The sequence below is a fragment of the Paraburkholderia sediminicola genome, from assembly GCF_046030555.1.
Classification (GTDB): Bacteria; Pseudomonadota; Gammaproteobacteria; order Burkholderiales; family Burkholderiaceae; genus Paraburkholderia; species Paraburkholderia sediminicola_E.
Genome location: NZ_JAQQCH010000007.1, coordinates 56,714 through 113,694 on the forward strand (window position 1 = coordinate 56,714; position 56,981 = coordinate 113,694).

47 protein-coding genes, 2 pseudogenes and 1 riboswitch (2 of these 50 running past the window's edge) are annotated in these 56,981 nt (G+C 63.1%); of the genes and pseudogenes, 28 read left to right on the top strand and 21 right to left on the bottom strand.

Annotated features, from left to right (window positions below; genetic code table 11):
- The 3 genes in view from PQQ52_RS12585 to PQQ52_RS12595 are tightly spaced (at most 37 nt apart) and all read right to left on the bottom strand, a layout consistent with a single transcriptional unit that may run on beyond the window.
- A protein-coding gene (locus PQQ52_RS12585) for an ABC transporter permease (RefSeq protein WP_408211178.1) crosses the window boundary here: on the bottom strand, positions 1-652 show its 5' portion. The gene continues 218 nt to the left of window position 1, outside the view; only the first 652 of its 870 coding nucleotides appear in the window; the start codon lies at positions 650-652; its stop codon lies off the left edge, out of view.
- 37 nt (positions 653-689) lie between these two features.
- Positions 690-1,553 (bottom strand): ABC transporter permease, encoded by an 864-nt coding sequence (locus PQQ52_RS12590; protein WP_408211181.1) that lies wholly within the window; start codon positions 1,551-1,553, stop codon positions 690-692.
- A 16-nt stretch (positions 1,554-1,569) separates the two neighbouring features.
- Positions 1,570-2,637 carry an ABC transporter substrate-binding protein gene (locus PQQ52_RS12595; RefSeq protein ID WP_408211184.1) on the bottom strand — a complete coding sequence of 356 codons (1,068 nt, stop codon included), beginning with the start codon at positions 2,635-2,637 and terminating at the stop codon, positions 1,570-1,572.
- A gap of 313 nt (positions 2,638-2,950) precedes the next feature.
- Between PQQ52_RS12595 and PQQ52_RS12600 the strand changes: the two genes are divergently transcribed.
- The 6 genes from PQQ52_RS12600 (at position 2,951) to PQQ52_RS12625 (ending at position 9,374) form a co-directional block, all read left to right on the top strand.
- Entirely contained in the window at positions 2,951-4,399 is a 1,449-nt protein-coding gene (locus tag PQQ52_RS12600; protein WP_408211186.1) for a SidA/IucD/PvdA family monooxygenase, read from the top strand.
- A 57-nt stretch (positions 4,400-4,456) separates the two neighbouring features.
- Positions 4,457-5,515, top strand: a complete 1,059-nt coding sequence (locus PQQ52_RS12605) for an ABC transporter permease (RefSeq protein WP_408211189.1) — start codon at positions 4,457-4,459, stop codon at positions 5,513-5,515.
- Complete coding sequence (locus PQQ52_RS12610) at positions 5,509-6,345, top strand: ABC transporter ATP-binding protein (RefSeq protein ID WP_408211192.1); 837 nt, start codon at positions 5,509-5,511, stop codon at positions 6,343-6,345. The genes PQQ52_RS12605 and PQQ52_RS12610 overlap by 7 nt, the downstream gene beginning before the upstream one ends.
- Before the next feature lie 41 nt (positions 6,346-6,386).
- A complete protein-coding gene (locus PQQ52_RS12615) occupies positions 6,387-7,415 on the top strand; it encodes an ABC transporter substrate-binding protein (protein WP_408211195.1) in 1,029 nt (342 codons plus the stop codon).
- Between the two features lie 116 nt (positions 7,416-7,531).
- On the top strand, positions 7,532-8,800 hold the full coding sequence (gene soxC, locus PQQ52_RS12620) for a sulfite dehydrogenase (RefSeq protein ID WP_408211198.1): 1,269 nt from the start codon (positions 7,532-7,534) through the stop codon (positions 8,798-8,800).
- Positions 8,793-9,374, top strand: coding sequence for a c-type cytochrome (locus PQQ52_RS12625; RefSeq protein ID WP_408211201.1), 582 nt, complete (start codon positions 8,793-8,795; stop codon positions 9,372-9,374). The genes soxC and PQQ52_RS12625 overlap by 8 nt, the downstream gene beginning before the upstream one ends.
- A gap of 98 nt (positions 9,375-9,472) precedes the next feature.
- Here the strand turns inward: PQQ52_RS12625 and PQQ52_RS12630 are convergent, their stop codons facing one another.
- A complete protein-coding gene (locus PQQ52_RS12630; RefSeq protein ID WP_408211204.1) occupies positions 9,473-10,636 on the bottom strand; it encodes a porin in 1,164 nt (387 codons plus the stop codon).
- Positions 10,637-11,065: 429 nt separating this feature from the next.
- Between PQQ52_RS12630 and PQQ52_RS12635 the strand changes: the two genes are divergently transcribed.
- A complete protein-coding gene (locus PQQ52_RS12635) occupies positions 11,066-11,725 on the top strand; it encodes a M24 family metallopeptidase (protein ID WP_408211207.1) in 660 nt (219 codons plus the stop codon).
- Between the two features lie 51 nt (positions 11,726-11,776).
- Here the strand turns inward: PQQ52_RS12635 and PQQ52_RS12640 are convergent, their stop codons facing one another.
- Both PQQ52_RS12640 and PQQ52_RS12645 read right to left on the bottom strand, forming a co-directional pair.
- Complete coding sequence (locus tag PQQ52_RS12640) at positions 11,777-13,270, bottom strand: sensor histidine kinase (protein ID WP_408211210.1); 1,494 nt, start codon at positions 13,268-13,270, stop codon at positions 11,777-11,779.
- On the bottom strand, positions 13,267-14,013 hold the full coding sequence (locus tag PQQ52_RS12645; RefSeq protein WP_408211213.1) for a response regulator transcription factor: 747 nt from the start codon (positions 14,011-14,013) through the stop codon (positions 13,267-13,269). The genes PQQ52_RS12640 and PQQ52_RS12645 overlap by 4 nt, the downstream gene beginning before the upstream one ends.
- A gap of 207 nt (positions 14,014-14,220) precedes the next feature.
- Here PQQ52_RS12645 and PQQ52_RS12650 point away from each other — a divergent pair, with 207 nt between their 5' ends.
- The 3 genes from PQQ52_RS12650 (at position 14,221) to lhpH (ending at position 17,991) form a co-directional block, all read left to right on the top strand.
- Positions 14,221-16,092, top strand: coding sequence for a cytochrome c biogenesis protein DipZ (locus PQQ52_RS12650; RefSeq protein ID WP_408211216.1), 1,872 nt, complete (start codon positions 14,221-14,223; stop codon positions 16,090-16,092).
- Positions 16,093-16,140: 48 nt separating this feature from the next.
- Positions 16,141-16,878, top strand: a complete 738-nt coding sequence (gene msrA / locus PQQ52_RS12655; protein ID WP_408211218.1) for a peptide-methionine (S)-S-oxide reductase MsrA — start codon at positions 16,141-16,143, stop codon at positions 16,876-16,878.
- A 105-nt stretch (positions 16,879-16,983) separates the two neighbouring features.
- Entirely contained in the window at positions 16,984-17,991 is a 1,008-nt protein-coding gene (gene lhpH / locus PQQ52_RS12660) for a trans-3-hydroxy-L-proline dehydratase (protein ID WP_408211220.1), read from the top strand.
- Positions 17,992-18,443: 452 nt separating this feature from the next.
- Here lhpH and PQQ52_RS12665 read toward each other — a convergent pair whose 3' ends face one another.
- Positions 18,444-20,009, bottom strand: coding sequence for a tannase/feruloyl esterase family alpha/beta hydrolase (locus tag PQQ52_RS12665; protein ID WP_408211223.1), 1,566 nt, complete (start codon positions 20,007-20,009; stop codon positions 18,444-18,446).
- A gap of 292 nt (positions 20,010-20,301) precedes the next feature.
- A pseudogene (locus PQQ52_RS12670) lies at positions 20,302-20,799 on the bottom strand (NAD(P)-dependent oxidoreductase); the annotation flags it as partial.
- Between the two features lie 395 nt (positions 20,800-21,194).
- Between PQQ52_RS12670 and PQQ52_RS12675 the strand changes: the two are divergent.
- Positions 21,195-22,157, top strand: a complete 963-nt coding sequence (locus tag PQQ52_RS12675) for an alpha/beta fold hydrolase (RefSeq protein WP_408211226.1) — start codon at positions 21,195-21,197, stop codon at positions 22,155-22,157.
- Between the two features lie 166 nt (positions 22,158-22,323).
- On the opposite strand, the gene crcB is transcribed toward PQQ52_RS12675, so the two are convergent.
- Together crcB and PQQ52_RS12685 are read right to left on the bottom strand one after the other, a co-directional pair.
- A complete protein-coding gene (crcB, locus tag PQQ52_RS12680; RefSeq protein WP_408211228.1) occupies positions 22,324-22,704 on the bottom strand; it encodes a fluoride efflux transporter CrcB in 381 nt (126 codons plus the stop codon).
- A 76-nt stretch (positions 22,705-22,780) separates the two neighbouring features.
- Positions 22,781-22,842: riboswitch (Fluoride riboswitch) on the bottom strand.
- A gap of 108 nt (positions 22,843-22,950) precedes the next feature.
- The gene (locus tag PQQ52_RS12685) at positions 22,951-24,153 is read right to left on the bottom strand and encodes an ammonium transporter (RefSeq protein ID WP_408211230.1); all 1,203 of its coding nucleotides are present in this window, start codon (positions 24,151-24,153) and stop codon (positions 22,951-22,953) included.
- Positions 24,154-24,563: 410 nt separating this feature from the next.
- Here PQQ52_RS12685 and PQQ52_RS12690 point away from each other — a divergent pair, with 410 nt between their 5' ends.
- Positions 24,564-26,324: a sensor histidine kinase gene (locus PQQ52_RS12690; RefSeq protein WP_408211232.1), complete on the top strand. Its 1,761-nt coding sequence runs from the start codon at positions 24,564-24,566 to the stop codon at positions 26,322-26,324.
- Here PQQ52_RS12690 and PQQ52_RS12695 read toward each other — a convergent pair.
- Positions 26,311-26,637 (bottom strand): hypothetical protein, encoded by a 327-nt coding sequence (locus PQQ52_RS12695; protein WP_408211235.1) that lies wholly within the window; start codon positions 26,635-26,637, stop codon positions 26,311-26,313. The two genes, PQQ52_RS12690 and PQQ52_RS12695, sit on opposite strands and share 14 nt — an antisense overlap.
- 129 nt (positions 26,638-26,766) lie before the next feature.
- A complete protein-coding gene (locus PQQ52_RS12700) occupies positions 26,767-27,348 on the bottom strand; it encodes a DJ-1/PfpI family protein (protein ID WP_408211237.1) in 582 nt (193 codons plus the stop codon).
- Between the two features lie 87 nt (positions 27,349-27,435).
- Between PQQ52_RS12700 and PQQ52_RS12705 the strand changes: the two genes are divergently transcribed.
- From PQQ52_RS12705 to PQQ52_RS12725, 5 genes are all read left to right on the top strand, one after another.
- Positions 27,436-27,600 (top strand): hypothetical protein, encoded by a 165-nt coding sequence (locus tag PQQ52_RS12705; protein ID WP_408211240.1) that lies wholly within the window; start codon positions 27,436-27,438, stop codon positions 27,598-27,600.
- Positions 27,601-27,667: 67 nt separating this feature from the next.
- A complete protein-coding gene (locus PQQ52_RS12710) occupies positions 27,668-28,141 on the top strand; it encodes a BCAL1086 family glycoprotein (RefSeq protein ID WP_408211242.1) in 474 nt (157 codons plus the stop codon).
- 123 nt (positions 28,142-28,264) lie between these two features.
- Positions 28,265-28,720 carry an Rrf2 family transcriptional regulator gene (locus PQQ52_RS12715; protein ID WP_408211244.1) on the top strand — a complete coding sequence of 152 codons (456 nt, stop codon included), beginning with the start codon at positions 28,265-28,267 and terminating at the stop codon, positions 28,718-28,720.
- A 143-nt stretch (positions 28,721-28,863) separates the two neighbouring features.
- Complete coding sequence (locus PQQ52_RS12720) at positions 28,864-29,511, top strand: NAD(P)-dependent oxidoreductase (protein WP_408211246.1); 648 nt, start codon at positions 28,864-28,866, stop codon at positions 29,509-29,511.
- Between the two features lie 195 nt (positions 29,512-29,706).
- The gene (locus PQQ52_RS12725; RefSeq protein ID WP_408211249.1) at positions 29,707-32,319 is read left to right on the top strand and encodes a mechanosensitive ion channel family protein; all 2,613 of its coding nucleotides are present in this window, start codon (positions 29,707-29,709) and stop codon (positions 32,317-32,319) included.
- 18 nt (positions 32,320-32,337) lie between these two features.
- Here the strand turns inward: PQQ52_RS12725 and PQQ52_RS12730 are convergent, their stop codons facing one another.
- A complete protein-coding gene (locus PQQ52_RS12730) occupies positions 32,338-32,982 on the bottom strand; it encodes a cysteine dioxygenase family protein (protein ID WP_408211251.1) in 645 nt (214 codons plus the stop codon).
- A 138-nt stretch (positions 32,983-33,120) separates the two neighbouring features.
- Here PQQ52_RS12730 and PQQ52_RS12735 point away from each other — a divergent pair, with 138 nt between their 5' ends.
- Positions 33,121-33,603, top strand: a complete 483-nt coding sequence (locus PQQ52_RS12735) for an Lrp/AsnC family transcriptional regulator (RefSeq protein WP_325046440.1) — start codon at positions 33,121-33,123, stop codon at positions 33,601-33,603.
- A gap of 86 nt (positions 33,604-33,689) precedes the next feature.
- Positions 33,690-33,899, top strand: a complete 210-nt coding sequence (locus PQQ52_RS12740; protein WP_408211254.1) for a hypothetical protein — start codon at positions 33,690-33,692, stop codon at positions 33,897-33,899.
- A gap of 145 nt (positions 33,900-34,044) precedes the next feature.
- Here PQQ52_RS12740 and PQQ52_RS12745 read toward each other — a convergent pair whose 3' ends face one another.
- Positions 34,045-36,543 carry an FUSC family protein gene (locus PQQ52_RS12745; RefSeq protein ID WP_408211620.1) on the bottom strand — a complete coding sequence of 833 codons (2,499 nt, stop codon included), beginning with the start codon at positions 36,541-36,543 and terminating at the stop codon, positions 34,045-34,047.
- 234 nt (positions 36,544-36,777) lie between these two features.
- Between PQQ52_RS12745 and recC the strand changes: the two genes are divergently transcribed.
- From recC to recD, 3 genes are read left to right on the top strand one after another with little or no spacing between them, the layout of a single operon-like run.
- Positions 36,778-40,155, top strand: a complete 3,378-nt coding sequence (gene recC / locus PQQ52_RS12750) for an exodeoxyribonuclease V subunit gamma (RefSeq protein ID WP_408211257.1) — start codon at positions 36,778-36,780, stop codon at positions 40,153-40,155.
- Positions 40,152-43,844, top strand: a complete 3,693-nt coding sequence (gene recB / locus PQQ52_RS12755; RefSeq protein ID WP_408211260.1) for an exodeoxyribonuclease V subunit beta — start codon at positions 40,152-40,154, stop codon at positions 43,842-43,844. Before recC ends, recB begins: the two co-directional genes overlap by 4 nt.
- A complete protein-coding gene (gene recD / locus PQQ52_RS12760; protein ID WP_408211263.1) occupies positions 43,841-45,898 on the top strand; it encodes an exodeoxyribonuclease V subunit alpha in 2,058 nt (685 codons plus the stop codon). Before recB ends, recD begins: the two co-directional genes overlap by 4 nt.
- A 166-nt stretch (positions 45,899-46,064) precedes the next feature.
- Here the strand turns inward: recD and PQQ52_RS12765 are convergent, their stop codons facing one another.
- Entirely contained in the window at positions 46,065-46,706 is a 642-nt protein-coding gene (locus PQQ52_RS12765; RefSeq protein WP_408211266.1) for a VC0807 family protein, read from the bottom strand.
- A gap of 151 nt (positions 46,707-46,857) precedes the next feature.
- Here PQQ52_RS12765 and arfB point away from each other — a divergent pair, with 151 nt between their 5' ends.
- The gene (arfB, locus tag PQQ52_RS12770) at positions 46,858-47,262 is read left to right on the top strand and encodes an alternative ribosome rescue aminoacyl-tRNA hydrolase ArfB (protein ID WP_408211268.1); all 405 of its coding nucleotides are present in this window, start codon (positions 46,858-46,860) and stop codon (positions 47,260-47,262) included.
- A gap of 115 nt (positions 47,263-47,377) precedes the next feature.
- Here arfB and PQQ52_RS12775 read toward each other — a convergent pair whose 3' ends face one another.
- Positions 47,378-48,673, bottom strand: coding sequence for an EAL domain-containing protein (locus tag PQQ52_RS12775; protein ID WP_408211623.1), 1,296 nt, complete (start codon positions 48,671-48,673; stop codon positions 47,378-47,380).
- Positions 48,674-49,228: 555 nt separating this feature from the next.
- On the opposite strand from PQQ52_RS12775, the gene PQQ52_RS12780 reads away from it, so the two are divergent.
- The gene (locus PQQ52_RS12780; RefSeq protein ID WP_408211271.1) at positions 49,229-49,519 is read left to right on the top strand and encodes a putative quinol monooxygenase; all 291 of its coding nucleotides are present in this window, start codon (positions 49,229-49,231) and stop codon (positions 49,517-49,519) included.
- Between the two features lie 140 nt (positions 49,520-49,659).
- On the opposite strand, the gene PQQ52_RS12785 is transcribed toward PQQ52_RS12780, so the two are convergent.
- The 3 genes from PQQ52_RS12785 to PQQ52_RS12795 form a co-directional block, all read right to left on the bottom strand.
- On the bottom strand, positions 49,660-49,917 hold the full coding sequence (locus tag PQQ52_RS12785) for a hypothetical protein (protein ID WP_007182306.1): 258 nt from the start codon (positions 49,915-49,917) through the stop codon (positions 49,660-49,662).
- A 198-nt stretch (positions 49,918-50,115) separates the two neighbouring features.
- Complete coding sequence (locus tag PQQ52_RS12790) at positions 50,116-50,361, bottom strand: hypothetical protein (protein WP_408211273.1); 246 nt, start codon at positions 50,359-50,361, stop codon at positions 50,116-50,118.
- 246 nt (positions 50,362-50,607) lie between these two features.
- Positions 50,608-51,285: a YdcF family protein gene (locus tag PQQ52_RS12795; protein ID WP_408211276.1), complete on the bottom strand. Its 678-nt coding sequence runs from the start codon at positions 51,283-51,285 to the stop codon at positions 50,608-50,610.
- Between the two features lie 309 nt (positions 51,286-51,594).
- Here PQQ52_RS12795 and PQQ52_RS12800 point away from each other — a divergent pair, with 309 nt between their 5' ends.
- Positions 51,595-51,918 (top strand): hypothetical protein, encoded by a 324-nt coding sequence (locus PQQ52_RS12800; RefSeq protein WP_408211279.1) that lies wholly within the window; start codon positions 51,595-51,597, stop codon positions 51,916-51,918.
- A 390-nt stretch (positions 51,919-52,308) separates the two neighbouring features.
- Here PQQ52_RS12800 and PQQ52_RS12805 read toward each other — a convergent pair whose 3' ends face one another.
- Both PQQ52_RS12805 and PQQ52_RS12810 read right to left on the bottom strand, forming a co-directional pair.
- On the bottom strand, positions 52,309-52,563 hold the full coding sequence (locus PQQ52_RS12805; RefSeq protein WP_408211282.1) for a hypothetical protein: 255 nt from the start codon (positions 52,561-52,563) through the stop codon (positions 52,309-52,311).
- A gap of 299 nt (positions 52,564-52,862) precedes the next feature.
- A pseudogene (locus PQQ52_RS12810) lies at positions 52,863-53,258 on the bottom strand (transposase); the annotation flags it as partial.
- Positions 53,259-53,667: 409 nt separating this feature from the next.
- On the opposite strand from PQQ52_RS12810, the gene PQQ52_RS12815 reads away from it, so the two are divergent.
- From PQQ52_RS12815 to scpB, 3 genes are all read left to right on the top strand, one after another.
- The gene (locus PQQ52_RS12815) at positions 53,668-54,570 is read left to right on the top strand and encodes a LysR family transcriptional regulator (RefSeq protein WP_408211285.1); all 903 of its coding nucleotides are present in this window, start codon (positions 53,668-53,670) and stop codon (positions 54,568-54,570) included.
- A gap of 225 nt (positions 54,571-54,795) precedes the next feature.
- Positions 54,796-55,998, top strand: coding sequence for a pyridoxal phosphate-dependent aminotransferase (locus tag PQQ52_RS12820; RefSeq protein WP_408211288.1), 1,203 nt, complete (start codon positions 54,796-54,798; stop codon positions 55,996-55,998).
- 350 nt (positions 55,999-56,348) lie between these two features.
- Positions 56,349-56,981: the 5' portion of an SMC-Scp complex subunit ScpB gene (gene scpB, locus PQQ52_RS12825; RefSeq protein WP_408211291.1), read on the top strand. The gene runs 363 nt beyond the window's last position; 633 of the gene's 996 nt are visible here — the first part of the coding sequence; the start codon lies at positions 56,349-56,351; its stop codon lies beyond the right edge, outside the window.

A 56,981-nucleotide genomic window follows, 5' to 3' on the forward strand; every position in this document is an offset into this window, starting at 1 on the left:
GCGCGAGATAGATACCCGTGAAAATCGACGGCAATGCGGCCGGCAGAATGACGGCGCGGATGAGTTGCCATCGCGTATAACGGAAGGCGCGCGCGACTTCGATATAAGCGCGTGGTACGGCATGGATGCCGTCGCACGTATGAGCGGCGACCGGTAGCAATGCGGCGAGCGACAGGAACACGACCTTTGCCGCGTCACCAAGGCCGAACCATACCGAGATCAGGGGGATCCACGCGAACAGCGAGATCTGCTTGAACGTGTCGAAGCTCGGACCGACCATGCGTGTGGCGAGCCGTGAGAAGCCGAGCACGCTGCCGAGCAGCAGGCCGCCGAGCGTGCCGATCACGAAGCCGCTCGCTTCGCGTGCAAGCGACGCGGAAAGGGCCTTGAAAAGCGCACCGCTGACGATCTGTTGCCACGCCGTGGCAAGGACTTGCGCGGGACTTACCAGCAAGCCGCTTTTGACCATGTGCGCCTCCGAGACCGCCCACCAGATCGCAATAGCGACAAGTGGCAATACGGCGCCGCGCCCGTCGACGCGGGCGAGCAGCGACCGGCGTGGTCGCGCCGCGCGGCGGAAGGCGGCGGGCACGTTGCAGTCGCAGGACGTATCGGCGGGGGGTGTCGACTGCTTGAAGGAGAAGAGACTCATCGTGGATTCCTCATGTGCGGTGTAGCAGTGGGCGCGCTCACTCACGAAACGCTGACGGCTGTCCGCGCCGCAAACGTGCTTCGAGTGCGTCCAGCGATCGGTTCACCGCGTAACCAATCGCACCCACCACGACCACCGACGCCATCACGAGGTCGAGCTGAAACAGTTGCCGGCCGTAGACGATCAGATAGCCAAGCCCTTCCGACGACGCCACCAGTTCGACGACCACCAGCGCGAGCCAGGCTTTGGTGAAGGCGAGCCGCACGCCGGTGGCGAGCGTCGGCACGGCAGCGGGCAGTACGAGATAGACGATCCGCTGCCAGTGGTTGTATTCGAATACGCGCGCGACTTCATCGAGCGAGGCGGGTGTCTGCCTGAATCCTTGCAGCGTGCTCAAGGTCACTGGAACAAGCGCGGCGTGCGCGATCAGAATGTATTTGAGCGGCTCCCCAACGCCTACGAGCAGCAGCAGAAACGGCAACCAGCCGAGTACGGGAATCTGTACCAGCGCATTGAAGCTCGGCAGCACATAAGCTTCGAAGGTGCGCGATAGACCGAGCGCCGCGCCAAGCACGAAGCCGAGTAGTGTGCCCGCACCGAAGCCGAGCAGCACACGTTGCAGACTGATCAGCGTGTTGCGCGTGAGATCGCCGCTCTTCGCCAGTTCGACGAAGGTGTCGAATACGCGCTCGGGCGGCGGCAGGATTTGCGGCGCGATCCAGCCGCGTTCGCAACCCGTCGCCCATAAGGCGAGCAGGACGGCCGGCAACACCCATGGCGCAAGCTGCCAGGCGAATGCGCGCAACCGGGGATTGCGATGCAGCGGCGCCTCGGGCACCTCAGGGGCCTCTGCAATGGGGCCGAGCCGTTTGCGCTCGACCGGGAATGCGGTTTCGCTCATCTTGATCGCTCCCGTTTTAGCTGAGCGGCTTGCCGGCAGCGTCGTAGCGCGTCCAGTAGTGGTCGAGTTTCTGCGTGCGCAGCGCGTTGTCGAGATATTTCGTCTCGAACCAGCTATCGACCTCGACTGGTTGACGGATCAGTTTGAGTTTCAGCGCATCGGCCGCGACGGCTTTATAGCGCGCGACGATGAACGGGTCGATCAACGGCGAATTGCGGTCTTTCAGGCTTTGATTCGCGAACTCGGCCTGCCACGAGGAATAGGGCACACCGCTCTTTGCCCACAGCTTGAAGAGCGCGTCGCGGTTCGCTTCATCGGACGACCATTGCGCGCCTTTGACGAATACGTTGACGACGCGTTGCACGACATCCGGATGCGCGTGATCGAAGTCGTCGAGCACTAGCAGATGCGATTGACGCGTGAATTGCGGTCCATCGTTCTGCGATTCGTAGATGATTTTCGCCAGCCCCTGGTCGCGCAGCTTATACAGATGGTAATCGTTGACCGACGCATCGATACCTTTGGAGGCCAGCGCGGCGAGCGAGCTGGCGGTATCGAGATTGATCACGCGCAGATCGCGTTCGTCGAGCTGATTGGCGGCGAGCGCGTTGTCGGCGACCAGTTGCAGATTGGTACCGCGAAAGATCGATACGCGGCGGCCTTTGAGGTCCTTGATCGAGTGCACGTCCGAATCCGTGGGGACCGCGATCTTGATGCCGGTGCGCACGCCCGAGGCGAGCAGAAGGTGGGTTTTCAGGCCATTGGCGCGAGCCAGCACCGCGGGCAAGTCGCCTTGAAAGGCGAAGTCGAGCGATTTGTCGGCGATCGCTTCGTTGACAGCGGGGCCGGCGCCTTTGAAGAACAGCCATTCGACCTTGATGCCGTCGGCAGCGAACTCTTTTTCGAGCGACTGCTGCAATTGCACTGTAGCGGCAGGCGACCCGCCGAAAGAAGGGGGATCGCCGGTACCTTGTTGCGCGACGCCGATGCGAATCACCGCGGGCTTATCGGCATACGCGTGGACCGCGGTGAGCGACAGGGCCGCTACGGCGACGAAAGTTTTCAGCAGACGAAAATAGCGCATGCGGCGTTACCAATCGAGAGAAGGGAACGAGGTGGAAATGCTCAGGCGGGCTGATCTCCGGCACTACACGTTAGATTCGCGTGCGCTCGAATCCAACCAATCATTGCTGATAAGAAAATCTGCGGGAGTTCGAACCTGCCATCTGGCTGGCTATGAGGGCGCAATCGTGACACTCGGGGAAAACAAATAAGCAAAGCGAAATTTGTTGGTTTGGGTACGCCGGCGGCACCCGGATACTTGATTGTCCGATGGCCGTGCCATCCGATTTCGACGTATACGCCTGCTTTCCAATATCCTGGCTGAACCCGACACCATGACGCAATCCATCCACCCCGATCAACACGCGCTAGATACATTACGGCTGATCGGTCCGTCGCCCGAGAACTGGGTTCCGCCGCGCGATGGCATCGACCATAACGTGGTGATTGTCGGCGGCGGGCAAACCGGGACAGCGTTCGCGTTCGCCCTGAGACGCGCGGGCATCGGTCAGGTTAGTGTGATCGACGCCGCAGCCGACGAAGGCCAATCGGGTGTCTGGTTGAACCGCGCCCGCATGAATAAGTTGCGCACACCGAAGTCGTTGGCGGGTCCGGAGGCGGGCTTGCCCGGACTGAGCTTTCAGGCGTGGTACGAGGCGCGCTTCGGTGCTGGGTCTTACGCGGAGATCGACCGGATTCCGCGCACGCGCTGGGCAGAGTATCTCGCGTGGTACCGGCATTTCCTCGAGATTTCGATTCGCTACGGCACACGTCTGACGCGGATCGAACCTGTGGGTGAGCACTTTCGTTTGCATCTGGAAGTACGTGACGGCGCGACGGTTCGGACCGTTGTCGAGACGGCGCGCAAGATCGTCCTCGGCAATGGTGTGGCGGGCAATGGCGGACCGAACATTCCCGCCGTGCTGAAAAGCCTTCCGACGACGCTTCTCGCCCACACCTCCGAGGCGATCGATTTCGCGGCACTGCGTGGTCAATCCGTGGCGGTGATCGGCGCCGCGGCATCGGCATTCGATGCGGCGGCCACGGCGCTCGAAGCCGGCGCAAGTCAGGTGCACCTGTTCGCCCGACGTGCGCAGATTGCTTCAGTGCCGGTAACCCGCGCACGCGCCTATCCCGGCGCGTACGACAACTATTTCCATTTGCCCGATGCGATTCGTTGGTCGCAGGCGCGGCGTTTCCGCCGCGCCGGTTCGACGCCGCCGCTCGACGCCGTGGAGCGCGTCACACGCTTTGCGAACTTTCATCTGCATCCCGGCGCGTCGTGGACACATGTACGCGTCAGGGACGAGCGCGTGGAGACCGACGTGGCGGGTGAGCCGTTTGCATTCGATTTCGTGATTGCCGGCACGGGCTACGTTATCGATCCCGCGCTGCGGCCGGAACTGGCGCCGATCGCCGGGCATATCCGCTTGTGGCGCGATCAATACGTGCCCGCCGCAAGCGATAGCGACGACGCGCTCGGCTCCCATCCGTATCTCGGCGCCGCGCTCGAATACCTCGAGAAGATCGAGGGCGATGCGCCTTACCTGAAGCATATCCACGTCTACAACCCGGCGGCCTTCGTGAGTTTCGGTTTGCCGGTCGGCGACGTGCCGAGCATGAAGCGCGACATTCCCGCCGTGGTGCAGCGAATCAGCCGCGATCTATTCCTCGCCGATCTGGACGCGCATGAAGCACGTATTCATGGCGACATCGCCGCCGATTTCGATGAATCGGTCTATGCACACAGCGTCTGGCAGCGCGACAAGGTCGACGCCGCATGAAGTCGGCTTCCCGCACGCCGTCACGCTAAGTCAACAAGGCAGGAGGCTGGAACCGTTATGTCCACTCAGTTCGAATCGATCGCCACACGAGCGCCGGCCATCGGCGCGGAAACCGGCGGCATCGACCGTGCCGTAACACGGCATGGGCTTTCACGCGGCGTCCTGATCGCGGGGCTCGCTGCCATTGCGTGGTCCGGCAGCGCAGCGCTGACCGAATGGTGGCCGAGTCTGGACGACTGGCCGTACACGAAGGAGTTCATCGCGCTCAAACTGTTGCTCGCGGCATTTGCCGTCGCGACGGCAGTCGCGGGATGGCGCAGTTCGTCCATTCAGGCGGCGACACCCACGCGCACCAGCGCATGGCTTGGAGCAATGCCGTGGCTGCTCGCGCTGGCGCTTGGCGTGAGCGCATGGGAAGCGGTCACGGCGCAACTCGAATGGCTGCCGCGGCCTTTTTTCGCGCCACCGCAAGCGCTGATCGGCGTCTTCGTGGAAGACTACCCGCGGCTCGGGTCGAGCGTCGTGCATTCGTTTGGCTTGCTGGCTTATGGCTACGCGTTAGGCGCGGCGGCGGGTTTCGTGACAGGGGTGAGCATCGGCTGGTCGCAGGCCGTGAGCTACTGGGTCCATCCGGTCCTGCGCCTGATCGGACCGCTACCGGCTACCGCGTGGTTGCCGCTGGCGTTCTTCTTCTTTCCTTCGAGCTTTAGTGCCAGCGTATTCCTGATCGCGCTGGCGACGGCGTTTCCGGTTGCCGTGCTGACCTGGTCGGGTGTGGCCGGCGTCAATCCGGCCTACTACGACATCGCGCGCACGCTCGGCGCGAGACCTGGCTTTCTGATCCTGCGCGTCGCGATTCCGGCGGCGCTGCCGTCGGTGTTCGTCGGCCTGTTCATGGGTCTCGGCGCATCGTTTTCCGTGCTGATCGTCGCGGAAATGATGGGCGTGAAGGCGGGGCTCGGCTGGTATCTGCAATGGGCGCAGGGCTGGGCCGCGTATTCGAATATGTATGCCGCGTTGCTGGTGATGGCGCTGATGTGCTCCGGTCTGATCACGTTGCTGTTCCGCCTGCGTGACCGCTTGCTGGCGTGGCAAAAAGGATTGCTCAAATGGTAGCCGTACCCGAAATACTGAATCAGACCACCGCTGCGGCTGCGGCGCCGGTTCGTGACGGTGCGCGCATCGACGTGCGCCATGTTAGCCATCAATTCGCGCTCCGCGGCGCAGCGTTGCCGGTATTGCAGGACGTCAGCTTCGCGGTCGAGCCGGGCGAATTCGTCGCGCTGCTCGGCCCTAGCGGTTGTGGCAAGTCCACCTTGCTGCGGCTCGTCGCCGGCCTCGATACGCCGACGCAGGGCACGGTGCAGGCGGACGGCGCCGTGATCACGGGCCCCGATCCGTCGCGCGTGGTGGTGTTCCAGGATCCGACCTTGTACCCGTGGCGTACGGTGCGCGGCAACGTTGGGATCGGTCCGCAGGCGCAGCGCAAACGCTTCGTGAGGCGCAGTGATCTGCAAGAGGACGGGGTGCAGCAACGAATCGATGCTGTGCTGGAACTGGTCGGTCTTGGTGATTTTGCCGAAGCGTTTCCGCATCAGTTATCGGGCGGCATGGCGCAGCGGGTCGCGCTGGCCCGCGCGCTCGTCAATGATCCGGCGCTGCTGGTGCTGGACGAACCGTTTGGCAAGCTCGACTCCCTCACGCGCATCCGCATGCAGGGTGAACTGGCGCGGCTCTGGCAGGACGCCCGCTTTTCCGTGCTGCTGGTGACGCACGACGTGGAAGAGGCCCTGTTGCTCGCCGACCGCGTGATCGTCTTCAGTGAACGCCCGGCGCGCGTGGTCGCCGAGGTGCGTAACGACGCGCCGTATCCGCGCCATCGCGACGATCCGAAACTGGTGGCGCTGCGCCGCGAGGTGCTTGCCCAGCTCGGGCTGGACACCTGAACGAATAAAACAATCGATAACGACCTGAGGAACAGTCACCCATGAATCCCTACGATGAATCTCCGCTGAGTCCGGCTCGTCGCGCGTGGTTGCGCAGGACAGCCTGGACGGCGGGAGCCGCGGCGCTCGGTGGTGCGTCGTTGATACCGGGAACGCTCGCTTTCGCTCAAACGCCGCTCAAGCCGCTCAAGCTTTCCTGGAACGCGGGCGCGATCTGTACCGCGCCGGTGGCCGTCGCGGTGAAGCAGGGTTTCTTCGAGCGGCACGGTTTGCAGGTGGAACTCGTGAATTTTTCGGGTTCGACGGACCAGTTGCTCGAGGCCATTGCGACGGGCAAATCCGACGCAGGCGTCGGCATGGCGCTGCGCTGGATCAAACCGCTGGAGCAGGGTTTCGATGTGAAACTGACCGCCGGGATTCACGGCGGCTGCATGCGTTTGCTGGCCACCCGCGCGTCGGGCATTGTCGATGTGGCGGGACTGAAGGGCCGTACGATCGGCGTCAGCGATATGGCGAGTCCGACCAAGAATTTCTTCGCCATCGTGTTGAAGAAGATCGGCGTCGATCCGGAGCGCGATGTGAACTGGCGCCAGTATCCGGCGAACCTGTTGGGCGAGGCGCTGAAGAAGGGCGAAGTGCAGGCCATCGCGGATGGTGACCCGACCATCTGGTCGATTCGCGAATCCGACCACCTTTATGAAGTGTCGAACAATCTGTGCGGCGAATATCAGACGCGTTCATGCTGTGTGCTTGGCGTGCGCGGTTCGCTGGTGCGCAAGGATCGCGCTACCGCGCAGGCATTGACGCAGGCGCTGCTCGAAGCGACCGAGTGGACCGCCAATCATCCGGCTGACGCGGCCGCCATTTTCTCGGTCTATACGCCGTCCGCCGATGTGGGCCAATTGACGGCGATGCTCAAGAGCCATACCGATCGCCATCATCCGGTCGGCGATGCGTTCAAGAAGGAAATCTCGCTGTATGCCGACGATCTGAAGGCGGTCGGCGTGCTCAATAGCGGGACCGATTCGAACCGTCTGGCGGATCGGGTGTTCTCGAACGTGCTGGCTTAACGGCGGGCCATATCCGTCTGATATGCGGTCTGCGTCGATCGATAGTCGAATTTATCGTTTGGCCGTGACAGTAGGCATCGTTAGGCTAATCGGCTTGCCTACGATGTGCCGACGCCATGATGAATCCGCACAACTCTCCGCCGTCGCGCGGCCGCCGTCGACTCCTGGGTCGTCTGGCAGCCGGCGGCCTGGTTGCTTCCCAAGCCGCCACCGCAAGCGAACTGCTTAAGCCGCTCGCGGTGGCGCAATCGAGCCGCGTGCCGGGCGCGCCCATCCTCGAGCATCCCTACGGCGTGCCTTCGCCGCACGAGGCGGATGTAGTACGCCGAAGTGCGCGCACGTGGCCGCTGCCCGGCGCGGCGTCGTCGATGACGCCGCTCGCCGATCTGCACGGCACGCTCACGCCCAACGGGCTGGTCTACGAACGTCATCACGGCGGCGTGCCTGACATCGATCCCGATCAGCATCGGCTGGCCATTCATGGCCTCGTACGTACCCCGAAGCTGTTCACAATGGACGAGCTGTTGCGCCTGCCGTCCGAATCGCGTATTCATTTTCTCGAATGCTCCGGTAATACCGGTAACGAATGGAATGGCCCGAGCGGCATGCCGGTGCAACTCACGCATGGTCTGCTGTCGTGCTGCGAATGGACCGGCGTGCGTTTGTCGACGTTGCTGGAGGAGGTGGGCGGTGTATCGACATCCGGCAATGCCACAGGCGGCGGCTGGTTGCTGGCGGAAGGCGCGGACGCCGCTGTGATGGCGCGCAGCTTGCCGCTCGAACGGATACTCGATCGCGCGCTCGTGGTCTACGCGCAAAACGGCGAACGCTTGCGCCCGGAGAACGGTTATCCGTTGCGTTTGATCGTTCCGGGCTTCGAGGGCAATACGAACGTCAAGTGGCTGCGTCGGCTGAAGGTGGTCGATGCGCCGTTGCAAACCCGCGAGGAAACGTCGAAATACACCAGCCTGCTCGCGAACGGCACCGCGCGTCAGTTTGCGTTCGAGATGGACGCGAAGTCGGTGATTACGCGGCCGTCGCCGGGGCATCGCCTCACGACGCACGGTTATTACCCGATCACCGGTCTCGCCTGGTCTGGGCGTGGGACGATCCGCAAGGTGGACGTGTCGACCGATGGCGGCGCGACGTGGCGCCCGGCGCGTCTGGACGGCGCCATTCATGATCGCGCGCTCACCCGTTTTCAGGCGGACTGGCGTTGGGACGGTGGCGCTGCCGCGATTCTCTCGCGCGCCACCGATTCGACCGGTTATGTGCAACCGACACGCGCCGAACTCGTTGCCGCGCGCGGGCTGAATTCGCAGTACCACTACAACGCGATCCAGCAATGGCGTGTCGACGCAAGCGGCGAGGTGCGCAATGCGTGACGGTGGCCGTTCGATACGCACGCGGGCGCGAGTGGCACTGATCGCGCTGCTGTCGCTCGCGGCGCTGGCATCGTGTTCCACGATCGCGCCGGTCGGGCAGCACGCCGAGGCGTCCCACGACATCGGCACGCCGCTCACGGAGCAGGACCTCGCTGCGTGGAACATCGACGTCGCGCCGGATGGCCGCGGTTTGCCTGCGGGCAGCGGCGATGTCGCGACCGGCGCGCATGTATTCGCCACGAAATGCGCGGCGTGCCACGGGGCGCAAGACGAGGGTGGTCTCGGCGATCAACTGGTGGGCGGACAGGGCACGCTGACGGGCGCGAAGCCGAAGCGCACCGTGGGCAGCTACTGGCCCTATGCGACGACGCTGTTCGACTATATCCGCCGCGCGATGCCTTACAACGCACCCGAGTCGCTTTCCGCCGACGAGGTGTACGCGGTCAGCGCATTTCTGCTCAACCGGAACGGCATCGTACCGGCGAATACGACGCTCGACGCGGCCTCGCTGCCGCGTGTGGTGATGCCGAATCGTGGTGGTTTCGTGGTCGATCCGCGGCCGGGACAACTGTGACATGCCGGCCGCGCATCAGGCGGCCGGCATGTTTTCAGTTTCGATGCAGCGCGCCGTTCAAATCTGAACGCAGCGCGCTGTCGCCCGAAACCCGATCTTTAGAAGCGGTGACGCACGCCGACACGGAATGCCAACTGGTTGTCCGCGCCCGAACCGGACGGGCCGAAGAAGCTCGTGCTGGAACCGATCTGGGCCTGCACGTCCTGCGTACCGTTGCGACCCGAAGCGATCTGATAGATGCCCAGTGCGTACACGTCGGTGCGCTTGCTCAGCGCGTAGTCGACGCTCAGGTCGCCCTGATTCCAGTGGCCCTTGTTTGCGTTGCCCAGATGCATATACGTATAGCCGGCACCGACGGTCAACGCCGCAGTGAACGCGTACTTTGCGCCTGCGTCATAGGCGGTGAACGTCGTCGCAGCACCCGTCAGCGTTTCGAAACGCGTGTTGGTGTACAGGGCCCACAACGTAGCGGCGCCGATCGCGTAGCGTCCACCGATACCGTACGTGCGCAGGTCGCGCACATTGCCCGCCGACACGTTGGCGATCGTGCTCGAGAAGGTCGGCACAGCCTGGCTCGGGTAACGGATGTCCGTGTACGCTGCGCCGACGCTGATCGGGCCGTTCGCGTAGTTTGCGCCGAAGCTGTAGGCGCGCGACGAACCTGCCACCGGTGCAGCGGCCGTGCCGCTAGCCGGCGAGCCGGCGAATGCGCCAGCCTGGTTCGAGAAGCCGTACAACGCGCCGAACGTGAAACCCGAGAAGTTCGCGCTGCTGAACTTGACCGCGTTGTTGATCCGGCTGGAAGTCAGTTGATCGACGTCGTTGATGTGATAAGCGTAGTTGCCTGCAACGGTCTGGCTACCGGTCGAATACGTGCCGCCCAGATAATCCGTCGAAAACGAGTACTGGCGACCGAACGTCAGCGAGCCGACCCCGTTCTGCGACAGGCCCACGAACGCCTGGCGGCCGAACATCGCACCGCCTTGGCCGAGCGTGCCGTTGCCGCTGTTAAAACCGTTTTCCAGCACGAACAGCGCCTTCAGGCCGCCACCGAGATCTTCCGTGCCACGCAGGCCCCAACGACTGCCCGATGCGACGCCGTCGTCGTATTTGACGAGGCTGCCATGGCCCGTGCCGGCACGCGCGTTGTTCACGTAGCTGATACCCGCATCGATCAAGCCATAGAGCGTGACGCTGCTCTGTGCGTGAGCGCTGAATGAGAGGCTTCCGAGGACAGCGGTGGCGAGGAGGGTCTTCTTCATTTTTTCCTTCTTCTTTTAGGGTGGCCGCGCGGTGCGTGGTCATCACGCGCTACGCGAACCAGGTTGGCGAGCGGTACAGGCATTGATCGAGCGCCCACGGCAAAGCCGCACGAGGCCGCGCAGGAAAGAGATTAATGTCTGGAGGATGCGATTGAACGGGGGCGGGACGAAAACCGCGTTGTGGACGGTACTCGCCGCCTGGCGACAAAAGCGTCGGAGCAACGACGAATCTGTCTGGCGTATAAGCGGTTTCGGGCGAACCGAGACGTCTTATCCCGTTATATATGTCGAAATATATCGACCCGTTGTCTATCCGTAAACAAGTTTGCGGGAAATTGTAGTCTTTATGACACACCGTAAGCTGAGGCGCGTCGTGGACACTGGGCCTCGCGCTCGTTATATTCAGAGGGATATAACCGGAGTGGACGGATGGACAGCGCGGCAAAGCAGGCGGTCGGAAGCAAATACGTGCTCGAGTCGATGAAATACGCTCAGGGCAAAACATGGGAAGTGGTGGAGCGGTTGGCCGGGCGGATCCAGCCGGGCATGCTCGAGTCGGAGGCGACGGCCTTATGCAAGACCGTGCTGAACGCGTTGGGCATGGATCGTATCTGGCATCCGATGCTGGTGCGCTTCGGCGAAAATACGCTGAAGACTTTCAAGCAACGATCGGACGGGGACCCGCAACTCAAGGACGACGATATTTTCTTCGTCGACCTGGGCGTGGTCTGGGATCGGCATGAGGGCGATGCGGGCGCGACCTTTGTGGTCGGCAACGATGCAGAGATGAAGGCCTGCGCGGAGGCCGCGAAGACCGTGTTCGACGAAGTGGAGCAGCACTGGCGCTCGGCGCGCGCGGGCGGCAAAGCGCTCTATGACTTTGCGGAGCAGCGTGCGACGGCGCTCGGGTGGCGTCTGAATCTGGACATCAAGGGCCACCGCGTCAGCGACTTTCCGCACGCTATCTACAAAGCAGGCGATCTGGGTGATTTCGCGGCGTGTCCGGACGCCGGCCTCTGGATCCTTGAAATCCAGCTCGCCCATCCGACGCGGCCGTTCGGCGCGTTCTATGAGGACCTGCTGATCTGATCGCGCTCCTTACGTGACCACCGGCACCTCGGTGCCGGGCCGCTCGATCGCTCAAAGGGGGATGCTCGCGACAGCCGGCTTCTCGCTTGTCGGCAGGTCGAAGCAGAATGTCGTGCCGGGTCCCGCACGCTCGAGCAGGCGTATCTGGCTGTGATGCAATTGCAGCATGCGTTGCACGATCAGCAACCCAAGTCCGCCGCCGCGATGCGCGCCGCCTGAGCTGAACGGCCGTTCGAACAGTCCCGCGCGCTGTTCCGCTGGAATGCCGGGACCGGTGTCGCTCACCGTGACCGATACGCGGTCGTCCTTGTGGGCAAGATCGACGTCGATTACCCCGTTGGCGGGGGTGTGGCGAATCGCGTTATCGAGCAGATTCGTCAGGACACGCTCGATCATGCCGAGATCGGCGCAGACGTTCGGCAGTCGAGGCGGAATACCGGCGCGCAGCCGGATGTGCCGTGCCTCGGCCGGCAATTCGAATTTCTGGAAGACGTCCTGGACCAGATCGACCAGCGAGAATTGCTCGAGCGCGAGTTGCACGTTGCCGTGTTCGAGCCGGGCCAGTTCGAATAGCGCTTGTGCGAGCCGCCCGACCTTGACGCTTTGTGCGAGCGCAATCGCGAGATAACGTTTGCGCTCGGTTTCGCCGAGCGTGTCGGCCTTGAGCGATAGCGTCTCGAGGTAGCCGTGCAAGGAGGTGAGCGGCGTGCGCAGGTCGTGTGAAATGTTGGCGATCAGCTCGCGCCGTTGCTGGTCCTGTCTCGTCAGCGCACGCCACTGGTCCCCGATGCGGTTCGCCATTTGCGCGAAGGTTGCTTCGAGCACGGCGATTTCGTCGCGCTGTCCGGCCGGCGCCGAGCGCGGCACGGCCGGCTGGGTGTCGGGCTCGCCGTCGGCGTCGAAGCGGCGCATGGCGTCGGTCAGGCGGCGCAGCGGTCGCGTGATCAGGCCGAAGGCTGTCAGGCCCGCGAGCAAACCAAGCAGCGCGACTAGCGCCATCGACCACAGCGTGGTGCGCAGAACCGAGCTCGCGGCGACGCGTGCGGCGAGTGCGTCGTGCTCCTCGCCGAGCAGGACGACATAGATATAGCCGGAGGGTTGCTGGCCACTCAGTTGCAGCGGTGCGGCGCTGAACACCTTTTTCCCGTCGAGGCTGCGCGGGTCGTCGCCGAGGATCGGCAACGCGTCTCCGGCGATGAATTGCCGGATCGGCGCGAGATTCACCTGCTCGCGTTTGACGTGGCCCGCGGGGGCGTCGTCGCCCTGGATACGTCCACGGTTATCGAGCAGGTACACCTCGACGCTCGGATTCACCATCATCAGCTGGCCGAACAGTTGACGCACCGCGTCGGGCCTCAAGCCGTTCGCATCCATCAGGGTGGTGCGGTGCGCGATATGGTCGGCGAGGTTGCGCGACAGGCTTTGTACGACTTCCTTTTCGTGCAGATCGCTCGAACGGATCTGCAGCCATGCCGACGCACCGCAGCACGCCAGCAGAAGCGCGGAGAAAACGAGCGAGAGTCGCTGGGTCAGTGTCAGCGTCACGGCGCGTCCTGATGTGCGCTGCCGGGCGGCGGCGCGTCGCCCGGCACGGCCAGCTTGTAGCCGCGCCCCCAGACAGTCAGGATGCGCTCGGGCTGGGCGGGATCCGCTTCGATCTTGGCGCGCAGCCGGTTGATATGGGTGTTGACGGTGTGTTCGTAGCCCTCGTGCTGATAACCCCACACGGCATTGAGCAGGTCCATTCGCGAGAACACTTTCCCGGGATGCTGCGCGAAGTAATAGAGCAGATCGAATTCTCGCGGCGTCAGTTCGATGGCCTTGCCTTCGACGCTGGCCTCGCGGGTCAGCGGATCGATCGTCAGGCCGGCGATCTGCAGACTGCCGGCGTCGATTCGCGAGTCTTTCGCCATGGCTTCGACGCGCCGCAGCAACGCCTTGACGCGCGCAACTAGTTCGAGCACCGAGAACGGCTTGGCCAGGTAGTCGTCAGCGCCGAGTTCGAGGCCGAGAATCCGGTGCACTTCGCTCGAACGCGCACTGGTGATGATGATCGGCGTATAGCGTGTCATCGCGCGGGCGCGCCGGCAGATTTCCAGGCCGTCGACGCCCGGCAGCATCAGGTCGAGGATCAGCGCGTCCCAGCCGCCTTGCTCCAGTAATCGCAGCCCTTCGTTACCGTCGGCGCTGTGCACGACTTCGTAACGCTCGTCGCGAAGATGAAGGCTCAGCACGTTGGCGATGTCGACGTCGTCTTCGACGATCAGGATGCGCTTCGAGTGGTCCATGGAGGGCTTTAGTTGCGGGCTAGGGCGTGGTTCAGAACGGAGGAAGAAACGCGCTCCGGTAAAAAGCGGGCCGTTGCGCCATTGTGCAGAATTTTCGGGCAGCGAGTTATCACATTTAATTTAACTTTCCGTGAGGACTTCGACATCCTCCGCGCTTTAGGATGGGGCCACTTTCCGCAGAGTCCTGCACCCACGTCTGGAACCGACATGCTACTTATCGTTCTTGCCTATCTTGGCGGCGCCCTTACGATTCTCAGTCCATGCATCCTGCCGGTGCTGCCGTTCGTTTTCGCGCGCGCCGATCAGCCGTTCGTGCGCAGCGGGCTGCCTTTGCTCGCCGGCATGGCCCTCACGTTCGCGATCGTCGCGACCCTTGCAGCCGTCGGCGGCGGCTGGGTCACCCAGGCCAACCAGTATGGCCGTTGGCTCGCGATCGCATTGCTGGCGGTCTTTGGATTGACGCTGCTGCTGCCGCGTTTTGCCGATCATCTGATGCGACCGCTGGTGAGCGCCGGCAATCGCCTGTCGAACTTCGCCCAGAGCGACGGTCAGCAGGTTCGCCCGGGCTCGTCATTTCTGTTGGGCATCGCGACCGGCCTCCTGTGGGCGCCGTGCGCCGGTCCGATTCTCGGTTTGGTGCTGACCGGTGCGGCACTGCGGGGCGCCAGCGTCGGCACTACGCTGTTGCTGGCGGCCTATGCGGCCGGTGCCGCGACTTCGCTTGCGGTGGCGCTGCTGATCGGCGGGCGCGTGTTCACGGCGATGAAACGCTCGCTGGGTGCAGGGGAATGGATCCGCCGCGGGATCGGGGCGGCGATGCTATGCGGCGTGGTGGCGATTGCGCTTGGCCTCGACACGGGTGTGCTGACACGCATCTCGACTATCGCCACCGGAGGCATCGAACAGAAACTGGTGGACACGCTTTCGCCCGGTGCGACGCCGGCTAATGGAGGGGCAGCAGCTAACGCAGCCAATGCGGCGTCTAATGCGCCGGCTGATGCAGCGAACAATGATGCTGTGATGACGGCCAATCCCGCCGCCGATGCAAGCTCCGGTGCGATGATGCGCGCCGCCCAGGGCATGCCGGGCGGCGCGGCACCGTTGCCGGTCGAAGGTGTATTGCCGACGCTGGATGGTGCTGTCCAATGGCTGAATTCACCGCCGCTGACGGTTCAGGGTCTGCGCGGCAAAGTCGTGCTGATCGACTTCTGGACGTACTCGTGCATCAACTGCCTGCGTTCGCTGCCGTACGTCAAGGCGTGGGCGCAGAAATATAAGGACCAAGGCCTGGTGGTGATTGGCGTGCACGCACCGGAATTCGCGTTCGAACGCAATATCGACAACGTGAAGAAGGCGACTCACGATCTCGGCGTCGACTATCCCGTCGCTATCGACAACAACTACGCGATCTGGCGCGCGCTGAACAATCAGTACTGGCCGGCGCACTATTTCGTCGATGCGAAAGGGCAGATTCGCTATCACCATTTTGGCGAAGGCGACTATGCGGAATCGGAAAAGGTGATTCAGCAACTGCTGGCGGAAGCGGGTCATGCAGGCGTGTCGAAGGTCGCGCTGGGCATCACGAGTGCCAGCGCACAAGGTGTACAGGCCGCGGCCGACAACGCCGATATGCAGTCGCCGGAAACCTATGTCGGTTATCAGCGCGCGGAGAATTTCGCGTCGCCGGGCGGTGAAGCGCAGGACAAGGTGCACACCTATTCGGCGCCGTCGCAACCCGCCGTCAACGATTGGGGATTGGCCGGCGCATGGAAGGTCGGCGCCGAACATGCGACGCTCGCGGCCGCGTCCGGGCGCATCGTCTATCGCTTTCATGCTCGCGATCTGCACCTCGTGCTGGGTCCGGGCAAGGACGGCAAGCCGGTTCGCTTTCGCGTGAGTGTCGATGGCGCCGCACCGGGCGCTGCACACGGTACCGACGTTGCCGCCGACGGTAGCGGCACCGTGACCGAACAGCGTCTTTACCAGCTCGTGCGGCAAACCGGCGATGTCGCGGATCACACGTTCTCGATCGAGTTTCTGGATCCCGGCGTGCAAGCGTATGCCTTTACGTTCGGCTAATCCAAGCCGGGCGGCGTGAAACAACCCACTCTTTGAAGGACCGATGTCATGCACACGACTTCTACCCGTCAGGCTCCCCGAAGCAAGCGTTCGGCCTTTGCCAGACTTGCCGGTTGCGTCGCCATTGCGGCGAGTGTTTTCGCCGCGCAGCGCATCGCGAATTCGGCTGAAGCAGCGATCAGGATTCCACCGCCAGCCCAGGATGAAAAAGCTGGCGCGACGCATAGCGAAACGGCTGTGTTCGCAGGTGGTTGCTTCTGGGGTGTTCAGGGCGTATTCGAACACGTGCGCGGCGTGAAGCAGGTTGCTTCGGGCTACACGGGAGGTGCGGCCGGCACCGCGCAATACGAAACCGTCAGCGAAGGCGACACGGGACACGCGGAGTCGGTGCAGATTACCTACGACCCGACTCAGATCACCTACGGACGGTTGTTGCAGATTTTCTTCTCGGTCGCGCACGATCCCACCGAGCTGAACTATCAGGGACCCGACCACGGGACGCAATACCGTTCAGCGGTTTTTCCGGCCAACCCTCAGCAGCGTGTCGTTGCGCAGTCGTATATCGCGCAACTTGACAAGGCGCACGTATTTTCAGGGCCTATCGTTACTCGCGTGGAGAACTTCAAGGGATTCTATCCGGCGGAAAACTACCACCAGAATTTCCTCGCTCTCCATCCCGACTCCCCGTACATCGCGATTAACGATCTGCCGAAGGTGAGCGAACTGAAGCGGATGTTCCCCGATCTGTATCGCAACGATCCGGTGTTGCTGAAAGTGAGTGCGTAGTGTCTCGCACGAAAGAGGGGGCAACTGCTCGTGCCCGTTGCAGCATAACGCACGCCGCAAGGCGTCCATAATGACGCGCAGACATCATCCGGAGGAGACAGGAATATGCAGGTCAGTCGCACAATCAGTACCGTCGAGGTGCATACCGGCGGGGAGCCGTTCCGGATCGTCACGTCGGGCCTTCCGCGCCTGCAAGGCAACTCGATCGTGGAGCGCCGTGCCTGGGTACGCGAACATGCGGACAATATTCGTCAGGCCCTGATGTTCGAACCCCGCGGACACGCGGACATGTACGGGGGATATCTCACGCCGCCCGTTTCACCCACGGCTGATTTCGGTGTCATCTTCCTGCACAACGAAGGATATAGCGACCACTGCGGACATGGCGTGATCGCCCTGGCAACGGCCGCGGTGGAACTCGGCTGGGTGCAGCGCGAATCGCCCGAGACGCGTGTCGGCATTGACGCACCGTGTGGTTTTATCGAAGCATTCGTCAAGTGGGACGGCATGCACGCCAACGGGGTGCGATTCATTAACGTGCCCTCGTTCATTTACCGGCGCGACGTGAGCGTCGAGACGCCGACCTATGGGACGGTGACCGGCGACATTGCATTCGGCGGGGCGTTCTATTTCTACACAGACAGCGCGCCGCATGGCCTCACTATTCGTGAGTCGTCGGTCGATGCGCTCAAACAGTTCGGTGCGGAAGTCAAGATTGCCGCCAATCAGGCGTTTCCGCTCGTGCACCCGGAGATTCCGGAAATCAACCATATCTACGGCACGATCATTCACGGCGCGCCAAGATTTCCCGAATCGACTCAGGCGAACTGTTGCATTTTCGCGGACCGGGAGGTGGACCGTTCTCCGACGGGGTCAGGCACTGCAGGCCGTGTGGCGCAACTGTATCTGCGTGGAGAGATCGGTCGGGACGACGTACTCGTGAATGAGTCGGTGATTGGCACCGTGTTTCGCGCACGTGTCGTAGCTGAGACGCAACTCGGTGTGTTCCGGGCCGTGATTCCCGAGATCGAAGGTTCAGCCCATGTGTGCGGATTCGCCAACTGGATCATCGACGAGCGCGATCCACTCAAGTATGGATTCCTGGTACGTTGAGCGGAGCGCGCACGCCGTGCATCGTCGCAGATGATCGGCGCACATCCAGACATTCTGCGTGCCCTGACGGAATCCAACTACGTCCAGCAGGCAGCGTACGGGGACGACTCGTACTCTATCGAGGCAACGCAGTTTCAGGAATTATTCGGCATTTCCGCTTTGAAGGAACACTTTGCTTTCTACGTTTGGAGAAAGGCGGATAACGATCATTCTGTGATTCGCCTCGTCACGTCCTGGGCCAGCGGGGAACATCAGGTTGACGCTTTTTTGGCTCGGCTCGCCCAGTCTTGAAACCAAAGTACATGCAGCGCGGCCCGCATGGCGGATATTTTGGCGCAAGTAGTGATGTGCCCAGACCTCAGCGCACGCCGCTTTGGCAAGCGGAAACGACCCATGCGTTGGACGCGTGACACGTGTAGTCCGCTCTCGTCCGCACCACGAGTCGTCCGCTTTTAACTGCTTGCGCAGCTATAGCTGGCTGCCTGATTGATGTCTCCCGCGTTGTAGTGCGGCACGGTCGGATACGGGCAATCAGGCAGTGTTGCTGTCACATTGCCGTTCGTGTCAAGTTTGGTCATAGTTAGTTGACCCGGTGCGACACCTTGCTCGACCCAGGCGATCATCGGACCAATGTAGTCGAACTGATCTGGTCCATTGCCACCTTCGACATGACCCACACCGGCCTCGCGGTAGAACCGCGCGTTACTGGCCGCCGACCCCGCGAGTTGCGTCATTGTCAGCCAGTTGCGGATATGGTCACGAGCCGACAGCAGCGGATCGGCGCCGCCGTGGAACGAGATCAGCTTTTTGCCCGAAGCCAGATACTGGGCGATAGCCTGAAGGCTGTGATCGGCTCCCGCGCTTTGCAAACCTGCGGCGATCACCGGATAGGCGCTATCGACGTTGAAGGTGGCCTGCAAACTGCCTGCGGCAGTGGCCGGTAAGAGCCAATTGCCATCACCTGTCGCGATGCCGGCGAATCCACCGCCCAGCGTTGCATACGCACCGACACCGAGCGAGCTGCCGAAGTCGGCCCAGTAGTAACCGGAATAGAGCAACGTTCCGCCACCGGTATCCAGTGCACCGATTTCTTGCCGGACCGTCTGCAATTGAGCCGGTGTGAGGCAGGTCGCTGCGGGCGCGCCTGCGGTTCCACATTGAAGTGAAGCGGGATCGTAGGTGCACGCGTCCGGGTTCAGTATCACGCCGTTTGCGTTCCCGCATTGTTGCAGCGCTGCCTGATAGGCCGCCGTCCATTGCGCGCTGCTGGGCATGGCGGGCGTTCCGACCTTGGAGGCCATGTTCAGCCATGCCATGGTTTGCGTTGCCATATTCATTGTTTCGGAGCCGGCGATGATGCCGTCGTAATCGCCGGGCCAATCCTGCGCGACGAGGTAAGCGTTGCGGCCGCCGTTCGATGCGCCTTCGAAGTAGGTGTACTTGGGTGCCTGACCGTAGAAGGCGCTAATCACCGCTTTGGCAAAATGTACGGTGGTGCCGAGCGCGGCGTACGAGTAGTCCTGTTTTTGGGTCGCATTGGTGATGAAATCGGCAGGGTTGCCGTCCCGGTTACCACCGTTTGAAGCCGTGAACGCCATGCCGCGTTGCAACGGTTTGGTGAGCGGGTAGGTCAGGTTGACAGATTCGATGGTTGGAATGGATCCGTCGAAACCGCCCCCGCCCTGGTGGAATAACCGGTTCGCATAGTTGTCCGGAAGATCGACCTCGATGTCGAGCGTCGTGCCATGGGCGCCGGTCGCGCTAACTTTGCAGTAGGCGGGCACATCGCCGCTCGCTTCGGTGCGCTTCGTGGCCGTAATCTGGATCCCACCGATGGTTTGGCCGTTGAGCGTGGTGCATTTGGACGCATTGGTCTGAGCGACTGTGGGGGGTGTCACGTCACCACTTCCGCATGCAGCGACAAATACGCTGCAAAGACTGGCGATACCCCAGACCAGACACGACTGGGTGATCCGCCTGTGCGCGCCGTCCGAGCCTCTGACATTCTGATTTGCCATTCATATCTCCTGGTTGAGGACAACAATTTTTGTTTTTATTAATTAACCGACCGGTCGGTTTTGTAAGTGAGGTGCAGCATAAGTTGTCGGAAATCGCTCGGATAGCGACGTTAACCCTGACGAATCAACGCGGATTTGATTGGAGCGGCGCGCGGTGGGCGAGCGCTGGAAGTGCGTGGGGTACAAACGCACCCCACGACGTATTGCGTGCGAAAGTTGAAGTCGACAGAGGGAAGGGCTGGCCTGGGGGCAGGGACATGTCCAGGGTCATCGTCGCGATCGAGCAGCCGACCGGTGCCGGCTGAGGGAACCAGACGTCGCCCCCATAGCCGGCTAGCTGACCACTTTCCAGTGCTGCGGCGATGGCATCGCGGTCGCACAGCTTGCCGCGTGCCGTATTGATCAGATAAGCACCACGCTTGAAATTCGCCAGCGTCTTCGCGTTGATCATGTGCTCGGTCTCGGGGTGCAGCGGGCAGTTCAGCGTCACGACGTCGCACACTTTGGTCAGGCTCTCGAGACTGGTGTGGTGGATGAGGTTGAGTTCCTTCTCAACCGACTCCGGCAGGCGATGGCGATCCAGATAGTGCAGCTTCACGTCGAAGGGCTTGAGCAGCCGCAGTACGCGCAAGCCGATACGGCCGGCGGCGACGGTGCCGACGTTCATCGCCTCAAGGTCATAGGAGCGTTCGACGCAATCGGCGATGTTCCAGCCGCCCCTGATAACCCAGTCGTACGACGGGAGATAGTTGCGCACCAGGGCAAGCGTTGTCATTACGACGTGCTGGTTCGGGTGTCGAGCACGCTTAACAGGCTGTGCGGCAGGATGCTGTATAGGCCAGCATGCTGGACGTTCGAATACAGTGCGAGCAAGGAATCCGTTTCGAGCTCGCCAGCGTAACCAGATAATGAAGTTGACGGATGAACATCGCGCTCCCGGGTACCGGCAGATGCCATTTGCACATGCCGGCCTCGTTATGTCACATGGAATATAACGAACTCGCCACGCACTGTGCTCGGTCATGTGATCATGACCGCGTGCCACACGCCCAGGCATTAGCGCAGTCAGGTGTCGGGCGAAAAAACTACGATGCCGACCAGGATTGAATCAGGGTTTTCAGCCACATACCGGCGCATGCGCAGAATGCTACGCTGCGCCGAGAAAATCAGCAGGTGGGTTTGCAAATGATGCGAATCGAGACAGGGGATTTTTCCACCAACCGGATCGAGCTGCGAGCCGACATTGCCGGCAGCGGTATGCCGGTCCTGCTCTGCCACGGATTCCCCGAATCGCGGCATTCCTGGTGCCATCAGGTGTCGGCGCTCGCCGAAGCGGGATACCGTGTGATCGCGCCTGATATGCGGGGATATGGCGGCAGTAGCGCCCCGGAAACGATCGAGGATTTTACGATCCTGCATCTGGTGGGCGACATGGTCGGGTTGCTCGATACGCTTGGGCATCCGAAAGCAGTGATCGTCGGTCATGATTGGGGCGCGGTCGTCGCCTGGACGGCAGCCATGTTGCGGCCTGACCGGTTTATCGGCGTCGCTGGACTTTCGGTTCCGTTCATCCCCCGCACGTCTTCTCCGCCGCTCGCGACCCTGCGCCGCCTCGGGCGGGAGCACTTCTACTGGCTCTGGTTCGAACCGCGGGGGCGCGCCGAGGCGGAGCTTGACGCTGATCCGGCGGAAAGCCTTCGCCGCATTTATTGGGGCCTCTCTGGCGGCGCGCCCGATCCGCTCTGGAACGGTATGGTCGCCGGGAGCGGATTTCTTGCTACCTTCCCAGCGCCCGCCGGCCTGCCGGATTGGCTGACGCCGGAAGACCTTAGCCTGCAAACAGCGGCTTTCGCCCGTGGCTTTCGTGCGCCGCTCGACTGGTATCGCAATCTTGACCGGAACTGGGGATTGCTCGGCGCCTTTGCCGGCGCACGCATCACACAACCGGCGATGTTTCTCGCGGGCGCGCGGGACCCCGTGTTGAATTGGCGACGCGATGCCTATGGGGCCCATTCGGAGAACTTGCCAGGCCTTGTCTCCAGCACACTGCTCCCTGGCATCGGTCATTGGATACAGCAGGAGGCGCCGCAAGCGGTGACGGCGGCGCTCCTCGACTTCCTGCGGACATTCAAAGCATCGGACTACTAGCCAATGGGCTCGCCCTAAGGAGGCGTGTTTGCAAACGGGGCGCCCAGTTCCATTGAGTGCCAACTGCGCATGACCTGCCGATCGCGCCTGACAGATGTATGGCTGCGGCGGCCTGAACGTTGCCGATCAGTTGGGCATCGCCTGACGCATCTGGATGCCCCGGTTTTCAGCGCGCCAGCAACGAAACGGTTGCGATGCCCAGGATGGTCATCAGGAGCGAGGCGCCCACATGAATGACGATCTCGCCTGCCGCCCAGCCGAGCCGACCGTCCTGCAAGCGCTGCACGACTTCCGCTGAGAATGTCGAGAAAGTCGACAGGCCGCCCATCAAGCCCGTGATGATGAAGAGCCGCCATTCGGGCGCGATCTGCGGCGCTCGCGCGAATCCCGCGACCGCGACGCCGATGACATAGCCGGCGATCACATTGGCGGCGAACGTGCCAAGCGGCAAGCCGGCGAACAGGCCGTTCAGACGGATACCGAGGAACCAGCGGAGCAGCGAGCCGAGTGCGCCACCGATGCCGACGGCGAGAATGGACCAATACATGAAAATTGCCCTGGCGAAGCGAAAGGTCAACGAACCGGGCTGAGGGGACGCGCGATGCCGCGTCCGTCGTCATCCGGGCGAAGCAGGCATCATCAGCCACAAGGGCGGTTAAGGGAGAATGCCATCTCCAGCGCGCAAGTCTAGCATCGGCGGTCCCATTGGGGGACAGGTGGGCGCTGCATGCTCGGTGGGCAACCGGACGCGAAGCATCCGGCGCGCCGCTAGCGGTGTGTCTTGGGTAACGTGTCAGCCGACGCTTTCGCGTTCCGGCGTTGCCGAAATCTTGTGGATCGACAGGTCCGCGCCGTTGTACTCGTCCTCCTGATCGAGCCGCAAACCCACCGTCATGCGAATGGCCCCGTACACGAGCGTGCCGCCCAGCGTCGCCACTACGACCCCGCCCAGCGTGCCGACCAGTTGCGCGCCGAACGATACGCCGCCCAGGCCGCCGAGCGCATGCAGACCGAAGATGCCGGCCGCGATGCCACCCCATGCGCCGCACAGACCATGCAACGGCCATACGCCGAGCACGTCGTCGATGCGCCAGCGGTTCTGCACGCAGGTGAACATGGTGACGAACAGCACGCCCGCAATGCCGCCCGTTATGAGCGCGCCGAGCGGATGCATCACGTCGGAGCCGGCGCATACCGCGACCAGCCCGGCGAGCGGGCCGTTATACGTGAAGCCGGGATCGTTGCGACCCGCGAGCCATGCGGTCAGTGTGCCGCCGACCATTGCCATCAGTGAATTGACTGCCACGAGGCCGCTGATTTTGTCGATGGTCTGCGCGCTCATCACGTTAAAGCCGAACCAGCCGACCGCCAGTACCCATGCGCCCAGGGCGAGGAACGGAATATTCGACGGCGGGTGTGCGGCGATACCGCCGTCGCGGTGATAGCGGCCGTGGCGCGCGCCGAGCAGCAGCACGGCGGGCAACGCAACCCAGCCGCCGAACGCATGCACCACGACTGAACCGGCGAAGTCGTGAAACGGCACCCCGAATACCTGAGTGAGCCAGTTCTGAATGCCGAAGCGGCCGTTCCACACGATCCCTTCGAAGAACGGATAGATGAAACCGACCAGCACGAAAGTGGCGAACAGTTGCGGATTGAACTTCGAGCGCTCCGCGATACCGCCTGACACGATCGCGGGAATCGCCGCCGCAAAGGTCAACAGGAAGAAGAAACGCACCAGCGCATAGCCATTGTGCGCAGCCAGCGACTCGGCGCTGCCGAAGAACTGCACGCCATAGGCGATCGTGTAGCCGATGAAGAAATACGCGATCGTCGAGACCGAGAAGTCCACCAGAATCTTGACCAGGGCATTGACCTGATTCTTTTTGCGCACCGTACCCAGTTCGAGAAATGCAAACCCCGCGTGCATGGCCAGCACCATCGCGGCACCTAGCAAAAGGAAGAGGGTGTCGGTGCCGGTTTTCAGACTTTCCATCGATGTGTCCCGCTTATGCCAAAAAAGCGGGCATTGGATGCAAGAAGCGGGCCAAATTTGTGCCGGAAAGCGTCGATCAGGTGCAAACCCGCACCGGTATGGGTTCCATGTCGTTAGCAATCGACCGGGCGACGCGCCACGTTCTGCACCGTAAACAGTAGAGAAAGCACGATGTAGGTGCACATCAGGTCCATAACGGGCGTCATGATCCAAACATGGGCAATACATTCGATTTTATTTACGTTTAATTCAAAAGCCTGACGTTGTGTGCGCATTCGTTGCAAAGAGGGCTGAATCTGGCGGAAGAAGTCTGGTCCGTGGCGTGTCGTCTTTGTCTTCCTGCCCAAAGGCCGACATAATGTGCCGTCCCCGTGCACGATCTGCCGGCCACCGACCTCCAATGCGTACGCATGAGACTGACCACCAAAGGCCTGTTGCTGATCGCGATTCCGGCCTTCTTCGAACTGGCGCTGCTGTCCGGGCTGATCAAGGCGCAGTCCGACGCGACGCAAGCGGAGCAGTGGGCCATCCATAGCGAAGACGTGCTGCGCCAGACCACCGCGATTCTCGATCCGGTGCTGGGCGAATCCGTGGCGCTGCGCGGCGCCGTGCTCGCCAACGATACCCGCTTTACGACACCGGTTACCTTGTGGATGGACGTCGACCGTCGCATCGACCAGCTGGCCGAGCTGGTTGCCGATAACCCGGCGCAGGTCGAGCGCGTGGTGCAGGTGCGCCAGGCGGTGCAGGGATATCGCCAGTGGTCGGATCGCATTCAGGACATGCTGCATTCGGGGCGGCGACGCGATTTGCTCGATCGATTCCGCGAACTGGCCTCGGCCGACGTGCTCGATCGCTTCCGCCAGCAGGTCACGGCTTTCCAGGCGGAAGAGCGGCGCCTCGACACGTTGCGCTCGAACGCCGCCGAAGCGGCGCGTGAGCGGCAACAGATGCTGATCGTCGCGGCCGTGTTCGGCTCGTTGCTGTTCGTCGCGCTGGCTGTCTGGTTGTTCACGCGCGGCGTACGCGGCCGGCTCGCACTGCTGTCCGATAACGCCGGGCGCCTCGCGGGCAACGAGCCGCTGGCGCCGATCGGGCCGGGCCGCGACGAAATCGCCCGGCTCGATTTGACCTTGCATGAAACCAGCCGGCGCCTGCTCGAAGCCGAGCGCATCCAGGCGCGTTTCCAGTCCGATCTCGCGCGCCGTGCCGGTGAACTGGCGCGCATCAACGAGACCTTGCGGCAACAGACCCAGGAAAACGAAATGTTCATCTACAGCGTGTCGCACGACCTGCGTGCGCCGCTGGTGAATCTGCAAGGCTTCTCGAAAGAACTGATTCGCGCATGTGACGAACTGCGCGCGATGCTTCGCCGGTCGTCGCTCGCGGCAGAACCGCGGCAGCGCATCGAGCGGGTGGTGGACGAGGATATCGGCGAGGCGTTGCACTTCCTGCAGACGGCGGTACTGCGGGCATCGCACATCATCGACGCGCTGTTGCGGCTGTCGCGTGTCGGCCGGGTCGAGTACCGCCAGCAAAAGGTCGAAGTGGGCGATATCGTGCCGCGCGTGGTCGATGCAATGCAAGGGTCGATCCGGGCGCGCCGGGCGCACGTCATCGTGCACGACTTGCCGGCGGTGTGGGGCGATCCGACCGCACTCGAACAGGTATTCGCGAACCTGATCGGCAATGCGGTCAATTATCTGGACCCGGCCCGCGAAGGCCAGATTGAAATCGGTACGACGCCGGCGCCGCCGGGCGTCCATTCACTGCGGATTTTCTACGTGCGGGACAATGGCCTCGGCATCCCGGCCGTCGCGCTGCCACGGCTTTTCAACGCCTTTCAGCGTCTGCACGGCAATGTGGCGGCGGGTGAGGGCATTGGCCTTGCGCTCGTGCGGCGCGTGGTGGAGCGGCACGGCGGGCGCGTGTGGGCGGAGTCAAAAGAGGGGATGGGCACGACGTTTTATCTGTCGCTGCCCGAAGCCGGGGTGCGGACGGCGCAACTGGCTGTCGAAACGCATGTCACGTTAGCGGGGGGTGTTCACGCGGTTCGTGATGTGCGCGAAGTGCGCGCGGACCTCGCTGATCGTGATGGCCCTGGCCCTGGCCTTGGCGGCGGCGCGCAGGCGCAGGCCGCCAATGCCACGCCCCGTATCAGTACGCGGTAAAGAGCCGGCGCGGTTTGAGCAGTTTGCTGCCGCGAATCGACCAGTAGCAGCCGCAAACGATCAGGATCGCAACGCCCGTGAGCGCCTCGAGCGGCGCGGGGTGCAGGCCGGGCAAGCCGTCCAGCGCGAATAGTCCGCGCGCGATAATCAATAGCGCTGCCCACAGTGCGCACGCCGCTTGTACCAGCATGCGCGTGCCGGTCAGGCGTCGTGCGCGGTTTTCTCGCGACCAGTTGGCCGGTGTGCGCGCGCAGAAAAAAGCAATCGCCATCAAGGTGACGGCGAGAATGACGATCCAATCAGTCAGTTCCATCGAAAAAGGCTCCCAAGTCAACCGGCGACTATAGGAAAGCCTTCCGCTGCGAACTATCGGACTAGTCTCAAATGCGGGTGAGGGTTGGCGAGCGCGCGTTGCCGCGAGGGCAAGGCGCTCGCCTCTGGATCAGAGTTCGATCCGCGTGCCGAGCAGCACGAGGAATTGACGCAGCCACTCAGGATGCGCGGGCCATGCGGGGGCGGTGACGAAATTGGCGTCGGTGATCGCGGCGTCGACCGGAATGTCGGCGTACTCGCCGCCGGCCAGCTTGACTTCGGGCGCGCAGGCCGGGTAGGCCGAAATGCGCTTGCCACGAATCACGTCGGCGGCGGCCAGCAGTTGCGCGGCGTGGCAGATCGCGGCGATCGGCTTGCCCGCTTCGGCGAACTGCCGCACGAGTTCGATCACCTTGTGATTAAGTCGCAGATATTCCGGCGCGCGGCCGCCCGCGATTGCCAGCGCGTCGTATTGACGGGGATCGGCGTCTTCGAACGTTGCGTTGAGCGTGAATTGATGGCCAGGCTTTTCGGTATAGGTCTGGTCGCCTTCGAAATCATGGATTGCGGTCTTGATTTTGTCGCCGGCTTTCTTGTTCGGACAGACTGCGTCAACCACGTGGCCAATCGCCTGCAGTGCCTGAAACGGCACCATCGTTTCGTAATCCTCGGCGAAGTCGCCGGTCAGGAACAGAATCTTCTTTGCTGCCATCGCATGCCTCCAATTGATCAACGGAACACATCGAACGCTCAGGCAGTCTACTCCAACGCCTTTGACAGAACCGCGACGGAGTATGCGATGAAGCATTTCGAATGGCGCGCGCTGCACGCGGACGACACGGCGACGCTGGCGCAACGGTTTCGAGCCGCAGTGGGACAGCTTGCGGCTGCTGACTACGACGCCGCGGCGCGCGTCGCAGCTTCGAGTCCGCGGGCTTCCAGATGCTCGCCGCGCAGACCGTAACGCGCGACGGCGTATCATTGGCGCGTTTTCGTATGCGGAAGCCGCTCAACGCGGCTCACATTTAAATATGACTTTATCTATTCGTTCACCGTTGCTGCGCCGCGTCGCTGTTGTCGCCCTTGTGTTCGGCGGCCTGACGGCTTGTCAGAAGAACGATGCGTCGGCACAGGTCGCGGGCAAGCTTAACGATGCGGCGCAAGCCGCCGGCCAGAAGCTCGATCAGGCGGCCAGCTACGTCGGCCAGCAGGTCGATGCGACCAAGGCCGCCACCCAGCAGAACCTCGAATCGGCGTCCGCGCCGTCGATCACGATCGAGCCGGCTTCACTGGCATCGACCGCGCAAGCCAATCTGCAAGGTGCGGCGAGCGCGACGAACGCGCAACTCGGCAAGGCGGCGGCGCTGACCGGCCAGGGCCTCGAGACGGCGGGGCGCAAGTTGCAGGAGTGGTCGGCGCAAAGTTCGGCGTCGTCGGCGAGCGTTTCAGCTTCTTCGTCGACGTCGAGCGATTCCAGCGATGCGCAAAAGCAGATGGACAAATGAGATGGCGGGCTGCGCGCCGCGCCGTTTGACGTCCGGTTTGACAGCGAGATTGACAGCGAGATTGACAGCCGGATTAAATGTAATTACTATAGTTACACATTGTCGTCGCCAGGCAGGTTTGCTGTGAATACGAGTAGCCGGTTTGCGTTTGCGGTCCATGTGCTCGCGCTGCTGTCGTTGCAGAAGGGTGTGCCGCTTTCGTCGGAGATGATCGCGGGCAGCGTGAATACGAATCCCGCGTTGATCCGGCGTCTGTTGACCATGCTGGCGGAGGCGGGTCTCACTACCTCGCAACTCGGTGCGGGCGGCGGCGCGCTGCTTGCCAGGGCGCCTGAGGACATCAGCTTGTTTGAGGTGTATCGTGCAGTGGACGACGCACAATTATTCGCCATGCATCGCGAGGAGCCGAATCCGGCGTGCATGGTGGGGCGCAATATCCAGGTCGTGCTGCGCGGCATCATCGACGAAGCGCAGCAAGCCATGGAAGCATCGCTCGGCGCACGCACGCTGGCCGATGCCACTGCCGACGTGGTGCGCGCCGAACGGACGCGTGAAAGCAAACGGCGTTCGCATGCGTGACGTAGTCAGGAAGCAGTACAGAAGGGCGCGTGTGATGTAGTCGACGCGCGTGCTTGAGAATGGACGGGGGCCCAAGCCCCTCTTTTTTTCCCACTATATGTAATCAATGTAGTTACATATAAGCTAATAACTGGAGTATCGAAATGAGCAAACAGTTGAAAATCGCGTTGTTTGGCGCCACTGGCACGATTGGTTCGCGGATCGCCACGGAAGCGGCTCGCCGCGGACATCAGGTCACGGCGCTGGCGCGCAATCCGGCGCGCGTGCCGGCGGATGTGGCGAATCTGAAAGCCGCGCAGGCCGACCTGCTCGACGCCGCGAGCGTTGGCGCCGCGGTGCGCGGGCATGATGTGGTGGCGAGCGCTTATGCGCCGCCGCAAGACGATCTCGCGGCGCTGACCAAGGCGACCCATGCGCTTGTCGACGGCGTACGCGCAGCGGGCCTCAAGCGCCTCGTGGTGGTGGGTGGCGCAGGTTCGCTCGAAGTGGCGCCGGGCAAGCAACTGGTCGATACGGACGGGTTCCCGGATGCCTACAAACCGATCGCACTGGCCCACCGCGACGCATTCGATTACTACCGCGGCGTCACCGATCTCGACTGGACTGTCTTCGCACCGGCCGCGCTGATCGCCCCGGGCGAGCGCACCGACACGTTCCGCACGGGCGCAAACACGCTTCTGACCGACGCCGAGGGCAATAGCCGCATTTCCGCGGAAGACTATGCGATTGCCTTCGTCGATGAACTGGAGCAGGGTCGTTTTGTCCGTCAGCTCGCGACGGTGGCTTATTGAGCCTCGGAGCGGGTTCGCGCGCGGCTCGCGCCCCGCGTGGCCCGTTGCGTGCGTCGTAGCGGTCGTTCGAGGGGATGACGGTGACCCGCCAATCCTCGAATTCAGGCAAGCATCCTAACAATCGGTTACGCATGTTCGGTTGCTGGCGGTAAAACTGCGGCTACACTGGCGTCTCCCGTTTTCTCACGGATCGCCATGCAGTCATGCCCGTTGCGGCGTGAGTCCGGGGCCGCGCTGGCCAACGGCGGCCAACCGGCGACTCACGCCGACTTTCATTTTTCGTCCAGTCATGCCGGATGTCGCATTCAGCGCGGCGTTCGCATTCATATCACGGCGTGGTTCGGCGCATGGGCGGCCACGCTCTGCCTCGCGCTGATCCTCGGCATTGGATGGATGCCCGCGACTGCCCAGGCTGCCGGCACCGGCACGCCGGTCATTCCGGCATTGCAGAGCCTGATCAATAGCGCGACGGCGACGCCTGCGTCTGCCGCCTCGGCCGCTTCTGCCGCGGAAGCGGCCTCCGCGCCGTCACCCGCGAGCCAGGCGGAACTGGCACGCTCGCTCGACAGCGTGATCGCCACGCTCGACAACGACCGGCAGCGCACGGCGCTCGTCGCCCAACTCAAAAAGCTGCGCGAAGTCTCGCAAAACGTCGCGCCGCCCGCGCCCGCGCAACCGAGTCCTGGCTTGCTCGGCGCGATCGCGTCAGGCATCGCGTCGTTCGAATCCGATGTGCATCAGGGCCGCACGCCGGTGCGCTATTGGGGTGGGCGCTTCAATGCGGCCGCCAACGAGCTTTACACGATCGTGTCGGGTCAGGGGAAAGAGAGCTTCGGTCGCGTCGTCTTTTCGATGATTGCCATGCTGGCCGGCTGGGGCGCCTGCGCCGGCGCGCTGATTTACGTGCAACACCGGCTATACCGGCGCTTCGGTATTCTCATGGGACTCAATCCGAATCCCAGTACGCGCGAGCTGCTGATCTTCGCGCTGCGCCGCGTCGGCCCGTGGATCGTGGCCTTTCTCGCGGCGCTGCTGTTCGTGCGCGCCATGCCCGATGCGCTCGGCCGCACGCTCGGCATGGTGGTCGCTTACGCGATCGTCGCGGGCGCGGTGTTTTCGGCGATCTGTCTGATCATGTTTTCGCTGTTCGGCTCGGGGCATCGGCGGGTTGCGGTGCGCCTGCTGATCGATCACGCGCGGCGCGTGCTGTTCGTGGTGGGCGTATGCGCCGCGCTTGGCGATGCGGCCGTCAACTATGACGTCGCGCATCAACTCGGATCGAATCTCGCGGCCCTGATTTCGACGGCCGCCAACATGACGGCCGCCGTGCTTACCGGCTATTTCGCGCTGGCATTCCGCCGGCCGGTCGCGCATCTGATTCGCAACCGGCCTTACGAGCAGCGCCACGATCACAGGGCCGCGACCGACGCGTTTGACGTGCTCGCTTCGCTCTGGCACGTGCCGGTGCTGGTGCTCGCCGCCGCGTCGGTGGTGGCCACGCTCGGCGGCTCGGGCTCCAGCGAAAACGTGCTGCAGATTTCGGTGGTGACCGCACTCCTGCTGGTGTTTGCATTCTTCCTGTCGGCCATCGTGCTGCGCGTGACGCGCCCGCGCAGCCCGCGTGCCCGCCGCCGCTCGCCGTATCTGACGCGCTTGCTGCGCTTTTGCGGGACGCTGCTGACGCTTTTCATCTGGCTGTTCTTCTTCGAACTGGCGGCCCGTTTGTGGGGTGTGTCGCTCGCTGAAGTCGTCGAGGAAAACGTTGCAGCGCGTGGGATTGCGCATGCGGTGACAGCGATCATCGCGACGGTGTTCATTTCGTGGCTGCTGTGGATTCTGGTCGACACCGCGATTACCGAGGCCGTCAATCCGGGCGGTCCGCGCAACAAGTCGCGCAATCCCAGCATGCGGGCGCGCACGATGCTGCCGCTGCTGCGCAACGTGCTGCTGGTGACGATCATGACGATTGCCGGCATCGTCACGGCGGCGAATCTGGGTATCAATGTGACGCCGCTGCTGGCAGGCGCCGGTGTGATCGGCCTCGCGATCGGTTTCGGCGCGCAGTCGCTCGTGACCGACCTGATCACGGGCCTGTTCATCATCATCGAAGATACGATTTCGGTGGGCGACTGGATCGATGTGGACGGTGGTCACGCGGGCACCGTCGAGCATCTGTCGATCCGTACCGTCCGCTTGCGCGATGGGCAAGGCGCGATTCACGCGATTCCGTTCTCGCAGATCAAGATCGTCAAGAATCTTTCGCGCGACTTCGCCTATGCGGTGTTCGAAGTGCGGATGTCGTTCTCGACCGATGTCGATCAGATCACGCAACTGATTCGCGAAGTCGGCGCCGACTTGATGGCCGACTTCCGCTATCGCCGCGAAATGCTCGGACCGATCGAGGTGTGGGGGCTCGACCGTTTCGATCCGAACTGGATGGTCGTGAAAGGACAGATCAAGACGCGGCCGTTGCAGCAATGGAGCGTGGCGCGCGCCTTCAATTTGAGGCTTAAACGCAAGATGGACGAAGCCGGTATTGAGATTCCGGTGCCGCAGATGCGTGTGTACACGTCGTCGAAGGATAGCGAAGGACAGCCTTTGCAGGACGATGAAATGGCAGGAATCGGGCCGCATGTGCATGGGCACGCGCATGTTGAGACAGCGGCTTCGACGCGGGCCGCGCACGCTGCCGCGGCGGTGGCGCGCGATGTGTCGCACGAACCGCGTCCCGCGCCGCCGCCGACCGGCCAGACTGCGCCGATTCCACCGCAGATTCCGACGGCAGGTGAGGCGGGCGGCAAAAGCTGATTGCGCTACATGCGGGTTTCAGACGAGCGCGGGTGTTTCGGCCGTGCGCACGATGTCGTTGACGTGCGTGGCGATCTGCGCACCCGCGACACCGTAAATGTGCAGCGACACAGCGGGCGCGTCGCTGCAGTTTCCTAGCCGGTGAATGCCACCTCTGCCGCCGCGCACAAACGATACGGCGCCGGTATTGCGCGCTTGTGTGCGGGTGGCGCTTGCACAGTGCCGTGCGCCATTCCATTCGAAGACTGTTTCGCTCAGCGTGCCGTCGAGCACTGCGTAGCCGCACCACGTGTGATGCGCATGCACCGGACTCGCCTGCTGCGGCTGCCACACGAGCGCAGCGATTGCATAGCGACCTTGCGGATCGGCGGCTAGCAGATGACGGCGGTAATGTTCAGCGGAGCCTTCGCGTTGCGCCGGTGTGAGCAACCCGGGATTCGCCGCGGCTTCGGCTAGCGCGATGCGCATGCTGCGCGCGAAGAAGGTCGAATCCGACGGTTCGGGGAATTTCACACAGGCTTCGAACATCGCGTCGAGCGCGTCGCACAGATGCGCGAGCGGCGCGCTGTGGCGCGCGCGCGAGGGTGCTTCACTCGCTCCGGCAAACTGTGCGGCGTTGGCAGAGGAACGGGGGACGGGGGCTGAACGGAGGTCTTGGCTCATGATCGCGGAGCAGCGCTATGGCTGCTTATCGGCTATTTTTGGATAGACATATTTATACCTGTTTGCCTGGAGAAAGAGTTTCCATATAATTCCCCCTGGAGTCTTAAAAGTAGAATAATTTCCTATAGAGGTGTGATGATGGGAATGGATATCATCGATCGGAAGCTGCTGGAGCTGTTGCAGGAAGACGCAACCATGCCGATCGCCGAGCTGGCGCAGCGCGTGAATCTGTCGCAAACGCCCTGCTGGAAGCGGCTGCAGCGCCTGAAAGAGACAGGCGTAATTCGGGCTCAGGTGGCACTGTGCGATGCGCGCAAACTCGGCGTGGGCACGACCGTGTTTGTCGCGGTGCGCACGAACCAGCACACCGAGGCCTGGGCGCAGACTTTTACGCGTGCGGTGCAGGCGATTCCGGAGGTGGTGGAGGTGTACCGGATGAGCGGTGAAACCGATTACCTGCTGCGCGTGGTGGTGTCCGATATCGACGACTACGATCGTGTCTACAAGCTATTGATCGCCGCCGTGCCGCTGTATGACGTGAGTTCGAGTTTTGCGATGGAGCAGATCAAGTATTCGACGGCGCTGCCGGTGCGGCCTTCGGCGGTGGTGGAGGGGCGCTGACTGCAAGCCGTGTGCAAGCTCAGTGGGCGTAGAATGCCGCCTTCCCAGACACTATTCGCGACTGCCTCGCGAACCGAGCCCGCCTCATGAACAAACCGCCGCGCAAGAAGAACCCGACCTTTGGCATTGCTATTTTCATCGTGGTCGCGGTAATGCTGGTGATCGCCACGCTCTTCTATAACGCCATCACGGAGAAGCGCGATTTCGACCGCCAGAACGCGCCGGCACCGACTATTTCATCGGACGCAGCGGCCGCGGCAACGGTAGCGAAGCCCGCAAGCGCCACCGCGCAATAAGACAACCCGATTGATCGATGGTCCGGCGTCGCGCCTGATTTCGCGGCGACGCCTGGCGCAACGTTGATAGCTGGCGTGCACAGAACGCTAGCTGCAATCGCGCCGCACACGACGGGCCCGGTCCCTTTGCGCGGCCCTCGACGTTTCACTCTTCCGGCAGGCGAATCATGCTCGCATCCTTGCGAATCAGTGCCGACGCCGTCAGCATCTGCTTGCACTGATGGGCGAGCAATTTCATGTCGTGCACGGCATCCGCCGAGTGGTCCGGCGACTTCTCCGTCTCGACCACCATCGCATCCAGCTCACGCGCCAATTGTTTGACCTGCTCGCCCTGATCAGCGGCAGGCGCGCTACCCGCTTCGGCTTCGGTCAGATTGTCGCGGATCGCGCTCAGAGCGCGTTGCAAGGGCTGTAGTGACACGCTGTCTGCCTGCTGCGCGGAGGTGCGCAGCAAGGGCGCGGCCACCGTGATCTGCGAGGCGAGCACGTGGCTGCGTACCAGCAGGTCGTTCAATTCCGGCACGAACTTCTGCGCGGACTTCGGCTCGAGCATCATGCGCTGGAAGGCCTGGCCCAGATTGGCGAACGCCACGTGCACGTTCTTGCGCGCGAGCCGGTAGCGATAATCGCGATCGAGCGCCGTGGCAGCGGCTACGGCGGCAGGGGACGCACCACCGGTCGGCTTGGCGGTCGCGTTGCTTACCGTGGCGGTGCCGGTGCTGCTTGCGCCAACGGTTGCACCGGCGCTTGCATCAGCAGTCCCGCCAGCGTTTGCGCCAACTTTGGACGCAGCGTTGCCGCCCGCATTCGCTCCGGCGCTGGCCGCCGCGAGCGCTGGCCTCGCGAATTCGATCGCCGGATCAGCCATCGCCGCAGCGGGTGCGAATGCACCGGCTTCAGTTACCGTAGCGGCAACCGCGGCGGCCGGTTTGCCGCTCCACCACCAGCTCGCTTCCAGATACTGCCGCGTCGCATTGATCATGTTGTTGACGAGCTTGCCCATCAACCGGTATTCCCAGTAGGGGAACAGGTGGCTCGCCGCAATCGCAATCGCGCAGCCCACCACGGTGTCGATTGCGCGTTCGCCGATGATGCGCATGCTGCCCGGCGCGAGCAGATGGAACATGAGCAGCACATACGAGGACGTGAACACCACGCTCGCCGTGTAATTGAACAGCAACAGGCTGTAGCTCATCACCATCGACGCGAACATCACCACCATCAGGATGTGCGGCTCCTTGACGAAGATCATCAACGCGATGCTCGCCGCACAGCCGATCAGCGTACCGATTATCCGCTGCCCATTGCGCTGCTTGGTCAGCGAATAGCCGGGTTTCAGGATGATGACGGTGGTCATCACGATCCAGTATGCGTTGGTGAGCGGCAGCAGGCGGCCGAGCCAGAAACCCACGGCGACAGCAATCGTCACGCGCAGCGCGTGGCGAAAGCTCGGCGAGGCCATCGTCAGATTCGAGAAGATCTGCCCGAACGGCACGCGGCGGCTCGATACGAAGCGGGAAAGCGCCTGGTCGAGGCGCAGTTCGGTCTCGGTCGCGCTGGGATCGCTCGACAGGCTCTTGCGCATCTTGTCGATCAGGCGCGTGGCGCTCCAGATGCGCCGGAACGTGGACGATATCGCCGAATAAGCCTCGGGGTTTTTGGCCGCCAGGTCCTGCTTGCGCATCAGTTCGATCTCGAACTCGATGGCGCGCAGTTCGGCTTTTACATTCACGCGGATACGCGGCGGCTGGTTTTGCAATACCGCGAGTCCAATTTCTTCGAGATCGGCTGCGGATTTGCGAATCAGATCGCGGTAAAACACCAGCAGGTCAGACCCGCCGAACGTGGTGCGTACCAGCGAGTAATCGACATGCGTGCCGACAAACAGTTCGTGCAGATCGACGGTATTGATGAACAGATTGAACAGCATCGCCCGGCGCGGTTCGAGGCGGCCGGCTTTCAGCTTGGGCAGATTGCGCAGCACGATATCGCGCGCGGCATCCTGACGTTCGACCGCGGTAATCTGCTTGTCGACCAGATTGCGATAGCACTCGTCGAGATCGTTATCGAGATCGTAGAAGGCGGCGCGCGCGAGCAGATAGTCCGCGCACGCGAACACGCTTTCGGCGAGCGCCTGCTGTTCGATGCGATGCATCATCCAGCGGCTCACGAAGGTCGACCAGTACGTGTACCAGAGACCGCCCACCAGAATCCACGACGCATTGATGAGCGCCTGCATCGGCGTGAAATGCTCTTCCAGCGTCATGATCATCATGAACAGCGTGGCGAAGCTGATCTGCGGCCAGCGGTTGCCATACACGACGATCAACGAGAGCACGAAGGTGAGCGGCACGACCGTACACCACAGCGCCACCGGGTTGACAGTGGCAAGACCGGTGGCGAGCGCGGACAGGAAGCCGATCACCGTGCACGCCAGCATCTCGTTGTGCTTGTACTTGAGCGGGCCCGGCATATCGACCACACATGCGCCGAGTGCGCCAGTCGCGATCGTGAAGCCGAGTTCGCGATCGTGAAATACGATCAAACACAATATGGCCGGTAACGACACGCCGACTGCGATGCGCAGGCCGCCATAGAAGTACTGGCTGTAGAGGAATTTTTTTATTTCAACCGAATAGCGCATCGACTGCCTGGATTCCATTCACTGAGAAAACGCGGTTGAATAGGTCGACCCGGCCTGACCCCGGCGCCGACTCGGGGCAGACCCAAACTGCCGTCGAGTCTAACTGATTTTGTGCTTGATCTGACCTCGTCCGTTTGGCCAGGCTCTGCCCTGGGAGCGCGTTTGTTATGCTGTCGCTTCAATGTCTGTCGCGGCTCGGGCGTTCCGCTCGCGTCGCATGCTTTTCCGGGATCCATGCTCCAACTCTTCTACTCGAACCGCTACGAAACCCTTGTCGGCGCGCTGCTCGACGACCTGGCGCAAGCGCCGTCCGATCCCTGGACCGCGCAGCCCGTGATCGTCCCGAGCGCGGCGGTGAGGCGCCGGCTCGAGCTCGACATCGCGGCGCGCCAGGGCATCTGCGCGAATGTCAATTTTGGTTATCTCGCGCAGTGGCTGTGGGCGCAAATCGGCGGCGTGATCGAGGTACCCAAGCATTCGCCGTTCGCGCCGGACCGGCTTGTCTGGCGCTGCTACCGGCTGCTGGGAGAGGCGGATGAAGCACTGCCGTGGAATGCCTCGCCGCGTCTGCGTACCTATCTCGACGCGGCGGATGCGTCGATGCGCTACGAATTGGCGCGCCGCGTGGCCACCGTCCTCGACCACTATCTGACCTATCGCCCGGAATGGCTGCTGCAATGGCAAAAGGGCGGTTCGATTTTCGCGAGCGGCGCGGCGGACGACAACGGTCCACGTCTCGTCGGCGCAAGCGTTGCGGCGCGTGAGGACGAGCGTTGGCAAGCCGCACTGTGGCGTGCCGTGCTTGCCGAAGTGGCGGGCGACGCGCAAACGCCCGCCGCCGCTTTGCCACCCGCTTATCGCTTTCTTGAGGAAATCGGCGAGCTCGATCTCGAAGCCATCTCGAATGCGCAGTGGCCAGAAGCGGTGAGCGTGTTCGCATTGCCGACCATGCCACCGCTGCACGTCGCTTTGCTGCGCGCGCTTTCACGCTGGGTCGACGTGCGTCTGTATGTGATGAACCCATGCCGCGAGTTCTGGTTCGACGTTGTCAGCGCGGGCCGCGTCGAAGCGCTCGATGTCGCAGGCCAGTTCGACTACCAGGAAGTGGGTCATCCGTTGCTGGCCGAGTGGGGTCGCCAGACCCAGGCGCAACTGCACATGCTGCACGAGCTGACCGAGAGTGCAGCATCCGGCGAGACGGGCGACTTCACCGAGAATCCGGAACCGAGCTGGCTCGCCGCCGTGCAGAACGGCATCCTCGATCTGCGGGCCGAGACGGACACGGACGAACTGCCGATCGAGAACGGCATTGAAGTCCACGTGTGCCATAGCCTGTCGCGGCAGCTCGAAGTGCTGCATGACCGCCTGCTCGGCTGGTTCGATGAGTTCGACGATCTGCAGCCATCCGACGTGCTGGTTGCCGTGTCCGACCTTGCGGCTGCCGGGCCATTGATCGACGCGGTGTTCGGCACCGCGCCCCCAGGCGACACTCGCCGCATTCCGTATCGGATCACCGGTTTGCCGCCCTCGCAGGCCAATCCGGTCGCGCGATTGCTGTTGGATTGGCTGGCGTTGCCTGAGCGCAGTGTGGGTGCGCCGGATCTGATCGAATGGCTGCGGGTCGATGCGATTGCTGAGCGTTACGGGATCGATGCAAGCGCCCTCGAAGCCGCGCAGGAATGGCTCGCGGCAGCCGGCGCGCGGCGGGGGCTTGTGCCGGACGAGCCGACGGGCGAACACGTACCTGTCGCGCGTCATACGTTCGCCGATGCGCTGACCCGTCTGTACCTCGGCTACGCGATGCCGGACGGCGGCGAGCCGGTCGATGCCTGGTTACCCGTTGAAGGCGCCGATGGTTCGGACGCTGAGCTTCTCGGCCGCCTGTCGCGTTTCGTCGACGATATCGAGACCTTCGCACAGCGCTGCGCGGTCGAGCAGACACCCGCCGAATGGGCGCAACTGCTGCTCGAAACGCTCGCGCAGTGTTTCGACGGCGGCGTGGCGTTTGCCGACTCGCTGGCGGCGGTGCGCGACGCCATCGACAAGATGGGTGACGCGATGCAGGCCGGCGCGCAAGACGTCGTACTGCCGGCCGCCGTGGTGCGCGGCGCGCTCACCGAGGCGCTCGACGACCCGGCGCGCGGCGGCGTGCCCTGGGGGAGCGTGACGTTTTCGTCGCTGACCAGTCTGCGCGGTTTGCCGTATCGCATCGTCTGCCTGCTCGGCATGGACGACGGCGTGCTGCCGAGTCTCGCCCGCGCCGATGAATTCGACCTGATGGCCGCGTTCGGTAAAGCAGGTGACCGGCAGCGCCGCGACGACGAACGCAATCTGTTCCTCGATCTGCTGCTGGCTGCGCGCGACCGGCTGTTTATCGCCTATACGGGCCGCAGCATTCGCGACAATGCGCCGTTGCCGCCGGCCGCGCTGGTCGACGAATTGCTCGATCACCTCGCGCAAGTGTCGGCGGGGGAAGGGGCGAGTCCCGCGGAGGTCGAAGCCGCGCGGCATGCCTTCATCATCGATCACCCGTTGCAGGCGTTTGCGTCGGACTATTTCTCGTCGCAGCGTGGCCTCTTCACGTATGACAGGGATCGTGCGGAACTGGCCAGTTTGCTGGCCGCGCCGCAGCATCCGGCCGCCGCGCCATTCTTCGATCAACCATTGCCCGCGGAAGATACGGCGTCTGTTGCTTTCGACGAATTTGTGCGCTTCTGGCGCCATCCGGCGCGTGCATTGTTGCGTGACCGCCTGGGTATCGTCTTGTCGGATGCGCAGGGCGAATTGCTCGATACTGAGCCGTTCGAACTCGATTGGGCAGGCCGCGATGCCTTGGCGGAGCGGCTCCTGCCGGTACTGTTGAATAGCGATACCGAAGACGACGACGGCATGTCCGATCGCGTGCGCCGTGTTGCCGCGGCCAGTCCCGAGCTGCCGGGCGGCGCGACCGGCGCGGTATGGCGCTCGCGCGAACTCGGTGCGCTGCGCCAACTCGCCGACAGCGTGCGCCGCGAAGTCGCGTCGGGTGTCGAGCGTTTGCCGTTCGTGCTCGATATCGTGCCGCGCTGGCCCGATCGCGCCGACATCGCCGATGCGCTCTTCGGCCCCCATGATGCGACGCTCCGCAAAGCGGCCGAAACACCGCTGCAACTGCACGGCACCTTGAATTTGCTGACCGGAACAGGACAGGTGATTTTCCGCTACGCCAAGCCTACTGCGCGCGACTATCTGTCGGCGTGGCTTGCGCATCTGGTCTATTGCGCGGCGCAGCCAAATGGCCCACGCCGCACGGTTTGGCATGGTAGCGGGGAGAGCTTTGAGCTCACGCCGGTCGCCGCGCCACTCGATGAACTGGCGCCGCTTGCCGCGTTGTTCAGAGCAGGGCGCATGCTGCCGCTGCGCTTTTTCCCGAAGAGCGCGTGGGTGAAGGTCAGCGAGAGCGATTCCGCGGCGTTGGGCGTGTGGATCAATGACCGTGTGCGCGGCGAGTCCGACGACCCCGCCTTGCGCATCGCGCTGCGCGGCACGCCGCTTACGCTCGACGAACCGTTCGGCAGTCTTGCCTCGATCGTTTTCAAACCGCTCGTGCAGCATCTTCGGAGCGCATCATGAGCGGCGCCGTTCACCATCACGCGCTGGTCGCGCAAGAGCTCGACGTCTTCGCGTGTTCGCTCGACGGCGTCAATCAGATCGAGGCATCGGCCGGAACCGGCAAGACCTGGAACATCTGCGCGTTGTACGTGCGACTGCTGCTCGAAAAGAACCTGAACGCCGATCAGATTCTTGTCGTGACCTTTACAAAGGCGGCGACTGCGGAGTTGCACGAGCGGATCCGCGGGCGGCTCGCGGAACTGGATCGGGCTATCGATACGGACGACGACGGCGGCGACCCGTTTATCCAGCGTCTCTTTAAAACGACGCTGGCGCCGGAGCGTGGCATCGATCGCGAGACAGCGTTGAAGGTCGTACGCCGCGCACTGCGTACGTTCGACCAGGCCGCGATTCACACCATTCACGCGTTCTGTCAGCGTGCGTTGCAGGAAGCGCCGTTCGCCGCAGCCATGCCGTTCGCATTCGAAATGGAGGCCGACGACGCAGCCTTGCGTTTCGAAATGGCGGCCGATTTCTGGCGCGAGCAAGTGGAACCGGTGGCCTACGCGCATCCTGCTTTCGCCGCATGGCTGGTGGCCAAACGTGCCGGTCCCGCGTCGCTCGATGAGCAACTCGCGCGGCGGTTGAAGAAGCCGTTGGCGCAGTTGCGCTGGGGCAAGGTCGATACAAGTGGAAACCATGCCGATCCGCAGGCGGGTTTCGACGCTGCCCGCGCAGTCTGGCAGGCGGAGCGCGACGGGATCGTGAGTCTGCTTGGACAAGCGCAAGACCGTCTGAGCAAGACCTCGCACAAACCTGATCTCGTGAGCGCCGCGATCGCCGCGTGGACCGACTACTTCGCTCAAGGCGACTACCATGCGCCGCCGCCAAAGGCTGCCTTGAAATTGACGGCCTCGGCGTTGAAAAAAGCCACCAAGGTCAAGTTGGAACCGCCCGAGCATCCGTTCTTCGAGCACGCAGAAGCGCTGGCTGCAGCCGTGATCGCGGCCGAAGCCGCGAAACGTGCGCGCTGGCTCTCGCTCGTAGAAACCTGGCTCGACTATGCACCCGCCGAGCTGGTGGCGCGCAAACGCACTCGCCGCGTGGTGTCATTCGACGATCTGCTCTCCAACCTGTATCGTGCGCTCGCTGCCAACCCCTGGCTCGCCGATGCTCTGCGCACGCGTTATCCCGCCGCGCTGATCGACGAGTTTCAGGACACCGATCCGTTGCAGTTCGCGATCTTCAGCCGCATCTTCGCGCCAACCGGCCCGCTGTTTCTGGTCGGCGATCCGAAGCAGGCGATCTACAGCTTCCGCGCGGCGGATCTGCACACCTACCTGGCGGCGCGCGCGGCGGCGTCGGCGTGTTATACGCTCGCGGTCAATCAGCGTTCGACCGCACCGATTGTCGAGGCCTGCAACCGGCTGTTCGAAGCCAATCCACAGGCGTTCGTGCTCGACGGTCTCGGCTATCAGCCGGTGCGGGCCGGCGAGCGCCGTCGTCCGGTTTTTTGCGAACCCGATGCGAACGCGGGCGATTTCCGTATCTGGACCTTGCCGCAAGGCGATGCCGCGTTGACCAAACGCGAAGCGCAGCGCGCGGCGAGCGAAGCCTGCGCCGCCGAGATCGTGCGGCTCCTGCGCGGTGCGCGCGAGGGGGCGGTGACCATCGGCGACGCACCGCTCGCCCCGGGCAATATCGCGGTGCTCGTGCAAACGCATAAGCAGGGCAGTCTGATCAAGCGCGTGCTGGCGTCGTGGGGCGTGGGCAGCGTGGAACTGGCGCAGGCCTCGGTGTTCGCGACGCTCGACGCCGAGCAGATCGAACGCGTGCTGGCTGCGGTCGATACGCCGGGCGATCTGCGCCGTTTGCGCGCCGCGCTCGCCACCGATTGGCTCGGTATGGACGCTGCCGCGCTGTGGCGCCTCGAGCAGGTCGCCGACGCGCCGGCCCCGGCCGACGATCCCGCGCATGCCGCCGATGCGATGGGGTGGGTCGAACGTTTCTCACGCTATCGCACGCTATGGCACGAGCGCGGCTTCGCCTTGATGTGGCGCACGCTGATGCGCGAGCTGCGAGTCGCACAGCGGCTGGTGGCCGGACCGGACGGCGAGCGTCGTCTGACGAACGTGAATCATCTGGCTGAACTTGTGCAGGCGCGTGCCGCCACGCAACCAGGCATCGCACCGACTTTGCGCTGGCTCGCCGCGCAGCGCGCGCAAGGTGGTGGCGAAGACGCGCAGTTGCGGCTCGAGTCGGATCGCAACCTCGTGCAGATCGTCACGGTCCACAAATCGAAAGGGTTGGAATACGCAGTCGTGTTCTGTCCGTTTCTGAACGACGGTGCGCTGCGCGAGCCGCCATCCTCCGGCTTGCCCGATGCGCGCGAGTACCACGACGAAACGGGCGACGCAGTGCTGCATTACGGTTGCGATGACGAAGAAGCCGAGCGCGCATCACGTTACGCGGTGCGCGAACAGGCGGCGGAGCGGGCACGGCTCGTCTATGTGGCGCTGACGCGTGCGGTGTACCGCTGCTATCTGGTCGCCGGCACCTATCTTTCGTCGCGTTCCACCAAGGAGTCGCGCCGCAGTGTGCTGAACTGGCTGGTGGGTGGCAGCGGTCACAGTTTCGACGACTGGCTCACCGACCCACCCGACGAAGCCGCCTTGTCCGAGCGCTGGCGCGCGCTGGCGGGCGGCCCAATCACGTTGCAGGCGTTGCCGAAGGTGGAGCGGCGTGTGCCGCTGGAAAGCCTCCAGGACAGCGGCGCGCAGATGCAGGCGCGCGCCAATCGGCGGCCGTTGCGCGATCAGTGGCGTATGGCGAGTTTCAGTGGCCTGATCGCCGCCGGCAGCAAAGCCGAGGAAGCGCATACGCCGGTTGAAGAAGTGCGCCCCGATCACGATGAGATCGCCGATGTGGTCGCGCCTGCGCTGTTACCGGTGCCGCAAGCACCGTCCCATGCTGAGGACGACATTCTCGCGTTTCCACGCGGCGCGGCGGCGGGCGACTGTCTGCATCGCATGTTCGAACTCGCGGATTTCACCGATCCGCATACGTGGCCGGATGCCATCCGGGGCGCGCTGCGCGAGCGCCCGGCGCCGGCTGTGCCCGAACTCGCGGCACGTTTGCCCGCCATGATGCATAAGCTGATCGCGGACGTCGTGACGACCGAGCTCGTGCCCGGCATGGCGCTCGCCGGCCTGAATCCGCGGCGGCGTCTGAACGAACTTGAATTTCTGTTTGCTGCGCCTTCGCTCGATTTTCCGGCGTTGCGCGCGTTGCTGATCGAACACGGCTATCCCGACGTTGCGTTGGAAGCGGGCGTGTTGCGCGGTTTCGTCAAAGGATTTATCGACATGATCGTCGAGCACGACGGGCGTTTCTGGATCGTCGACTGGAAATCGAACCATCTGGGCGATATCGCTGCGGACTATGCCGCGGCGCCCCTCGAAGCGGCTATGGCGAGCCACGCGTATCACCTGCAGGCGCTGCTCTATACGGTAGCGCTGCATCGCTATCTGAAAACGCGTGTGCGCGATTATGCGTACGACACGCACATCGGCGGCTATCTCTATCTGTTCGTGCGGGGTGTGCGTCCGCAGTGGCGTGATACCGACGGAGCGGCCGGCGTGCACATGCGGCGGCCTCCATTTGAACTGGTGGCGCTGCTTGACGCGGCGATGATCGGAGGTGTTGCATGAGCACATTCGAGCGAATATCGTCCGCACCGCCGGAGCTCGACGACATCGGGGTGAATTTGCCGGCGCCGGCCGATTTCAGCACGGCGCTTGCCGAAGGATTCGCGCGCCGCATCGCTACACTGGCGCGGCGCGGCGGCGCGTCAGGCGAGGCGGTGAAGTGGGCGGCGCGGGCCGCCTTTGCCGCGAGCCGCGCAACGGCCGAAGGGCATGTGTGCTTGCCACTGGCCGTGCTGGCGCGCCGTTTCGATGCGTCGAGCGCGGAAGTGCGCGCGGCGCTGTTCGCAAGCGGCATGGCTAGCGACGGCTCGCAAAGCGCGGCGGCGTTGCGGCCGCTTGTGATCGACGGGCAAGGGCGGCTGTATCTGGCGCGTTACTACGACTACGAGCGGCGCCTCGCGCGCTCGCTGGTTGCGCATGCGGGTGGGAGCTCCGGCCCGGGTGGATCTTCAGAGACACAGACAGATGCCGGCGAGGGTGGCAACGCCAACGCCAACGCCAACGCCAACGCCAACGCCAACGCCAACGCCAACGCCAACGCCAACGCCAACGCCCAAACCCTACACGAGCGTCTGCTGCGCTACTTCGGCCCACCGCAGGACGACGATATCGACTGGCAACGTGTCGCGGCAGTCATGGCGCTGTCCGGACGTTTGACCATCGTCAGCGGCGGCCCGGGCACCGGCAAGACCACGACGGTGGTCGGTGTGCTCGCCTGTTTGCTGGATGCGCGGGCCGATCTACGGATTGCATTGGCGGCGCCCACCGGCAAAGCCGCACAACGGATGCAGGAAGCCCTGCTTGCACGTGCCGGCGATTTGCCGCCCGAACTCGCTGCGCGCTTGCCGCAGACGTCGTACACCTTGCATCGGCTGCTGGGTTCCGGGCCGGGCGGGCGCTTCCGGCATCATCGCGACAACCCGCTGCCTTATGACGTCGTCGTGATCGACGAGGCGTCGATGATCGACGTTGCGATGGCGGCGCATCTGCTCGATGCCATTGCGCCGCAGACACGTCTCGTGATGCTGGGTGACAAGGACCAACTCGCCGCCGTCGAGGCCGGTGCGGTGTTCGCCGAGCTCAGCGCGCGACCGGCTTTCACACCAGGCGGACTGCAGCGGATCGCGGGGGGGTTAGGCATTGAAGCGGCGCGGTTGTCGCAAGCATTGCCCGGTGCATCGAGCGGCTTCGACGAAGGGCCATCGCCGGCTCAAAACCCGCTCGCCGACTGCGTCGTCTGGCTCGAGCGTAACTATCGATTCGGCCTCGAATCGCCGATCGGCCGCTTGTCGCTCGCGATTCGCAACGGTGCGGCCGGCGTAGCGCTCGAAGCGTTGCGCATCGACCCTGCTGAACCTTGCGCAGCGGCGCTGTATGAAGACACGCATGCGACGCTCACCGATCGCACAGTCGCGCGTCTTGCCGCAGGTTTTGCAGCGTACGCGGATGCGCTTACTGAAGCGCTAAGCACCGATGCACCGGATCCATTGCCGCTCTTCGATGCACTGAACGGTTTTCGAATTCTGTGCGCGACGCGCTCGGGGCCGCGCGGCGTCGATCAGGTGAATGCCGCAATGGCCGCGCAGGTGCGGCGCTCGGCGGGCGTGACGCTGGCTGTCGGCGCGCAGTGGTTTGCCGGTCGTCCGGTGATGGTCACGCGCAACGATTACGCGCTCGGTCTGTTCAATGGCGACATCGGTATTGCGCTGCCAGGTGCGGGGGGCGCGTTGCGCGTGTATTTCCGTACGGGCGACGGCGGTTTGCGTGCCGTATCGCCTGCGGCGCTGCCGCCGCACGATACGGCGTTCGCGCTCACGGTTCACAAGTCGCAAGGTTCGGAGTTCGAGCACGCGGTGTTGATGTTGCCGTCGGTGTTCAGCCGCGTGTTGTCGCGTGAACTTGTGTACACGGCAATTACCCGCGCACGTGAGCGGGTGGAGGTGATCGGCGCGCGCGCCGTGCTGACACAGGCCATTGCGACGCCGACCCAGCGCGACTCGGGCCTGGCCGCGCGGATCGCCGAGGCGTATCGCGTCGCCGGGTTTGCGGCGGCGTGACACGTCGCCTATGTATGGCGTCAGGTATGGCGTGAGCCGCGGGCATATTCGTTCGACGCCTGCCTAAGCAGTTCAAGCGATTTCAGGCGAGTTCAAGCGTGTTCAAGCGGTCGAGCTTACTCAAGCAGATCGATTAGCCGAGCGCTCCAGAGCGCGCAAGTCGTGCTCAGCTTGCGATCCCACCCGGCTGCACATGCGCCTCGACGCGGCTGCGCATAGTCTTGCGGTACCAGAGCGTCCACAGCGCCAGGGCGCCGTAAATGCCATAGCCGATGAACGGCGAGACCACCAGAAAGCGCTCGATCGGCCAGGTGAGCGCCATCCACGCGCGCAGCGCTGTTTCACCTGTCAGGCCGACGCCCCATACCAGCGTCATGAGCCGCATTGCGCTGACAAGGGCCGGCCGCTCGCGCCACAACGCCTCGAAGCGCGCGGCGCCACCTTCCATTTCACGGGCGACGGTGGCGCGCGCGAGATAGAAGATCAGCGGGCGGCGCATCGGTAAGGACAGCAGAAACACCACGCCTACCGCGCCGGACACCAACGACTCTCGCAGCAACAACATGCGGGGACTGCCACCCAGCGCCATCGCCGCGACCGATAGTACGATGCCCGCCACGACCATCATGCTGAGCGCGTCGACGCGTCGAAAGCGTATCAGTTCGATCAGGCTCCAGACGATCGGCGGCACGGCAGAGGCGATTAGCGCGCCGGTTTCGCCGAGGTGCGGCAGCGCGAGGCGGTAAGCAAGCCACGGCAGCAGAAAGTTGACGGCCAGTTCCAGCACAAAACCCGGGCGGAGTTTCATATGAATTTACGCTGTAAGCGAAAACGGCAGTATCGGCGAACCCGCTGTGTCGTTGCAAATGGTTTTTCGCATCGGCGGCCGCGCCCGATAGCCCGTAGTCTGTAATCGGCTGCGCCCTGTGTACACTTGCGTCTCCTAGCTCAATCCAGTTATGACAGCCCGTTATCCCATCCCGCCGAACGAAATCGAATTGACCGCAGTGCGCGCGCAAGGAGCGGGCGGTCAGAACGTCAATAAGGTCTCGAGTGCTATCCATCTGCGTTTCGACGTGCACGCTTCGTCGTTGCCGGAAGTGCTGAAGATGCGCCTGCTCGCGCTGTCCGATCATCGGCTCACGCGCGACGGGGTGGTGATCATCAAGGCGCAGCAGCATCGTACTCAGGAGATGAACCGTGCGGCGGCGCTGGCGCGGCTCGATGAACTGATCGAAAGCGTCAGTGTGACGCGCAAGCCTCGCGTCGCCACCCGGCCAACGCGCGCCTCGAATCGGCGCCGTCTCGACAGTAAGGCCCAGCGTAGTGAGATTAAATCAGGGCGCGGACGGGTGGAGGATTAAAGGCGGATCCAAGGCGCTATCAACCCCGGAAGCATCATGAAGATGCACCTGGCGGCGTTTCACACGCGTCCTAAGCGTCTCTCGCCGTAGTATGCAGGGCAGGAGCCGCTCAGGCTCAGCGTTTGCCCCCGCGTCCGCCAGAACGGCTAGCGGTTGGCGACGTCGTCGGCACAAAGTCGACGCACAGCACATGCGTGCCGTCACGGTCGAATGCGATTGCCGCGGTATAGCAGTCCTCGCCGTCGGCGAGCGAATAGTGCGGCCCCATCATGGCGACACGCCCCGGCGCGGCGAGCGCATGCTTGAAATACGCGCGCCGCGACCAGTTGCTGCGCGTATCGGTGTAGAGCGGCGCGAGTCGCAGCGGAGGTGGCGGGACGGAGGCGGCCATGACCGACGCTTGCGTCTGTTCGCCTCGACCGTCAGTGACGAACACCCGGCGCGCTTCGGGCAGATGCCATATCTTTTGTGCAGCCTGCCGCAGATCGCCGGTGGTTTTGAAGGTTTCGGCGGCGGCGAGCACGGCTTCGGCGAATCCTTCGAAGCCGAGCCGTTGATGGCCGGCGCGGGCACGTTCGTAGGCGGCGAACTTGGTCCACATCGACTCGATCAGCGCCGGCACCTTGGCGCATGCGGCCTGCACCGAACTTTTCGGCTGGCCGAGCCAGAAACCCTGCACGAAATCGACGTCGGCCTGCATCAGGATCATCAATTCTTCGTCGGTTTCGACGCCTTCGGCCAACACCAGCGTACCGGACTGGTGGAGCATGGCGATCAGATGACTGATCATCGAATCGTCGCCTTCACGCTTTCCTGCCCGTGCGACCAGGGAGCGGTCGAGTTTCACGATATCGGGGCGAAAGCGCCACACACGGTCGAAGTTCGAAAAACCGGTGCCGAAGTCGTCGATTGCAATCAGGAAGTCGCGTGGCTGTGACGCCGCGAGCATGCTGGCGACGGCGGATTCATCGTCCGCGGGTTGTTCGAGTACTTCGATGACGATGCGCTCCTGCGGCAGGCCGAAGTGCGCCGAGAGCTCATCGATAAAGGTGCGCTGCGGCCAGCCGGTTTCGAACACCTGCGGGCGCGTATTCAGAAACAGCCACCCTGTGCTGATGCCTTGTTCCATGAAATTCGCCACATGCAGGCAGCGCGCGATGCGGTCGAGTTCGCGCGCGTCGGCAGCTGAGCGTGTGCCGGAGAACAGCACTTCCGGCGATACCGGCAAGCCGACTGGATCGACCGCACGCAACAAGCCCTCATAGCCGACCACACACTGGTGCGTGACGGACAGCACCGGCTGGAACACGCTGTGCAGGGTCAGCGCGCGCCATGTCGCGGTCCAGCCGGACTCGTCCCGGACCAGATGCGGGAGCAGGCCGCTCAGGGTCAATTCGCTGACGGTCGGCATAAGGGCGGGCATGAGAGCGGGCATAGTGACATCGCGGCAAACGGGTGACGGGGCGCGCGAACAGATTCAGCGCGCAACGGATGCACAGCCCAGGCGTCGGCAGCGTCAGGCGGCCACAGCCCGGGAACGCGGAGAGCAATGCCAGCCATGCGGAACTCCGGCGGGATTTATCAAAACCAGTCTAGCAGTTCGCACTTCGCCTGAATGTGCGGGTTATCACAAACGCGGAACATGTCGGATGTCCGGCAAACCAGCCGTGGCGCGGTGGCTGACCCGGCGTTGCGGGCGTCTCGCGTGAGCTTCGCGCCCGATTGCCGCGCGCAAGGTCGCTTGTTTCAAACGAAACCAATCGCGCGTATGAAGCCGAGGGTAGCAGGGCGGTGGGTGGCCGCCCGCCAAACTCCAGGCAAGGACGGTGCTCAGACGTTTCGCGCACGCGGGAGGCGGTGCATCAGGGTTAATCCAGCCCCGAGCGCCAGCCCTGAGCGTGTGCGACTGCAGGTTTGGCGGACGGCGGGTATGCTGCTGCTTTTCGTGAAAAAACGGAGGGCAGGCATGGCGGAAATCGCGGTGGTCGCAATCTCGGTGGCAAAGCCGGGCTATGAAGAGCAACTGTGCGAAGCGCTCGAAGGCATCGTCGGGCCGACGCGTAAGGAACAGGGTGCGCTTCAATACGATCTGCATCGTGACGTGCAGGAGCCGCGCCGGTTCGTGTTTGTCGAGCGTTGGGAAAGCCAGGAAGCGCTGGCGGCGCATGCCAGATCCGCACACATTGCGGCTTATAAGAAAGCGGTGGCGGATTGGGTCGAGCACGCGGAAATTCGCGTCGTGTCGAAGATCGCGTAAGCGTTTGAAAGTCGGAGTTTGAGGGCCGAACAGCTAGGCCCGACAGCAAGGCCGAACAACAGGGCCGACCAGCAGGGCCGGACAACGGCGAGTAAGCTACCAGGCCGGATCCGGCCTGTGCGGCGCTCGCCGTTTATCTTTTAGTGCGTGGCTTGCGGGACGTCGAGGATCAGGATGATGGTCCAGTCGGCATCGCCATCGTGGTGATATTGGCGTTCTGCGACGATGAACGGTTGCTGCTTGCCGTCCGGGCCAAGAAACAGCACGTCGCCTTCCATCGGCAGGCATTCGACGGGCGGCAGCGCGAGGAACGCTTCCTGACCGCCGCGCGGCATCAGTTTTTCGATTTTGCGGGATGCTGCCTCAGTCCATTCGATATCTAGCTGAATGTTGCTCATGCTGTCCTCCGCACCAAGGTGCGCACAGGTTAGGGGGATTCCGGCGGCCGCCGGTCGGTGCGCGACTTTAGCATAACGTCGGCCGGGCGCAGCGGGCCTGCAGCAAGTCCATTAGATAGCAAAAAAGCCGAAACCGGCGGTGCCGGCTTCGGCTTTTCACCTTCGCGGCGAGGCCGCGGGTGATGCTGTCTGCTGCGCTTACGAACTGGCGGCGTCGGCCTTGGCGGCCTTCTTATGATGGTGCGGGGCCATCTTGTGATGCTTCGCTGGCATAGCAGGCGTACTTTCCATTGCTTGCTGGCGGTTTTGCAAATCTTGCGCGCGTTGCTCGACGTCGGCGGCCTTGGCCGGATCGGTGCTCATCATGACGCCGTTGTCTTGCGCATAGGCCGCGCCCGTTACGGCACTGAGGGAAACCAGGATCGCCAGGGACACTTTCTTCATTGTTACCTCCGCAGAGTGGTTGTGGATCCGAGTACTTGCCTGTCCAATCGGATAGACAATGCATTCTAGCCAGCAATATCCGCTCCAGCGGACGTTTTGTAACGCTAGTGACAATTAGTTACATCTCGTTACGCTCAACCGCTGCCGCTGTCGATAACCATCTCGCATCAAGCTGGATAGATAGGTGCCGACATACGGAAAATATTCGCATCTCTAAATAAATTTCCTCATCACGGCGTCTGAAATTCAAAACCATCCAATTGCACGGTAGACATGAAACTGTGCGATTCCAATCAGCTCGTGCAGCGCGGTTTCCGCATTCACCAGATTGTCATAGCGTGGCAGTACACCGAGCGATGCGCGCAGCGCGCTCGAGATCAACGGTTGCGGCGCAAGGCCGAAACGATGGAAGTCGAGCAAGGCGCGCGGCATCTGATATGCGGAGGTAATGAGTATCAGGGAGTCGTAACGTGACCGGTCGAGCAGAGCCGATACGTTGCGTGCGTTTTCGTAAGTCGTGCGGCTGCTGTTTTCCAGCACGATGTCCGCACGCGGTACCTGTTTGCGCAGCAGGTAGGGCAGATAGGTATCCGCTTCGGTTGCGCTATGCCGCTGCGGGTTGCCACCGCTCACGATCACCTGGCACGTGGCTGCCGTACGCTTGCAGGCCGCATAGTTTTCCGCGCTGACCGCTATGCGCGCGAGCACGTCGCGCGGTGGCACGAGCATGTTGTCGTCGTCGTAGATGGTGCCGCCGCCGAGCATGATGATCGCGGTGCGTGACGCGAAGCTGACAGGCTTGTCGGTCTGCCGATGCGGCTGCGCAAATTCCAGTAATGGAGCAGTGAGCCAGCCGGCGGCGAGCAGCCAGAACAGCGCGATCGTGCCAATGGTCAGGGGCCGGCGGCCGCGTTTCCATAGCACGATTGCTGCAAAAAAAAGCGCTAATAAAGTGAATAGAATCAATTTAAATGCGGTAACGTATGACTTTCGGGACAAATCTATGGGCTTGCTATCGCGCCGCAGCGGTTGCATCGTCGGCCCGTAGACAGAACGCTAACATGCCGTTCAGACGGGGGTTCCGAAAACGAGACCAGGCAGCACCTGGCGGAATTCGACATGCATGGCATGCAGCGAACTTCCAGCCAAGGGCGGGTGCTATGCGCGTCACTGGTGGCGCGGTGACGTGTTGGGCATAGATGTGTCATAGCTGCACTTTAAGAAAGAAGTGAGATGACCACGTATTCCAACGAAGCGGTACTTGAAGCGCTGCGGCGGGCGCAATATCGCCAGGTCCCATGGGCCAGACGTCCGGGTGTATTCCAATATCTTCGTGCGCTCGGCCTGATGGACACCGTTCGGCAGCGCACGGTCGCACCGGCTCCCGGTTTTCACGCGCCTGTCGATATTGCCGTGCTCACCGAGCGGGGCAGAGCCGAGTTTGCACGACTCGAGCACGACGAGCGTCTGTTGAGCTGGAGCGCACAGCGAATGAACGACTACGTCGTCGCGACACCCGAAACGCGGCCCACAGCCGCTCTCGAAGCCCGATCTTAGGGGCGGCGGGCAACTGGGCGCTGTTTTTCCGGCCGCTTTGCACGGCCGGTGGTGGCTTTATCGCTTCGCTTGTTGCTGTGCTCTTTGCTTCACTTCATTGCCTGGCTGAACGCCTGCGTACAGCGCGCGCCGCCCATCCCGTTGACGCAAAAAAAAGCCCGTATCGCGAGGATACGGGCATACCGGAATTACTACTGCCACGCTGTGCTGATGGCGTTAAATCAGACTGGCGTGTCGTCGGGTGGTTCCCTCCGATCGTTAATTCGCCATCCAGCGTATTGCCTCGCACAGTTACCCGCTCACGCGGATAACAACAGCGAACAATGATGACGATCCCAATCCACACGATTTGACTCGCGCACAACCAGTCGCCGGCGCGTTGACGCGCGCCTAGCGGCGGCGTGGCGTGTCTTCGCGCGGCGGTTCCGGCCGCGGACGGACATTGCTCGCGATATCGCCGCGCAAGTCGCCACGAGGCGCGGGCGGCGTGAAGTCGCGGCCGCGTGTTCCGCTTTGCTGCCAGGCTTCAACGCTGGCCGTGTGGTCTGGCCGCCAGTTCCAACCTTGTGGGCGCTCTTGTGCGAGCGCCGGTGCGGCCATTGATGAAACGACAATGCCGCACAGAAGCAGTGACATTGGTTTCATGCTGAGCTCCCGTCAAGCCGATTGACTCAAGGCCTGTTTGCATACATACACGGTATGCCGAGTAGCGAAAGCACGCTGTAAGCAATGGTAAATGGATGTTTCACACGCAACCATCGAGTCGCTTCAGATGTCTGGAGCGACTCGATGATGAAGCCGGCAAAGCGGAGAGGGACGACTGCATTGGGCGCGCCGAGGAGCGGTGCCCATTGCAGGTCGGGCGGGCGTCGATACACGGCGCACGGCGGCCCAGATACACGCCGGGCGCCCGCAGGCGCCCGGAGGCAAAACAATTCGCGTCAGGCCATCTTGACCGGCGCGCGCCACGATTCCGGATTGGTCCAGAATGCGCCACGCAAACGGTCGCGGCTCGGCGGTGCCGGCGGTTTGGCCGCCGTCGCGCCAATCCGGCCGCGCAGCGAAATTTCACGACCGCTCGTGCCGAGTCGCTTAACTATTTCGGCGAGCGTACCATCGGCTTGCCATTCGTCGAAGCGACGGCGGCAAGTCGGCGGCGACGGGTAGCGGCCCGGCAGTTTGGACCAGCCTTCTCCCGTCGACAGCACCCAAAGCACGGCATTGACTACTGCGCGCGCTTCCACGCGTGGTCGACCCCGACGTTCGCTCCGTGCTGGCTCCGCACAGAACAACGCCTCGACCAGCGCCCACTCGTTGTCTCTCAAATCGTCGAACAGCATCATGTTTCACCTCAGCGAAGCTAACTCCGGTGCGCTGCCCCGCGCCGCGCACTCTCCATGCACTCGATAGGCGAGTGCCAAGGGGGGTCGGGCTTGCCACGATCTGCTATTCAGTTAGAAGTCATGGCGCCGACCCTGTGTGCATGTAAATGCAGGAAGTGTGCCAAGTTGAGTCCGACTACCTGAAAGCCCTGTGACAGCGGGCCAGCGCGGGCGCTAGCTAGGGGCGTATAAGAATCCAAAAAACCCATCTCGCAAATCGGGACAATCACCAATCTTGTGCAATCAAGCCCGGCCAGCGTGCGTTTGCGCCTTATTGCTGCATTGCAGCGATCGCATTAAATGCGATTGTGGTGCGATGTTTGGTCATACAATGCGCATTAAATGGGGTTATTGATGAGGTCGGTAAATGAATGTGACGCTGCGCCAGCTAAGGGTTTTCATTGAGGTCGCCCGTTTGCAGAGCTTCAGCCGGGCCGGCGATGAGATCGGTCTGACGCAATCGGCGGTCAGCCGCTGCGTGCGCGAACTGGAGGGGGAAATCGGTCTGAAGTTGATCGACCGCACCACGCGCGAGGTGCAACTCACGGATGTCGGCGGCAACCTGGTATCGAGCGTGTCGCGCCTGCTGACGGATCTGGACGACGCGTTGCGTGAGATCCGCGAAATCGGCGAGCAGCGTCGCGGACGCGTGGTGGTGGCTGCGAGCCCGACGGTCGCCTGCCGGTTGATGCCCGGCGTGGTGGCGTCGTGCGGGCGCCAGTTCCCCTACATCACATTGGGGCTGCGCGATGACGTGCAAAGCGACGTGGTGCGCAAAGTGAAGTCGGGTGAAGTCGATTTCGGCGTGATCATCGGCCCATTTTCCGCCGACGACCTGCTCAGCGAATCGCTGATGACGGACTCGTTCTGCGTCGTCTCGCGCGACGATCACCCCCTGGCGGCGCAGAAGCAGGTCGCATGGACGGACCTCGATGGCCAGGAGCTGGTCATGCTCGACTACGCGTCAGGCAGCCGGCCGATCATCGACGCCGTGATGCAGGAGCACGGGGTGAGCGCCACCGTGGTACAGGAGTTGGGGCATTCCGCGACCGTTTTTGGGCTGGTCGAGGCGGGTGTCGGCGTGAGCGTGCTGCCTTGGCTGGCGTTGCCGCTGCCGGCGGGCGCCTCGCTGGTGGCGCGGCCGCTTGTGCCGCGCGCCGAGCGCACAGTCGAACTGGTGCGGCGGCGCGACCGTTCGCTGTCGCCGGCGGCGGAGGCGGTATGGAGCCTGATTCGTCAATTGCCGGCGCGGGCGGAGGATTTGAGCTGACGACTCACCCGGACATGTGCCGTTGGCTCAGCGAGATCAAATCCGTTGCGATGTGTAGCGCGGCCGTTGCCTCAAGCCTCGTCCGTCAATCGGAACGCTGATGCGGCCGGTTTTCTGGGCGTGCCTCGCGAGTCGGTGAGTTCGCCGTCCCCAAATGAGGCGCCGCGCTAAACTGTCGCCTCTTTCAAGCGTCAGCTTTTACCCATCACCCGTATGGAAGCCTCGATGAGCGAATCGGATCTGCCTGTGCCCTTCGTCCCCAACGCACGCGATGCCGTGCGCGCATTGCGTCCTTCGCAGATTCGTGAAGTTGCGAATGCCGGTTTCGGTGTCGCCGACGTGCTGCCGTTCTGGTTCGGCGAGTCCGACCGGGTAACTCCGGCCTTCATCCGCGACGCCGCCAGCGCCGCCTTGAGTGCCGGCGCTACCTTCTATACGCATAACCTTGGCATTGCGCCGCTGCGCGCGGCGCTCGCGGACTACGTCGGTGCATTGCACGGGACGACGTCGCCTGATCACATCGCGGTGACAAGCGCCGGTGTCAACGCGTTGATGCTGGCTGCGCAGCTGGTCGTGGGCGCGGGCGATCGCGTTGTCGCGGTAACACCGCTGTGGCCGAATCTGGTCGAGATTCCCAAGATTCTGGGCGCGCAGGTGGAAACGGTCGCGCTGGGCTACGGCGAACGCGGGTGGCAGCTCGATCTCGAGCAGTTGCTGGCAGCGCTGACGCCGGACACGAAAATGCTGCTGATCAATTCGCCGAACAATCCGACCGGCTGGGTGATGAGCCGTGACGAGCAGCGCGCCGTACTGGTGCATTGCCGTCGCCATGGCATCTGGATCGTTGCCGACGAAGTCTACGAGCGTCTTTATTATGCGGACGCGCATTCGCGCACGGCGCCGTCGTTTCTCGATCTGGCCACGCGCGACGAGCGCGTGATCTGCGTGAATTCGTTTTCCAAGGCGTGGCTGATGACCGGCTGGCGGCTCGGCTGGATCGTCGCGCCGGCCTCGCTGATGGACGATCTCGGTAAGCTGGTCGAATACAACACGTCGTGCGCACCGGCTTTCGTCCAGCAGGCGGGCATCGCGGCTGTCCAGCAGGGCGAGCGCTTCACGCAGGAACTGGTGCTCGACCTGAAGGCGTCGCGCGACCACCTGGTGCATGCGCTGTCCACCGTGCCGGGTGTCGACGTGAAGGTGCCGCCCGGCGCGATGTACCTGTTTTTCTCGATGCCGGGCGCATCGCGCAGTCTCGAGCTATGCAAGGCAATGGTGCGAGAAGTGGGCTTGGGCGTGGCGCCCGGCAGCGCGTTCGGCCCGCAAGGCGAGGGCTTCGTGCGGTGGTGTTATGCCTGCGACACGGCGCGGCTGGACACGGGTGTGGAGCGCCTGAAGAGATTCCTGACGCTACACGGCACGCATTGAGCGGTGGCGGAAAGGGCGGTTGGCCCGCTTAATGGGCCCTTTTCAGCCCGATTCCCGTGCTTTTCCGCCTACTTTTTCACGAAAGCACGCAGGCCAGCGCACTGCTAAAAAATGCGCCGGGGATTTCGTCTTTACGCACTGGTCGTTTTTGCGTAATATGGCGTTCAGTCACGCGATTCCTTTCAGGAATATCGCTGCTCCGTCCGGCTGGGTTTGGCTCGATTGCCTGTTTCGCCTCCCCCCGGTGCGTGCTCCCATCAATATGACCGATCAGAATCGGGCGAGCGCGTCTTCAGTTCCACATCGTCTGTTTGATCCGGTTCTTTGACCACAGGGTCTGACCTAGCTGCATGAATACCCAAGAGGCGAAGATCGTCCTCGAGACTGCCTTGATCTGCGCGCAGGAGCCGTTAAAGCTCGTCGATTTGCGCAAGCTCTTTGCCGACGGCGTGTCGGCAGACACTGTTCGGAATTTGCTCGAAGACCTCAAGCAGGACTGGTCTGGGCGCGGTGTGGAGCTGGTCGGGCTGGCATCGGGCTGGCGATTTCAAAGCAAGCCCGCGATGCGTTCGTACCTGGATCGTTTGCATCCTGAGAAGCCGCCGAAATATTCGCGCGCGGTGCTCGAGACGCTCGCGATCATTGCGTACAGGCAACCGGTTACGCGTGGCGATATCGAAGAGATTCGCGGCGTTACGGTGAATACGCAAGTCGTCAAGCAGCTCGAGGATCGCGGCTGGATCGAGGTGATTGGCCATCGTGATGTGCCAGGCCGTCCGGCGCTTTACGCGACCACGCGGCAATTTCTCGACGACCTCGGTTTGAAGGCGCTCGACGAATTGCCGCCGCTCGCCGATCCGTCGGCGCAGCTGAACGCGGATCTGCTCGGTCAGCATGCGATCGAATTTTCAGAGGTCGAGGCAGCGCAGGCATTGATTTCGGCCGAAGGCGGCGTGCCCGAAGAGCAGGCGGATTCGGGCGCG

What these genes read in the sequence shown, in the direction of transcription:
- recC (WP_408211257.1), top strand. Translation starts at nt 36,778, where the DNA reads ATGCTCCAACTCTTCTACTCGAACCGCTACGAAACCCTTGTCGGCGCG.
- PQQ52_RS12745 (WP_408211620.1), bottom strand. Translation starts at nt 36,543, where the DNA reads ATGCGCTATTCGGTTGAAATAAAAAAATTCCTCTACAGCCAGTACTTC.
- PQQ52_RS12720 (WP_408211246.1), top strand. Translation starts at nt 28,864, where the DNA reads ATGAGCAAACAGTTGAAAATCGCGTTGTTTGGCGCCACTGGCACGATT.
- PQQ52_RS12820 (WP_408211288.1), top strand. Translation starts at nt 54,796, where the DNA reads ATGAGCGAATCGGATCTGCCTGTGCCCTTCGTCCCCAACGCACGCGAT.
- lhpH (WP_408211220.1), top strand. Translation starts at nt 16,984, where the DNA reads ATGCAGGTCAGTCGCACAATCAGTACCGTCGAGGTGCATACCGGCGGG.
- PQQ52_RS12710 (WP_408211242.1), top strand. Translation starts at nt 27,668, where the DNA reads ATGACTTTATCTATTCGTTCACCGTTGCTGCGCCGCGTCGCTGTTGTC.
- PQQ52_RS12790 (WP_408211273.1), bottom strand. Translation starts at nt 50,361, where the DNA reads ATGAAGAAAGTGTCCCTGGCGATCCTGGTTTCCCTCAGTGCCGTAACG.
- PQQ52_RS12600 (WP_408211186.1), top strand. Translation starts at nt 2,951, where the DNA reads ATGACGCAATCCATCCACCCCGATCAACACGCGCTAGATACATTACGG.
- PQQ52_RS12765 (WP_408211266.1), bottom strand. Translation starts at nt 46,706, where the DNA reads ATGAAACTCCGCCCGGGTTTTGTGCTGGAACTGGCCGTCAACTTTCTG.
- PQQ52_RS12780 (WP_408211271.1), top strand. Translation starts at nt 49,229, where the DNA reads ATGGCGGAAATCGCGGTGGTCGCAATCTCGGTGGCAAAGCCGGGCTAT.
- PQQ52_RS12665 (WP_408211223.1), bottom strand. Translation starts at nt 20,009, where the DNA reads ATGGCAAATCAGAATGTCAGAGGCTCGGACGGCGCGCACAGGCGGATC.
- PQQ52_RS12740 (WP_408211254.1), top strand. Translation starts at nt 33,690, where the DNA reads ATGAACAAACCGCCGCGCAAGAAGAACCCGACCTTTGGCATTGCTATT.
- PQQ52_RS12650 (WP_408211216.1), top strand. Translation starts at nt 14,221, where the DNA reads ATGCTACTTATCGTTCTTGCCTATCTTGGCGGCGCCCTTACGATTCTC.
- PQQ52_RS12815 (WP_408211285.1), top strand. Translation starts at nt 53,668, where the DNA reads ATGAATGTGACGCTGCGCCAGCTAAGGGTTTTCATTGAGGTCGCCCGT.
- PQQ52_RS12625 (WP_408211201.1), top strand. Translation starts at nt 8,793, where the DNA reads ATGCGTGACGGTGGCCGTTCGATACGCACGCGGGCGCGAGTGGCACTG.
- PQQ52_RS12805 (WP_408211282.1), bottom strand. Translation starts at nt 52,563, where the DNA reads ATGAAACCAATGTCACTGCTTCTGTGCGGCATTGTCGTTTCATCAATG.
- PQQ52_RS12685 (WP_408211230.1), bottom strand. Translation starts at nt 24,153, where the DNA reads ATGGAAAGTCTGAAAACCGGCACCGACACCCTCTTCCTTTTGCTAGGT.
- PQQ52_RS12725 (WP_408211249.1), top strand. Translation starts at nt 29,707, where the DNA reads ATGCAGTCATGCCCGTTGCGGCGTGAGTCCGGGGCCGCGCTGGCCAAC.
- PQQ52_RS12705 (WP_408211240.1), top strand. Translation starts at nt 27,436, where the DNA reads ATGAAGCATTTCGAATGGCGCGCGCTGCACGCGGACGACACGGCGACG.
- PQQ52_RS12630 (WP_408211204.1), bottom strand. Translation starts at nt 10,636, where the DNA reads ATGAAGAAGACCCTCCTCGCCACCGCTGTCCTCGGAAGCCTCTCATTC.
- PQQ52_RS12735 (WP_325046440.1), top strand. Translation starts at nt 33,121, where the DNA reads ATGGGAATGGATATCATCGATCGGAAGCTGCTGGAGCTGTTGCAGGAA.
- PQQ52_RS12775 (WP_408211623.1), bottom strand. Translation starts at nt 48,673, where the DNA reads ATGCCGACCGTCAGCGAATTGACCCTGAGCGGCCTGCTCCCGCATCTG.
- PQQ52_RS12615 (WP_408211195.1), top strand. Translation starts at nt 6,387, where the DNA reads ATGAATCCCTACGATGAATCTCCGCTGAGTCCGGCTCGTCGCGCGTGG.
- PQQ52_RS12605 (WP_408211189.1), top strand. Translation starts at nt 4,457, where the DNA reads ATGTCCACTCAGTTCGAATCGATCGCCACACGAGCGCCGGCCATCGGC.
- recD (WP_408211263.1), top strand. Translation starts at nt 43,841, where the DNA reads ATGAGCACATTCGAGCGAATATCGTCCGCACCGCCGGAGCTCGACGAC.
- soxC (WP_408211198.1), top strand. Translation starts at nt 7,532, where the DNA reads ATGATGAATCCGCACAACTCTCCGCCGTCGCGCGGCCGCCGTCGACTC.
- recB (WP_408211260.1), top strand. Translation starts at nt 40,152, where the DNA reads ATGAGCGGCGCCGTTCACCATCACGCGCTGGTCGCGCAAGAGCTCGAC.
- PQQ52_RS12730 (WP_408211251.1), bottom strand. Translation starts at nt 32,982, where the DNA reads ATGAGCCAAGACCTCCGTTCAGCCCCCGTCCCCCGTTCCTCTGCCAAC.
- PQQ52_RS12800 (WP_408211279.1), top strand. Translation starts at nt 51,595, where the DNA reads ATGACCACGTATTCCAACGAAGCGGTACTTGAAGCGCTGCGGCGGGCG.
- crcB (WP_408211228.1), bottom strand. Translation starts at nt 22,704, where the DNA reads ATGTATTGGTCCATTCTCGCCGTCGGCATCGGTGGCGCACTCGGCTCG.
- PQQ52_RS12700 (WP_408211237.1), bottom strand. Translation starts at nt 27,348, where the DNA reads ATGGCAGCAAAGAAGATTCTGTTCCTGACCGGCGACTTCGCCGAGGAT.
- PQQ52_RS12695 (WP_408211235.1), bottom strand. Translation starts at nt 26,637, where the DNA reads ATGGAACTGACTGATTGGATCGTCATTCTCGCCGTCACCTTGATGGCG.
- msrA (WP_408211218.1), top strand. Translation starts at nt 16,141, where the DNA reads ATGCACACGACTTCTACCCGTCAGGCTCCCCGAAGCAAGCGTTCGGCC.
- PQQ52_RS12675 (WP_408211226.1), top strand. Translation starts at nt 21,195, where the DNA reads ATGATGCGAATCGAGACAGGGGATTTTTCCACCAACCGGATCGAGCTG.
- PQQ52_RS12690 (WP_408211232.1), top strand. Translation starts at nt 24,564, where the DNA reads ATGAGACTGACCACCAAAGGCCTGTTGCTGATCGCGATTCCGGCCTTC.
- arfB (WP_408211268.1), top strand. Translation starts at nt 46,858, where the DNA reads ATGACAGCCCGTTATCCCATCCCGCCGAACGAAATCGAATTGACCGCA.
- PQQ52_RS12595 (WP_408211184.1), bottom strand. Translation starts at nt 2,637, where the DNA reads ATGCGCTATTTTCGTCTGCTGAAAACTTTCGTCGCCGTAGCGGCCCTG.
- PQQ52_RS12645 (WP_408211213.1), bottom strand. Translation starts at nt 14,013, where the DNA reads ATGGACCACTCGAAGCGCATCCTGATCGTCGAAGACGACGTCGACATC.
- PQQ52_RS12590 (WP_408211181.1), bottom strand. Translation starts at nt 1,553, where the DNA reads ATGAGCGAAACCGCATTCCCGGTCGAGCGCAAACGGCTCGGCCCCATT.
- PQQ52_RS12785 (WP_007182306.1), bottom strand. Translation starts at nt 49,917, where the DNA reads ATGAGCAACATTCAGCTAGATATCGAATGGACTGAGGCAGCATCCCGC.
- PQQ52_RS12635 (WP_408211207.1), top strand. Translation starts at nt 11,066, where the DNA reads ATGGACAGCGCGGCAAAGCAGGCGGTCGGAAGCAAATACGTGCTCGAG.
- PQQ52_RS12610 (WP_408211192.1), top strand. Translation starts at nt 5,509, where the DNA reads ATGGTAGCCGTACCCGAAATACTGAATCAGACCACCGCTGCGGCTGCG.